Source organism: Leifsonia sp. NPDC058292 (assembly GCF_042880955.1).
Lineage (GTDB): Bacteria > Actinomycetota > Actinomycetes > Actinomycetales > Microbacteriaceae > Leifsonia.
The window spans coordinates 56282-113952 of sequence record NZ_JBHVYL010000004.1 but is presented as its reverse complement, the minus strand read 5'-3'; the positions used below and the strand labels follow the sequence as shown (position 1 = coordinate 113952).

At 67.8% G+C, this 57671-nt stretch carries 50 protein-coding genes (1 of these 50 cut by a window edge); 11 read left to right on the top strand and 39 right to left on the bottom strand.

Features of this window, described 5'->3' with window-relative positions:
- Positions 1-374 carry the end of an asparaginase gene (locus ACFVWR_RS04735; RefSeq protein WP_387208526.1) on the top strand. It extends 628 nt beyond the left edge of the window, so the window shows 374 of its 1002 coding nt (coding positions 629-1002); its start codon lies beyond the left edge, outside the window; the stop codon is at positions 372-374.
- Positions 375-395: 21 nt separating this feature from the next.
- Here the strand turns inward: ACFVWR_RS04735 and ACFVWR_RS04730 are convergent, their stop codons facing one another.
- From ACFVWR_RS04730 to ACFVWR_RS04715, 4 genes are read right to left on the bottom strand one after another with little or no spacing between them, the layout of a single operon-like run.
- Positions 396-1214, bottom strand: coding sequence for an ABC transporter permease (locus ACFVWR_RS04730; protein ID WP_387208524.1), 819 nt, complete (start codon positions 1212-1214; stop codon positions 396-398).
- Entirely contained in the window at positions 1211-2134 is a 924-nt protein-coding gene (locus tag ACFVWR_RS04725; protein ID WP_387208522.1) for an ABC transporter permease, read from the bottom strand. The genes ACFVWR_RS04730 and ACFVWR_RS04725 overlap by 4 nt, the downstream gene beginning before the upstream one ends.
- On the bottom strand, positions 2134-3333 hold the full coding sequence (locus tag ACFVWR_RS04720; protein WP_387208520.1) for an ABC transporter ATP-binding protein: 1200 nt from the start codon (positions 3331-3333) through the stop codon (positions 2134-2136). Before ACFVWR_RS04720 ends, ACFVWR_RS04725 begins: the two co-directional genes overlap by 1 nt.
- On the bottom strand, positions 3333-4517 hold the full coding sequence (locus tag ACFVWR_RS04715) for a PotD/PotF family extracellular solute-binding protein (protein WP_387208604.1): 1185 nt from the start codon (positions 4515-4517) through the stop codon (positions 3333-3335). Before ACFVWR_RS04715 ends, ACFVWR_RS04720 begins: the two co-directional genes overlap by 1 nt.
- Positions 4518-4805: 288 nt before the next feature.
- Between ACFVWR_RS04715 and ald the strand changes: the two genes are divergently transcribed.
- Positions 4806-5921, top strand: a complete 1116-nt coding sequence (ald, locus tag ACFVWR_RS04710; RefSeq protein WP_387208518.1) for an alanine dehydrogenase — start codon at positions 4806-4808, stop codon at positions 5919-5921.
- Here ald and ACFVWR_RS04705 read toward each other — a convergent pair.
- The 9 genes from ACFVWR_RS04705 to ACFVWR_RS04665 form a co-directional block, all read right to left on the bottom strand.
- The gene (locus ACFVWR_RS04705; protein WP_387208516.1) at positions 5914-6444 is read right to left on the bottom strand and encodes an FHA domain-containing protein; all 531 of its coding nucleotides are present in this window, start codon (positions 6442-6444) and stop codon (positions 5914-5916) included. The two genes, ald and ACFVWR_RS04705, sit on opposite strands and share 8 nt — an antisense overlap.
- Before the next feature lie 65 nt (positions 6445-6509).
- On the bottom strand, positions 6510-8846 hold the full coding sequence (locus ACFVWR_RS04700; RefSeq protein ID WP_387208514.1) for a transglutaminase-like domain-containing protein: 2337 nt from the start codon (positions 8844-8846) through the stop codon (positions 6510-6512).
- A gap of 1 nt (position 8847) precedes the next feature.
- Positions 8848-10191, bottom strand: coding sequence for a DUF58 domain-containing protein (locus ACFVWR_RS04695; protein ID WP_387208512.1), 1344 nt, complete (start codon positions 10189-10191; stop codon positions 8848-8850).
- Entirely contained in the window at positions 10188-11159 is a 972-nt protein-coding gene (locus ACFVWR_RS04690; protein WP_387208510.1) for an AAA family ATPase, read from the bottom strand. Before ACFVWR_RS04690 ends, ACFVWR_RS04695 begins: the two co-directional genes overlap by 4 nt.
- A 91-nt stretch (positions 11160-11250) precedes the next feature.
- Positions 11251-17175, bottom strand: coding sequence for an Ig-like domain-containing protein (locus ACFVWR_RS04685; protein ID WP_387208508.1), 5925 nt, complete (start codon positions 17173-17175; stop codon positions 11251-11253).
- Entirely contained in the window at positions 17172-18596 is a 1425-nt protein-coding gene (locus ACFVWR_RS04680) for a serine/threonine-protein kinase (RefSeq protein ID WP_387208506.1), read from the bottom strand. Before ACFVWR_RS04680 ends, ACFVWR_RS04685 begins: the two co-directional genes overlap by 4 nt.
- Before the next feature lie 204 nt (positions 18597-18800).
- The gene (locus tag ACFVWR_RS04675) at positions 18801-19637 is read right to left on the bottom strand and encodes a PP2C family protein-serine/threonine phosphatase (RefSeq protein WP_387208503.1); all 837 of its coding nucleotides are present in this window, start codon (positions 19635-19637) and stop codon (positions 18801-18803) included.
- A gap of 37 nt (positions 19638-19674) precedes the next feature.
- A complete protein-coding gene (locus ACFVWR_RS04670; RefSeq protein ID WP_387208501.1) occupies positions 19675-20790 on the bottom strand; it encodes an FHA domain-containing protein in 1116 nt (371 codons plus the stop codon).
- A 113-nt stretch (positions 20791-20903) separates the two neighbouring features.
- Positions 20904-21380, bottom strand: a complete 477-nt coding sequence (locus ACFVWR_RS04665; protein ID WP_387208499.1) for a GNAT family N-acetyltransferase — start codon at positions 21378-21380, stop codon at positions 20904-20906.
- A gap of 88 nt (positions 21381-21468) precedes the next feature.
- Between ACFVWR_RS04665 and ACFVWR_RS04660 the strand changes: the two genes are divergently transcribed.
- From ACFVWR_RS04660 to ACFVWR_RS04650, 3 genes are read left to right on the top strand one after another with little or no spacing between them, the layout of a single operon-like run.
- On the top strand, positions 21469-21951 hold the full coding sequence (locus tag ACFVWR_RS04660; RefSeq protein WP_387208497.1) for an Lrp/AsnC family transcriptional regulator: 483 nt from the start codon (positions 21469-21471) through the stop codon (positions 21949-21951).
- Between the two features lie 3 nt (positions 21952-21954).
- On the top strand, positions 21955-23370 hold the full coding sequence (locus tag ACFVWR_RS04655) for an aspartate aminotransferase family protein (protein ID WP_387208495.1): 1416 nt from the start codon (positions 21955-21957) through the stop codon (positions 23368-23370).
- A 27-nt stretch (positions 23371-23397) separates the two neighbouring features.
- Positions 23398-24786, top strand: coding sequence for an NAD(P)/FAD-dependent oxidoreductase (locus tag ACFVWR_RS04650; RefSeq protein WP_387208493.1), 1389 nt, complete (start codon positions 23398-23400; stop codon positions 24784-24786).
- A 109-nt stretch (positions 24787-24895) separates the two neighbouring features.
- Here ACFVWR_RS04650 and ACFVWR_RS04645 read toward each other — a convergent pair whose 3' ends face one another.
- The 4 genes from ACFVWR_RS04645 to ACFVWR_RS04630 form a co-directional block, all read right to left on the bottom strand.
- A complete protein-coding gene (locus tag ACFVWR_RS04645; RefSeq protein ID WP_387208491.1) occupies positions 24896-26881 on the bottom strand; it encodes an ABC transporter ATP-binding protein in 1986 nt (661 codons plus the stop codon).
- The gene (locus tag ACFVWR_RS04640; RefSeq protein WP_387208489.1) at positions 26878-28611 is read right to left on the bottom strand and encodes an ABC transporter ATP-binding protein; all 1734 of its coding nucleotides are present in this window, start codon (positions 28609-28611) and stop codon (positions 26878-26880) included. Before ACFVWR_RS04640 ends, ACFVWR_RS04645 begins: the two co-directional genes overlap by 4 nt.
- 8 nt (positions 28612-28619) lie before the next feature.
- A complete protein-coding gene (locus ACFVWR_RS04635) occupies positions 28620-29285 on the bottom strand; it encodes a TetR/AcrR family transcriptional regulator (protein WP_387208487.1) in 666 nt (221 codons plus the stop codon).
- A gap of 75 nt (positions 29286-29360) precedes the next feature.
- The gene (locus ACFVWR_RS04630) at positions 29361-30335 is read right to left on the bottom strand and encodes an aldo/keto reductase (protein ID WP_387208485.1); all 975 of its coding nucleotides are present in this window, start codon (positions 30333-30335) and stop codon (positions 29361-29363) included.
- A 139-nt stretch (positions 30336-30474) separates the two neighbouring features.
- Here ACFVWR_RS04630 and ACFVWR_RS04625 point away from each other — a divergent pair, with 139 nt between their 5' ends.
- On the top strand, positions 30475-30972 hold the full coding sequence (locus ACFVWR_RS04625) for a methylated-DNA--[protein]-cysteine S-methyltransferase (RefSeq protein ID WP_387208483.1): 498 nt from the start codon (positions 30475-30477) through the stop codon (positions 30970-30972).
- The gene (locus ACFVWR_RS04620) at positions 30969-31559 is read left to right on the top strand and encodes a DNA-3-methyladenine glycosylase I (RefSeq protein ID WP_387208481.1); all 591 of its coding nucleotides are present in this window, start codon (positions 30969-30971) and stop codon (positions 31557-31559) included. The genes ACFVWR_RS04625 and ACFVWR_RS04620 overlap by 4 nt, the downstream gene beginning before the upstream one ends.
- 379 nt (positions 31560-31938) lie before the next feature.
- On the opposite strand, the gene ACFVWR_RS04615 is transcribed toward ACFVWR_RS04620, so the two are convergent.
- From ACFVWR_RS04615 to ACFVWR_RS04555, 13 genes are all read right to left on the bottom strand, one after another.
- Entirely contained in the window at positions 31939-32742 is an 804-nt protein-coding gene (locus ACFVWR_RS04615) for a YaaA family protein (RefSeq protein ID WP_387208480.1), read from the bottom strand.
- 1 nt (position 32743) lies between these two features.
- Positions 32744-33301, bottom strand: coding sequence for an AAA family ATPase (locus ACFVWR_RS04610; protein ID WP_387208478.1), 558 nt, complete (start codon positions 33299-33301; stop codon positions 32744-32746).
- Between the two features lie 2 nt (positions 33302-33303).
- Entirely contained in the window at positions 33304-33564 is a 261-nt protein-coding gene (locus tag ACFVWR_RS04605; protein WP_387208476.1) for a F0F1 ATP synthase subunit epsilon, read from the bottom strand.
- Between the two features lie 2 nt (positions 33565-33566).
- Positions 33567-35030 (bottom strand): F0F1 ATP synthase subunit beta, encoded by a 1464-nt coding sequence (gene atpD, locus ACFVWR_RS04600; protein WP_387208474.1) that lies wholly within the window; start codon positions 35028-35030, stop codon positions 33567-33569.
- Positions 35031-35072: 42 nt separating this feature from the next.
- Positions 35073-35972: a F0F1 ATP synthase subunit gamma gene (locus tag ACFVWR_RS04595; RefSeq protein WP_387208472.1), complete on the bottom strand. Its 900-nt coding sequence runs from the start codon at positions 35970-35972 to the stop codon at positions 35073-35075.
- Positions 35973-36008: 36 nt separating this feature from the next.
- A complete protein-coding gene (gene atpA / locus ACFVWR_RS04590) occupies positions 36009-37646 on the bottom strand; it encodes a F0F1 ATP synthase subunit alpha (protein ID WP_387208470.1) in 1638 nt (545 codons plus the stop codon).
- A gap of 67 nt (positions 37647-37713) precedes the next feature.
- A complete protein-coding gene (locus ACFVWR_RS04585; protein ID WP_387208468.1) occupies positions 37714-38511 on the bottom strand; it encodes a F0F1 ATP synthase subunit delta in 798 nt (265 codons plus the stop codon).
- Positions 38511-39068 (bottom strand): F0F1 ATP synthase subunit B, encoded by a 558-nt coding sequence (locus tag ACFVWR_RS04580; RefSeq protein ID WP_387208602.1) that lies wholly within the window; start codon positions 39066-39068, stop codon positions 38511-38513. The genes ACFVWR_RS04585 and ACFVWR_RS04580 overlap by 1 nt, the downstream gene beginning before the upstream one ends.
- Positions 39069-39102: 34 nt before the next feature.
- Positions 39103-39327: an ATP synthase F0 subunit C gene (atpE, locus tag ACFVWR_RS04575; protein WP_055892042.1), complete on the bottom strand. Its 225-nt coding sequence runs from the start codon at positions 39325-39327 to the stop codon at positions 39103-39105.
- A gap of 51 nt (positions 39328-39378) precedes the next feature.
- On the bottom strand, positions 39379-40176 hold the full coding sequence (gene atpB / locus ACFVWR_RS04570) for a F0F1 ATP synthase subunit A (RefSeq protein ID WP_387208465.1): 798 nt from the start codon (positions 40174-40176) through the stop codon (positions 39379-39381).
- Between the two features lie 175 nt (positions 40177-40351).
- Positions 40352-40855 (bottom strand): hypothetical protein, encoded by a 504-nt coding sequence (locus tag ACFVWR_RS04565; RefSeq protein ID WP_387208463.1) that lies wholly within the window; start codon positions 40853-40855, stop codon positions 40352-40354.
- Positions 40852-42108: an MraY family glycosyltransferase gene (locus tag ACFVWR_RS04560; protein WP_387208461.1), complete on the bottom strand. Its 1257-nt coding sequence runs from the start codon at positions 42106-42108 to the stop codon at positions 40852-40854. Before ACFVWR_RS04560 ends, ACFVWR_RS04565 begins: the two co-directional genes overlap by 4 nt.
- Positions 42105-42854 (bottom strand): L-threonylcarbamoyladenylate synthase, encoded by a 750-nt coding sequence (locus tag ACFVWR_RS04555; RefSeq protein ID WP_387208459.1) that lies wholly within the window; start codon positions 42852-42854, stop codon positions 42105-42107. The genes ACFVWR_RS04560 and ACFVWR_RS04555 overlap by 4 nt, the downstream gene beginning before the upstream one ends.
- A gap of 62 nt (positions 42855-42916) precedes the next feature.
- Between ACFVWR_RS04555 and ACFVWR_RS04550 the strand changes: the two genes are divergently transcribed.
- Complete coding sequence (locus tag ACFVWR_RS04550; protein ID WP_387208457.1) at positions 42917-43549, top strand: HAD-IA family hydrolase; 633 nt, start codon at positions 42917-42919, stop codon at positions 43547-43549.
- Here ACFVWR_RS04550 and ACFVWR_RS04545 read toward each other — a convergent pair whose 3' ends face one another.
- Both ACFVWR_RS04545 and ACFVWR_RS04540 read right to left on the bottom strand, forming a co-directional pair.
- The gene (locus tag ACFVWR_RS04545) at positions 43550-44371 is read right to left on the bottom strand and encodes an ABC transporter permease (RefSeq protein WP_387208455.1); all 822 of its coding nucleotides are present in this window, start codon (positions 44369-44371) and stop codon (positions 43550-43552) included. It abuts the gene before it with no gap.
- On the bottom strand, positions 44371-45255 hold the full coding sequence (locus tag ACFVWR_RS04540; RefSeq protein ID WP_387208600.1) for an ATP-binding cassette domain-containing protein: 885 nt from the start codon (positions 45253-45255) through the stop codon (positions 44371-44373). Before ACFVWR_RS04540 ends, ACFVWR_RS04545 begins: the two co-directional genes overlap by 1 nt.
- 136 nt (positions 45256-45391) lie before the next feature.
- Between ACFVWR_RS04540 and ACFVWR_RS04535 the strand changes: the two genes are divergently transcribed.
- Entirely contained in the window at positions 45392-46339 is a 948-nt protein-coding gene (locus ACFVWR_RS04535) for a TetR/AcrR family transcriptional regulator C-terminal domain-containing protein (RefSeq protein ID WP_387208453.1), read from the top strand.
- Here the strand turns inward: ACFVWR_RS04535 and prmC are convergent.
- On the bottom strand, positions 46336-47232 hold the full coding sequence (prmC, locus tag ACFVWR_RS04530) for a peptide chain release factor N(5)-glutamine methyltransferase (protein WP_387208451.1): 897 nt from the start codon (positions 47230-47232) through the stop codon (positions 46336-46338). The genes ACFVWR_RS04535 and prmC overlap by 4 nt on opposite strands.
- A 117-nt stretch (positions 47233-47349) precedes the next feature.
- On the opposite strand from prmC, the gene cysK reads away from it, so the two are divergent.
- Together cysK and epsC are read left to right on the top strand one after the other, a co-directional pair.
- The gene (gene cysK / locus ACFVWR_RS04525; RefSeq protein WP_387208449.1) at positions 47350-48288 is read left to right on the top strand and encodes a cysteine synthase A; all 939 of its coding nucleotides are present in this window, start codon (positions 47350-47352) and stop codon (positions 48286-48288) included.
- 18 nt (positions 48289-48306) lie between these two features.
- Positions 48307-48879 carry a serine O-acetyltransferase EpsC gene (gene epsC / locus ACFVWR_RS04520; RefSeq protein ID WP_387208447.1) on the top strand — a complete coding sequence of 191 codons (573 nt, stop codon included), beginning with the start codon at positions 48307-48309 and terminating at the stop codon, positions 48877-48879.
- Between the two features lie 89 nt (positions 48880-48968).
- Here the strand turns inward: epsC and prfA are convergent, their stop codons facing one another.
- The 6 genes from prfA to lysA form a co-directional block, all read right to left on the bottom strand.
- Complete coding sequence (gene prfA, locus ACFVWR_RS04515) at positions 48969-50045, bottom strand: peptide chain release factor 1 (RefSeq protein WP_387208445.1); 1077 nt, start codon at positions 50043-50045, stop codon at positions 48969-48971.
- A gap of 90 nt (positions 50046-50135) precedes the next feature.
- Positions 50136-52397: a transcription termination factor Rho gene (gene rho / locus ACFVWR_RS04510; protein ID WP_387208443.1), complete on the bottom strand. Its 2262-nt coding sequence runs from the start codon at positions 52395-52397 to the stop codon at positions 50136-50138.
- Positions 52398-52648: 251 nt separating this feature from the next.
- Positions 52649-53608 (bottom strand): homoserine kinase, encoded by a 960-nt coding sequence (gene thrB, locus ACFVWR_RS04505; RefSeq protein ID WP_387208441.1) that lies wholly within the window; start codon positions 53606-53608, stop codon positions 52649-52651.
- On the bottom strand, positions 53605-54723 hold the full coding sequence (gene thrC, locus ACFVWR_RS04500; protein WP_387208439.1) for a threonine synthase: 1119 nt from the start codon (positions 54721-54723) through the stop codon (positions 53605-53607). The genes thrB and thrC overlap by 4 nt, the downstream gene beginning before the upstream one ends.
- Positions 54723-56099 carry a homoserine dehydrogenase gene (locus tag ACFVWR_RS04495; RefSeq protein WP_387208437.1) on the bottom strand — a complete coding sequence of 459 codons (1377 nt, stop codon included), beginning with the start codon at positions 56097-56099 and terminating at the stop codon, positions 54723-54725. Before ACFVWR_RS04495 ends, thrC begins: the two co-directional genes overlap by 1 nt.
- Positions 56096-57583 carry a diaminopimelate decarboxylase gene (gene lysA, locus ACFVWR_RS04490; protein ID WP_387208435.1) on the bottom strand — a complete coding sequence of 496 codons (1488 nt, stop codon included), beginning with the start codon at positions 57581-57583 and terminating at the stop codon, positions 56096-56098. Before lysA ends, ACFVWR_RS04495 begins: the two co-directional genes overlap by 4 nt.
- Positions 57584-57671 lie beyond the last annotated feature (88 nt).

Here is a 57671-nt window from a genome sequence, read left to right as displayed (position 1 = left end):
CGACGGCCTCCGACGGCTCGCCGTTCGCCCTGTACCGCAATGCGGCGACGCTGAAGAACGCGGTGCTCGCGAACGGCTGGGCGATCGACGGCCCCGGCCGCGCCAACACCGTCGTGATCGACAACCTGGGCGTCTTCGCCAAGGGCGGCGCAGAAGGCATCATGATCATGGCCGCACCCGACGGGACCACCGTCGCGCTCAAGATCCTCGACGGCAGCCTGCGGGCGGCGACCATCGTCGCGCTGTCGCTGCTCGTCGACGCGGGTGCGGTCGAGAAGTCGGCCGTCGACGCCATCGTGCCCCAGCTCGACCTCGCCGTTCTGGGTCGCGGCCTGCCGGTCGGCGAGATCCGCGCCTCATACCCGGCCGCCTGACGCTCGGCAGCCCGCGAGGCGCTACGAAGCGCGAGCGAGGCGTTTCGCGCGCGACGAGGCTGCGACCTGTGAGATCAGCACGACGAGGATCGTGATGATGAACACTGCAGAGGCGATCACGTTCGCCTGGGCCGGGATGCCACGGGAGGCCGCGATGTAGATGTACATCGGGAACGTGGTCACGGCGCCGGCATTGAAGTTGGTGATGATGAAGTCGTCGAAGCTCAGCGAGAACGACAGCAGCGCCGCCGAGAGGATGCCGGGCAGCAGGAGCGGGAAAGTGATGCGCCAGAACACGGCGACGGGCGAGCCGTACAGGTCGCGCCCGGCCTCCTCCAGCGCAGGGTCGAGGCTGGCGACTCGGGCTTTCACCGTGACCACGACGAAGCTGATGCAGAACATCACGTGGGCGACGATGATCGTGCCGAACCCCTTGTTCACGCCGAGGCTGAGGAACTGCGCGGCAAGACCTGCGCCGAGCACGACCTCCGGGCTCGCCATCGGCAGGAACAGCAGCAGGCTGGTCTGCGAGCGGAAGCGGAACCGGTAGCGCATCAGGGCGATGGCGATCATGGTGCCGAGCACGGTCGCGATGACGGTCGAGATCAGGCCGATGACGATGCTCGCGGCGAACGCGTCGCAGATGCCGGCGGCGTCGCACACGTTCGTCCAGTTGTGCAGCGTGAAGCCGCGCCAGGCGATGTTGTTCTTGAGCGAGTCGTTGAACGAGTACACGAAGGTGTAGACGATCGGGATGAGGAGGAACGCCAGGGCCAGAAAGGCGTAGACGCCGAGTCCCAGACCCTTGAACCTCCGCGTTCCGGTGCGTGTCGTGGTCACAGCAGCTCCTCCGTTCCGCTCCGCCTCACATACACGCCGACGATGACCAGGATGACCGCCATGAGCACCACCGACATCGCCGCCGCCGTCGGATAGTTCTGCAGCACGAGGAAGTTGCTCTCGATGACGTTGCCGATCATCGAGGTGTCGGCCCCGCCGAGGAAGTCCTGCGACGCATTGATGTAGTCGCCCGCCGCCGGGATGAAGGTGAGCAGCGTGCCCGACACGATGCCGGGCAGCGAGAGCGGCAGGGTGATCTTGCGGAAGGTCGTGAACGAGTTCGCATAGAGGTCGCTCCCCGCTTCGAGGTAGCGCACATCCAGTCGCTCCAGCGTGGCGTAGATGGGCAGCGTCATGAACGGGATGAAGTTGTAGGTCAGTCCGAAGATGACCGAGAACGCCGTGCCGGTGACGTGGGCGTCGGGCGGCAGGATCGAGATCGCTTTGAGCGAGCTCGTGAACCAGGAGTCGTCTGAGAGCAGCTGCTTCCAGGCCAGCGTGCGCAGCAGGAAGCTGATGAAGAACGGAGCGATGACCAGCGTCATCAGCAGGTTCTGCGCCAGCGGGTACTTGCGCACCTTCACGCCGATGAAATACGCCAGCGGGTAGCTGATGAGCAGGGCGGCGGCCGTCGCGATCAGGGCGTACACGAACGACCGGATGATCTGGGGCCAGTACTCGCCGATCGCCTCGGTGTAGTTCTCCCAGCGGAACGCCGCCTGGTACTGACCGATGTCGCCGTCGAGCACAGGCGTCTGGAACGACGTGATGATCAACGAGACGAGCGGGGTGAGGAAGAACAGCACGAGGTAGAGCACCCCGGGCAGCAGCAGCACGAGCGCGATGCCGCTGCGTCGCCGCGCGGCCGGCTCCTGGTCCTGCTGCGGCGGCGCGGCCGTGGAGAAGGCGGCGAGCGCCATCAGGCCTCCTCGAGCTCCGTGAGCAAACGGTCCTTCGTCTGCGCCGCGATCATCTGCGTGTCGGTGTCGTCGTCGAACCGGCCCTCCACGGGCAGGTCGTCGGCGAGCACGAAGGTGTGGGACGCATCCCAGGCCACCCAGACCTCGGCGCCGAGGTTCGCCGTCGGGCCTGCGCTCATGTTCTGGGCGAACACGACGACCGTGCCCGCACCGGGCACGGCGACGAGGTATTGCGTGCTCACGCCGCTGAACGACACGTCGATCACACGACCTGGGCCGAGGACGTTGCTGCCCGGAGCGACGCCGGATTCGGAGGCGTGCAAGGTCAGCTTCTCGGGGCGCACGCCGACGGTGACCGTTCCGTTCCGGCGCTGGGCCCGCGACTTGGGCACGGTCAGCCGACGCCCGGCGACCTCGACGCCGATGGTGTCTCCCCCGGTCTCCTGCACGGGACCGGCGAAAAGGTTCGACTGTCCGAGGAAGTTGGCGACGAACACCGTCGCCGGAAGCTCGTAGAGCACCTCGGGCGCGCCCATCTGCTCGATGGACCCCTTGTTCATGACCGCGACCGTGTCCGCCATGGTCATGGCCTCCTCCTGGTCGTGCGTGACGTGCACGAAGGTGAGGCCGACCTCGGTCTGGATCGACTTGAGCTCGAGCTGCATCTGCCGCCGCAGTTTGAGGTCGAGCGCACCGAGCGGCTCGTCGAGCAGGAGCAGCGCCGGCCGGTTCACGATCGCCCTGGCGAGAGCAACCCGCTGCTGCTGGCCACCGGATAGGGATGCGGGGCGGCGGGCGGCGAGATGGTCGAGCTCCACGAGGCGGAGGGCCTCGTGCGCCTTCTCGACCGGGTCGCCGATCTTGCGGCGACGCAGCCCGAAGGCGACGTTCTCGAGGATGGTCATGTGCGGGAACAGCGCGTAGCTCTGGAAGACCGTGTTCACGGGGCGCTGGAACGGCTTGGTCCGGGTCACGTCCTTGCCGCCGATGAGGATGCTGCCCTCGGTGGGCTCCTCGAGGCCGGCCACGAGCCGTAGCGTCGTCGTCTTGCCGCATCCGGACGGCCCCAGCAGGGCGAAGAACGACCCGGCGGGGATGGTGAGGTCCAGCTGCTCGATGGCGGTGAACCCGGGGAACCGCTTCTTGATCCCGACCAGCTGCAGATCGGCGCCCGATTCGGCGAAGACTCCCTTCGGCATCAGGCCCCCAGGATCACCTTCTGGAAGGCGGTCTGGTACTTCTGCTCCTCGGCGGGGGTGAGCGTGCGGAAGATGCGCGCGTTCGCGAGCGTGGAGTCGTCGGGGAAGATCAGCTGGTTGTCGGCGAGGTCGGGATCGATCTTGACCGCCGCCTCCTTCGCGCCGACGACGGGGGTGATGTAGTTCACCCAGGCGGCGACCTCGGCCGCCACCTCCGGCTGGTAGTAGTAGTTGATGAGCTCTTCGGCGTTCGCCTTGCGCGGCGACCCGATCGGGATGACGAAGTTGTCGCTCCAGAGGGTGCCGCCCGCTTCGGGGAGGATGAACTCCCAGTTGTCGCCGGCCTCCGCGTTCAGCTGAGTGATGTCGCCCGACCAGCAGATGGCGGCGAGGGTGTCGCCGCTCTTCAGGTCGTTCAGGTAGGAGTTGCCCTTGATGTTGCGGATCTGGCCGTCGCTGACCTTCTCAGTGATCGTGTCGATGGCCTTGTCGTAGTCGTCGTCGCTGAACTTCTTGGAGATGTCGACTCCCTGCTGCAGCATGATGAGTCCCATGGTGTCGCGCATCTCGCTGAGCACGCCGACCTTGCCTTTGAGCTCGGGCTTCCAGAGGTCCTCGACCGACTTGAGCCCGGCAGGCACCTTCGACTTGTTCCAGCAGATGCCCGCGAAGCCGCTCTGCCACGGCAGGGACTTCTTGCGGCCCGGGTCGAAGTCCGCGTCGGCCAGCGCCGGGGAGACGTTCTTCTTGTTCGGGATCTTGCTCTCGTCGAAGCTCTGCACGTAGCCGAACCGGATCAGCCGGGCGACCATCCAGTCGGTGAGGCACACCGTGTCGGCGCCGATGTCCTTGCCGAGCGCCAGCTGGTCTTTGACCTTCGCGTAGTACGTGTTGTTGTCGTCGACCGCGACGTCGTACTTGACCTTGATGCCCGACTGCTTCTCGAAGGCCTCGAGCGTCCGATACTTGCCGGCGTCGTCCTGGTCGAGGTACGCCTGCCAGTTGGCCCAGGTGAGCGTCTTGTCGGTGGCCGACACATCCTTGGCGGGCGTCGGTTTTCCGGATGCACCACCCGTCGAACAGGCGGCGAGTGCCAGAGCCGCCGCGCTCGCCCCGACGCCGGCGAGAACCCCGCGCCTCGTCAGCTGAGCCTGACGGGAAACCTGGATCAACTTCTGGATCATCGGGTCTTGCGGAAGCTGTCTCGAATTCACTGCGGTGCTCCTTCGGGGTCGAACACGTGTGTCGCGGTATCGCTGGCGCCTTTCCCGCTCCGTTGCGGGTGGGATGATCCTGGCACACGACGGGGCGGAGCGCACCAATCGAGGGGCAAATCGACAATCTGGTAACACAATCTTTACGAAATCCGTTTCGAATGCCGGTATGCACGTTGGAATCCGTCTGTCGCCGCTCGGCCCTTGCGGCTAGTGTGATGGGTGCCGAATCGATCACCACGACGTGTTAGGAGCCCCATGAAGGTCGCGATCCCCCGCGAGGTCAAGAACAACGAGTTCCGGGTGGCGGTCACTCCCGCCGGCGTGCACGATCTCGTCGCGAACGGCCACGAGGTCTACGTCGAGACGGGGGCGGGCACGGGATCGTCCATCCCCGACGAGCTCTACGCTTCGGCCGGGGCGACCATCCTTCCCGATGCCGCGAGCACCTGGGCCGTGGCCGAACTGGTGCTCAAGGTCAAGGAGCCCGTCGAGAGCGAATACGGCTACTTCCGCCCGGGGCTCGTGTTGTTCACCTATCTGCACCTGGCGGCCGAGGAGGCCCTCACCCGGGCACTCATCGATTCGGGCGTCACGGCCATCGCCTATGAGACGGTCCAGCTGCCGTCGCGCGCGCTTCCGCTGCTCGCCCCGATGAGCGAGGTGGCGGGGCGCCTGGCGCCGATCGTCGGCGCCAACACGATGCTGAAGCCCAACGGCGGCCCGGGCCTGCTCGTGCCCGGCGTCCCCGGTACGCATCCCGCGGTCGTGACGGTGCTCGGCGGCGGGGTCGCCGGCACGAACGCGATCGGTGTCGCGGTCGGACTCGGCGCCGAGGTCACCGTGCTCGACACGAACATCGCACGACTGCGCGAACTCGACGCGCTCTACGCGGGCAGGATCAAGACGATCGCCTCGAACAGCTTCGAGATCGACAAGGCCGTCGTCGCCTCCGACCTCGTGATCGGCTCGGTGCTCGTGCCCGGCGCGAAGGCGCCGAAGCTCGTCAGCAACGAACTGGTGTCGCGGATGAAGCCGGGCAGCGTGCTGGTGGACATCGCGGTCGACCAGGGCGGCTGCTTCGCGGACTCGCATCCCACCACCCACGCGGAGCCGACCTTCACCGTGCACCAGTCGCTGTTCTACTGCGTCGCGAACATGCCTGGCGCCGTACCGCATACGTCGACCTATGCCTTGACGAACGCCACCCTTCCGTACGCCCGTGCCATCGCATCCCGAGGCTGGCGTGCCGCCCTCGCGGCGGACCCGTCGCTCGCGCTCGGGCTCAACGTGCACGCCGGTCAGGTCACCAACGCCGCCGTCGCGGAGGCCCACGGCCTCACGGCGGGCACGGTCGCCGACGCGCTCAGCTGACGTCGAACCACTGGTCACCGATCTCGACGCGGGTTCCGGCGGTCACCCGGTAGCGCCGGCCCGGCTCGCACTGACGCGCGACGCCGCCGAGCGGGTGGGCGACGGTGCCGTTTCCCGAGTAGCGGTCGCAGATCCACAGTTCTCCGCCCTCGAGGCCGAACTCGACGTGCGTCTTCGACACCGAGCGCCCCGGGTCGAGCACGGCGACCAACTGGTCGACCTGCTCCCCCGGTTGCGTGATGGGGCGCCGCCCGATCAGTCCGGAGCCGGTGACCTCGACCACTTCGCCGCTGGAGAAGCTGAGGGTGTACCGCGGGGCAGGCGTTTCGACGGGAGGAGCCGTCTCGATGGGCTCGATCGGGTCGGCGACGGGCTCGAGCGCATCCTGATCGTCGTCATCGTCCGCGCGCTCGGCCACAGGAAATCGACCGGCGACCGCGGGCTTGGGCAGCCGTTCGACGACCGTCGTGTCCGACGGCCGCGAGTCCGCCACCTCCGGTGCGCGAACGCGGGTCGCCGTCACCGAGCTCCCGCACGAACCGCAGAACAGCGTGCCCTCGGACAATTCGCTGCCACAGACCCGACAGTTCATTGCCTGCCCCTCTTTCTCTTGCTTCCCCGTCCACGGTAGCCGAGAGAACGCAGCGAGACCGCCGCGACGAAGCGCTTCCAGCGTGTCTCGCGCTTCGCCAGGGCACGCCGGAGGTCGTCGACAGCGACCCAGACGGAGTCCGCCTCCTGCGGGCTCGGCGCGGTCGGGCTGAACACGGCACGATCGGCGATCGACGCCAGCGCGGCCGCGCGTGAGCCGCCGATCGTCATGGCGACCTCCTTGCGGGTCGAGGCCGGCGGCGGCTCGTACCCGTGATCGACGGCCGCGTCGGTGAACTCGCGCCAGCCGCCCTCGATGCGTTCGACGGCCGTCGGAGCCGACCGGCGCAACGCTCGCCGCCGCCATTTCGCGCCGAGCACGGCGAGGAAGGGCGCGGCGAGCACCGCCAGCGCGAGCAGCACCCAGCCGACGATCGCGAGGATACCCAGAATGGTGTCGAGCACCGGGTCGGGCTGCCGCTGGTCGGCCGTGTCGACCTGAGCCTGTGGCGGCTCTTCGCGGCGCTGCTCGTTCTCGTCGATGGGCGGCTGCACGTTCGTCTGCGGTCGCGAGATCTGCGTGGGTTGATCGGGCTGCTTCGGCGGAACCGGACGCACCGGCGGGGTGGGATCGACCGTCACCCAGCCGTTCTCGCTGGTGTCGATCTCGATCCAGGCCGAGATGTCGGAGCCGGTGAGTGTCACACTCTGCGCCGACGTGGAGTCGTCGGGCGCGACGAACCCGACGACCACCCTCGCCGGAAAACCGAGCTGGCCGGCCATCAGGGCCGCCGTGACCGCGTATTGCTCCTGGTCACCGAGCATCGGGATGTCGGTGAGGAGCTCGGTGATGCGGTCGGCGCCGTGACCGGAACGACTGGCGGGCTCGTCGGCTCCGACCCCGTGGCTGATGTAGCCGTTCTCGGCCAGGCCGCGCAGCGCGGCGGCGAGCTTGGCGCCCGCCCCCGACACACCCGCGGTGTACTTCTGCACGGTCAGCTGCAGTTCGTCGGGGATGACCGCCGGCTGGGGCACCGCTGCGCTCCCCGGCTGCACCCGCTCGAGTGCGTCGACGGCGAGCCGTGGCTTCACGACCGCATCCATCGTGTAGCTGTCGCCCGAGTGGAGGCCCTGCGTGACCGCTGCGGTGCCCGTGACGTCGTTGTAGAAGAACGATGCGGTGAGGGCGTCGGCGTCGGAACCGCCGAACGTGATCTGCTGCAGCTGGCCGCTGCCCGGCACCCAGGGGCCGGAGTAGCCGCGCACGGTCACCGCGAGCCGCGTGCGGTCGCCGGTGACATCGCTCTGATCGAGGCGGTACGGCATCCGGGTGAACGAACCCGAGCCGCTGGTGACCTTCTCGGTGCCGACCGAGTACGTCACCCCGTCGTACGTGTCGAGGGTGGCGATGCGGATGCGGTGGTCGCTCGGAACCCCGGTGACACTGAGCATCGCCTCATCGGCCTTCGGCGGCTCGAGGGAGGAGCGGAATCCGCTCAGCGGGCTCGGATACCGTCGCGGGTCGAACGGCTGCTCGACGGCCGTGCGAACGACCTGTCGTTCGCTCTTCGCCGGCAGGAGAAGGCTCGCGGCGGTTCCGGCGGCTCCGGCGACGACCACGATCACGGCGGCCCCTGCCACCAGGCGCACCCCGGCGAAGCGCCGCTCCCTGGGCGTCTCCACGCTCATCCCGGTCTGCTCCGCGAGGCTGCGGACCGAGCTCGTGCGACGCTGCCAGCGGAACCAGATCAGCCAGCCGAGCAGAACGGCCAGGAGGGTCAGTGCCAGCCACCTGGGCAGGGGCGAGACCCCCGAGCCGAGAAGGATCCCGGCCAGCAGCAGCACCGCGGGCGGCAGCACGGCGAGCTCGCCGTGCTTCGCCCGCAGAGCGATCGAGAGGGCGATGACGCTTGTGAGCAGGGTCAGGATGAAGGCCGGAACGAGCAGGGCCTGATACGCGCCCACCGGCAGCGAGATGGTGACGAGCTGCTTCCAGCTGAGCCAAGTGGCCTGCACGAGCTCCCCGAAACCGGCGGCCGTCGGCAGCAGCCCGCCCGCGGTCGTCGCTCCCGGGATCGCCAGCTGCACGCCCAGGGCGAGGAAGACCACCACGACGAGCGCGGCCACGACGATGCTCGGCCAGCGGAAGAGAGCACCGGCCAGCGCGATCGCCGCGCCGAGGGTCACCGTGACCACCAGCATGAGCACGAAAGCGCTCGACTGGTACACCGCCCAGAACGACCAGGCCGCCAGTGAGGTCGCGGCCACGGCGAACAGGCAGTTGACCAGGATGAACCCCGCGCGTCCCCGCGCAAAATCCCGTGCGGCCGCCATGTCAGGCCGCCATCCGCTTCGCGAGGCTCTTCTGCAGGTCTTCGAGAAACCCGATCGTGAGCACGGAGAGGTCGGTCACCCGGCGGAGCGTGGGCACGGCGCCGGTGTCGCTCACGACCGCGACGACATCGACACCGAGCGGAAAGTGCGCGGCGGCGGCGCGGAGCTGCGCCGCTGTCACCGTCGAACCGCAGAGCAGGAAAGCGATCGAGGTTCCGGCCGCGTCCTCCGCCGCGAGCTGCGCGAGCTCGGTCAACCGCAGGGCGGTCTCCGCGGTCTCGACGCCGGCCAGATCGTCGAGCATCCGGCCGCGGTTGATCGTGCTGATCCTCCGCACGCTGCGCACCGCCTGCTTGGCGAAGTCGGGGGTGGACGCGCTGGCCACGACGGCGACCGTGCGGGAGTCCTGCATCGCGCGCACGCCGAGCGATCCGGCGGCGCTCACGGCGAGCTCGAACTCGTCGGGGTCGCCGTAGTCGGCGGCCGACAGGCTCAGGGCGACCAGCAGGTGGCTCCGCCGGGTCTCCTCGAACTGCCGCACCATGTAGCTGCCGGTCTTCGCGGTGCTCTTCCAATGGATGTTGCGCCGCTCATCCCCCGGCACGTACTCGCGCAACGCGTGGAAGGCGACGTCGCTCGAGGTCAGGTCGCGGGTCGGCGCCCCCTCGAGGTCGCGCACGAATCCGGTGCTCATGCTCGGGATCGCGATGGTGCGCGGATGCACGAACAGGTCGAGCGACTCGGCCCAGACGATCTCGCGGCGCAGCAGCCCGACCGGGTCGGCGCGCACGGTGCGCACGGGGCCGATGGGCACGATGCCGCGACGCGTGGTCGGAACCACGAACACGTCGCTGTGCTCCTCGCCCCCGGAGAGCGATGGCGAGGCGAACTCGGCGAGGCCATCGCCGACGGGCACCTCGACGCGCACGCCGGAGAGGCGGCGGCGGCCCGGGTTCGCGATCTGCACCTCTCCCGGCGCCTTGTCGCCGACGACCACCCGGTTCGCAGGCAGGGAGAGGTGCACGTCGTAGGCACTGCGGCCGGCGAGGTACACCGTCGCGACGAGCATCATCGCCACGGCCGTCCAGCCGATGACCACGGCCTCCATCCACCCGAACACGTAGCCGGAGGCGAGCGCGAGCGCCGCGACCGCGGCCATCGACCAGCCGAGCGGCGTGATCACGGCGCTGATCCAGCGCCAGCCGGTGGCGACGCCCGCCCAGAGCACGCGGGTGGAGCGCACCAGCCACACGATCGCGTCCGCCAGCACGCCATCCCTCGTGCCGACGATCTTCGCTCGCGCGTTGGTGAGCTCTATCTGGGTTCGACTGACGGTGTTCGTCACACGGTGGGCCGATCGATCGGCGGCGGCGTCTCGATGAGCAGCTGGGCGATGACGCTGGAGGTGGTGACGCCCTCGAACTCGGCCTCGGGGTCGAGAACCAGTCGGTGGGCGAGAACAGGCTCGGCCAGTGCCTTCACGTCGTCGGGGGTCACGTAGTACCGGCCCTGGGAGGCGGCGAACGTCTTCGACGCGCGCAGCAGGGCCAGTGCGCCGCGCACGCTGACGCCGAGACGCACCTCGTCGGCGTTGCGGGTCGCGTCCACGAGCCGCGATACGTAGTCGTTGATGGTCGCGTCGACGTGAACGCCACGCGCCATCGTGCCCATCTCCACGACCGTCGCGGCCGAGATCACCTCGGGCACGACGACCTCGTGGGCTTTGCGCTCGGAGCCTTCGAGGATGCGCAGGGTCGCCTCGTGATCCGGGTAGCCGATCGAGGCCTTCATCAGGAAGCGGTCGAGCTGCGCTTCTGGCAGCCGGTAGGTTCCGGCCTGCTCAATAGGGTTCTGGGTGGCGATGACCATGAAGGGAGCGCCGACGGAGTGCCGCACCCCGTCCACCGTGACCTGCACCTCCTCCATGACCTCCAGCAGGGCGGACTGGGTCTTGGGGCTCGCTCGGTTGATCTCGTCGGCGAGCACGATGTTCGCGAAGATCGGGCCGCGGTGGAACTCGAAAGTGCCCGTGCGCTGGTCGAAGATGTTGACCCCGGTGATGTCGCCGGGCAGGAGATCGGGCGTGAACTGGATGCGGTTGCTGGTTCCGCGCACGCTCTCGGCGATCGCGCGCGCGAGCGAGGTCTTGCCCGTGCCCGGGTAGTCCTCGAGCAGCAGGTGCCCCTCGCTGAACAGCGCCGTCAGCGCGAGCCTGATCACGTGGGCCTTGCCGAGCAGCACGCTGTCGATGTTCGAGACGAGGCGTTCGAAGACGCCCGAGAACCAGGAGGCTTGCTCGGGGGTCATGGTCATGCTGTGGCCTCTCTCGGGCGATGGGGGGCTGCCGGGGCCGTGGTGCGTGCCGGCGAACGGGATGCTGCCATTCAGTATGGCGTTTCGCGCGCTATCCAAGGCTGCCACTCGCGTAGTCCTGACGGTATGTCGTGCCATTGGCGCCGACCCTGATCTGGAGCACGGGGAACGGGGTCGTCGCGACGCACGTCGCGGTGGAACCCGCGGCCGGCATGGGCGACTGCGTCGCACCACCGTCGCAGCTGTACGTGACGGAACTGTACAAACCCGTCGGCCAGCCGGTCCAGGTGAACGTGTTGCTCGGCGCGTCGAAGTGCGCGCCCGAGATGTTCGTGTTCACCGCGGTGCCGATGTCTTTGCTGAACGGGGTGTCGCCCTGGTCGTTGCAGAGGGGCGCGCTCCCGTTGTAGAGCTCGCACACCCGCACGATCGTGAGACGGAGCGGCGTGCCGTAGTGGTCGCCGGTCGTGCCCGTGAGCCGCCCGCTGGTGCCCGAGATCGTGTTCGTCTCGGAGACGCCGTTCGCTCCCGTGATCGTGTACGTGACCTCCGTTCCGCCGCCGCCGCTGCCCGGCGTGTACGTCAGCCCGTCGAGCGTGAAGTCCCAGAGTCCGCTGCCGTTGTCGGTCGGACCGGTGACCTGGGCGTCGGTCGGGGTGCTCGGTGCTTGACGCGGGGTGGCTGTCACGACCGGGCTGGCCGTGCATCCCTGGCCGTTGTACGCGTAGACCAGGAAGGAGTAGTTGCGGCCCGGCGCGAGACCGGAGAACGTGACCTGACCGGAGCCGGTCTTGATGAACGTCGAGCTCTGACGGTCGACGTTCAGCACGGGCTTGCCGTTCTCGACACCGCTCACCGAGCAACTGGGGGCGGCGCCGCCCTCGTAGACCGCGGCGTAGTAGTCGCTGATGCCGGCGCCGTTGTCGGAGAACACGCCCGACCAGCTGAGCGTCGCCGTGCGGCCGTCGGTCGTGCTGGGCGTGGCGACGGGCGCTGTTCCCGTCTGCAACGGACCTCCGGCGGGCACACCGCTCCCCTGCGTCTGGTTCCAGGTGGTGCGGCCGGCGTAGAAGTCGTTGCGCGAGGAGATCGAGAACCCGACCGCAGCGCCGTTCGGGATGCTCGCATCCGTCACGTTCAAGGCGTACGACGTTCCCACCGCGTCGCCGCGCGGCACCGACAGCGACGCCGTCTGGCCGCCCACCGAGATCTGGTACGAGCCGATCGGGCTGGCGCCCGGAGCGTCGGCCGGTTTCGTCCAGGTGAACCGGAGACCGTGATCGAGCGGACGCGTGGAAACGTCGGCCGGCGCGTTCGGCACCACGTCCGACCAGACGGGTTCCGCGTACGCGGTCGGGTCGGAGAGGCCCAGCTCGTTCCGGGCGGCGATCGAGATGGTCACGGCGTTGTCCGCACCGTTTCCGGGCGTCGGCACGACACACGATGTGGTGGTGCACGTGGTCGTCGACACCACCTGGCCCGTGCCCGCGCGGGCGACCGTCACCTGGAAACCGGTGATCGGGGAGTTGTTGAAGGCACCGGGGATCCACGAGAGGCCGAGCGCGCGGTCGGCGAACGAGGTGACCTGAACGTTCGAGACGGGCTCCGGCCTGTCCTGCACCGACACGACGACGGTGCCCCAGGTGTTGCGGTCGGCGTCGCCCGTCGCATCCGACACCTCGTACTGCAGGGTCACATCCGTCGGCGCTGCAGCGTCCGAGACCTGGATGCTCAGCCTCGAGTTGTCCGCGCTGGGCGTGATGACGACCCCGGCGGGAACGTTCGAGCTCCCGAGACCGCGCACGCCGACGACCTTCAACGGCTTGCCGGGGAACGGATTGGTGGCGGAGTCGTTGGCCAGAACGTCGACGGCGGTGGTGCGCCCGCGAGGAGCGATCACCCGGTCGGCCTGCGGCGACGCCAAGGGCCGGGTCGAAGGAACCACGGCGATGTCGATCCGCCCGGCCTGACCTGTGTTGACGGCATCCTTCACACCGATGGAGATCGACGGTGTCGCACCCTTGGGCGTGCCCTCGGCCACCGTGATGGTCAGCTTGCGACCGGTGAGGCTGAGGCTGACGCCGCTCGGTTTCGGATCCTGCACGGTATAAACGAGCTCGGCCTGGTCTTTGGCGTACGGATAGCTCGTGAGCTTGGTGAGATCGACGGTCTTCGACTGGCCCGGCTCGAACTCGATCAGCGCTCCCGTGAACGCCGGCGGCTGGTTCTGCCTCGGTGTGACCGTGATCGGGAGCACGATCGTCGCGACGTTCCCCTTGGGGTCGGTGGCCGACGTGCCGTCGGTCACTTGGAACGAGATGGATGCCGATCCGAAATACCGCGAACTGCTCGTGAACTGCAGGGTGTCGCTGTTGACGACGAGGTCACCGCCGTTGGCGTGGGTCGCCCGCACCGTCGCGGCATCCGTCAGACGCACCTTGCGATCGCCGACCGCGACGATGTGGTCGTTGAGCTTGATCGTCAGCGTCTTCTCGCTCGGCACGGTCAGCGCGGGAGCACCGCGCTTCACCTGCGGGAGGGCGTCGTCGTAACCGGGGACCCGCACGAACGCGTACCCGGAGATGGTCTCGTCGTCGGGGTTCGAGACCTTGAACGGGATGATCTGGCTCCTCGCCCCGATCGCCACGCGGATGCGCTTGTTGGCGGTCACCTTCGCCGTCGTCGAGTAGCCGGGCACCACCTGGAGCTTGACGTTCGACACCGGGCCGTCGGCGAAGAACACGTTCGCGAGCACGTTGACGTTCACGAACTGCTTGTCGAGGATGTCGGAGAGCCCGAGCACCGTGTCCTCCGCGATCGGCCGGGCGAGCGGCGCGTCCGGGCTCACCGTGACCCGGATGAAGTTCTCGCTCGTTCCCCCGCGCTCGTTCTGGATCGTGTAGAGGAAGCTGTACGTGCCCGGGGTCTTCGACGCCGTGGTCACCACGAGGTCGCCAGAGACCTTGGCCTTCGCCTTGCCGTCGAGCGAGGTCACGGCGCTGATGCTGAGCGGGCTGCCGTCGGGATCGCTGTCGTTGGCGAGCGCCTGGATCGAGAGCGTCTTGCCCGGCCGCACCGTCACGTCGTCCTCGACCGCGACCGGGTTTCTCGCGCCGTCGACGCGTGCCGCGATGCCGACTCGCACCGTTCCCGTGGCGCGCGAGCCGAGCGCGTCGACCACCGCATAGGTGAACGTGTCGGTGCCGGCAGCGTAGTCACCCGCCTGGAAGTCCATCCAGTCGGGGCCCGACCGGATGACCGCACCCTTCTGCGGGTTCGTCTCCTGTCCGATGAACTGCACCGAGTCGCCGTCGGGATCGATGCCGGACAGCGGAACGGTGATGCGCACCGTGTCGCCCGCGAGAACCCTCGCCGTGACCGTCTTCGGCACGGGCGGATTGTTCGTCGCCTCGTCGCGCTCGCGCACCGAGATCGTCACGTCGGCCGTCGCCCACTGGCCGTCTTCGCCGACGACCTTGTACGCGGCGGTGAAGTTGCCCGGCTTCGACGGCGCCAGGTAGCGCAGACCGTCGCCGCTCGCGAAGAGCAGCCCGGCGCCGGCAGGCAGGGGCGTCGCCAGGGTCGGATCGAGGGTCAGCTTGTCGCCGTCGGGCTGGATGTCGTTGGCGAGCACGGGGATGTCCACCACGTCGCCGACGCGCACGGAGATCGAGTCGGGCGCCGCGATCGGCGGCTGGTGCACCGTGAGCGCCGGCAGCTGCACCACGGTGACCGTTCCCTCGGCCTCGGCCAGGCCGTTGCTCAGCCGGTAGTGGAAGTCGACCGGCCCGTCGAGCGGTCGGCCGAGCGTCACGCGCAGCGTGCGCTGGCCGAGCACCTCGACGCGCACCCCGGTCGTGGGAGCGGGAGCGGTGGCGCCGGTGACGAGCAGAACGCCCCCCGAGGGGTCGATGTCGGTGGAGAGCACATCCACGTCCTGTGTGCTCTGCTCCCGGATGAACGCGGTGTGCGGCACCGCGATGGGTGCCGTCTTCGCTCCGGGCGGGGCCTTCACGTCGATGCGCACGGTGCCGGTGGTCGTGACGATGCCATCCGTCACCGTGTACTCGATGTTGTGGGTGCCGACCTGGTCGCTCTCGAATCGGAACGTGCCGCCCTGGTAGTCGGGCGTCAGCGTCGCGTCCGCCTTCGTCGGCACGTTGCTGAGGCGCACGGTGGCCGAACCGCCGCGCACGTGCGCGAGCGGCTGCACCGTCACCTCCTGGCTCTGGTAGGCGAGAACGGCGAACGGGTCAGCGATGATCGGAACCTGCCCCGGCGGGCGCACGGTCACGGCGAGGGTTCCTGTTCCTTCTGCGCGTGCGTCGGAGACCACGAGCGACACGTCTTTGAGGTCGCCCCCGCCTCCGTGATCCGAGAACGCCACCTGACCTTGGGGCGTGAACGTCACGGTGTCCGGCGCGGTGGGCGTCGCCGCGGAGAGGAAGAACGAGTCGCCGTCGGGGTCGTAGCAGTCGCCGAGCACCTGGGCCGTGACCCTGCCCCCGGTCTGCACGACGGCCTTGGCCGCCCGGGTGCACACCGGCGGGGAGTTCTCGGTCGGCTGGCGCACCGAGACGACCACGTGGGCGCTCGCCGTTCCGCCGCGGCCGTCGGAGATCGTGTAGTCGAAGGCGATCGTGCCGGTCGCCGCGTCGGGAAGCGTGATCTGAAGCTGCTGGTTGCTGTTGGTGAGTTCCAGCGTTCCCTGCTCGATCGGGATGCTGGTGAACGAGTCGATGGCCAGCACGTCGCCGTTCGGGTCGTAGTCGTTGAGCAGCACGGGCAGCGGGGTGACCCGGCCGGGGCGGGCGCCGAACTGATCGTCGACGGCGACCGGGGGCTGCTGCTGCTTCTCGTACTGCGGCGGCGTGTCCTGCTTGCTCTGGTCGACCTGCTCCTTCGTGTCGTTCTTCGCCAGCAGCTCGTCCCAGTTGTCGATGCGCTGATTTCCGGTCTGCACGGCCCAGGACACACCGGACTTCGTGTCGTTCAGCACGACCCTGCCGCTGTTCGCCCGGAAGGCGAGTGATGCGCCCGAGGGGACGTCGCCGAGCGTGCCCGACTGCCCGGCCGACGTTCCGCACTGCTTCCAGGTGGTGCCGCCGCTCCAAGCCGCGTACGTGCACGATCCGACAGTGATGGGCGCAGCGGCCGCACCGGTGCGGCCGCGAACCGCCTCACTCGGCGACCCGCTGCCGAACGGCACGCGGATCAGTCCGGTCGAGGTCGCGATCCACACGGCGTCGCCGGTGGCGCTCGGCCGCTGCAGCACCGGGTTCGCATCCGAGCCCAAGAGGTCCGACAAGTCGACGGCACGGTCGGCGGTGTAGAGCCGCCGCGCATCCGGGTCGAAGAGCGCCCACTGACCGCCGACGCTCGTCACCGCGACATCGGCGCCGTCGCCGCTCGTCGCCACCTTCACCGACGTGGTCTTGGGCTCGTCGCCGCCCACATCGATGCTCGTCACCGTGCGGGTGTCGGGAAGGTATGCGAAAAGTCGCCCCGACGGGTCGAGCGCCGAGACCGCCCGCCCACCGAGATCGATCGTCGGTGCCGAACCGGCGTTGAAGTCCTCCAGCCTGCTCACCGAGGTGAGCCAGACCTGGCCCGTCGTCTGCGAGAGCAGCGAGACCTGATCGCCCGCCAGCTGCACCGATGGGCTGCGGGGCGGAAGCGCGACCGCCTTGCCCGCCTCGCTCGTGGCCGGGTCGACGACGGAGACCGTGTTGGTCTCCTTGTCGACCAGCAGAACGTTGCCGCCGTCTTGCACGACGTCGAGCGCCTCTCCACCACCGGGGACGACCGAGTTCAGCTTCTCGATCTCGGTGTTGGCGCGGCCGAGCGACTTCTTCGCGTCGCTCGCCACCCACACGGCCGCGTCGCCGAGATCCATGCGCTGCGCGCTGTAGCCGCCGGACACGACCGCCAGCGTCGTGACCAGCGCGACCACCGCCGTGCCACTCGTCGCCGTGGCAACCAGCGACTTGTGCGCGGCGAGCCACGAGCCGATCACGAGCCGGCCGCCCTCTCGACACACTTCTGGCCGCTCGGGTCGCCGGTCTTGCCGTCACGGTTCACGGTCACCGTCACGCACACCGTCTCGCCGGGCTTGGCGTCGACGCGGAACTCGGTGGCGTGCTGGATGCTCGGCGGCTGATCTCCCACCGCCACCTGATACGTGTCGTCGGGCTGCAGCCCGGGATCGGTCCAGGTGAACACGATCGTGCTCTCCGACACCTCTCCCGAGAGATCGCGCACGGTCGGGATCTCACTGTTCGCCGACACCTTCACGAGAACCAGGGTGGCCGTGACGGCCAGCGCCGCCACCAACACGGCGCAGGCCGAGACGGCGAGGACGAGGGCGCGCGACCAGCGCTGTTTCGCCGGCGGCGGAGTGCTCGGCGAGCTGCCCGACTCGCGCCCCGCGGTGCGACCGGGCGCACGCGTGAGCGTCTGGGCCGCCGGCTGACGTCGACGGCGTCGCGCGCCGGACGGATCGACCGACACGACGCCCTTGATCCTGGTGCGATCCTCCGGATCGTCGGCGGTCGCGAGCGCCCAGTCGTCCATCGCGACCTCGATCGGCGTCTGCGCGAGCCCTAGCTCGGTCTCGACGGCCTGCAACTCGCGGATGAACTCCAGCACGGTGCGCTGCCGGTTCGACGGCTTCTTGGACATCGCGCGCTGCAGCACCTGTTCCAGCCGCGGGGGCACATCCGCCCGCCCGATGAGCTGCGGGCGGCCCTTGGTGATGCGCTGGATGAGCTCCGACGACGTGTTCTCCTTGCCCGGGATCTCGAACGGAGACCGGCCGGCGAGCATCGAGTAGATCGTCGCCCCGAGCGCCCACACCTCGCTGGCGATGGTTCCGCTCGTCTCGTCGAGCAGCACCTCCGGCGCCGACCACGGGATGGACAGCCCGATCGCCTCGGTCACATCCGCTTCGCCGAGCGTGGCGGCGATGCCGAAGTCACTCAGCACGGGATGACCGTACGCGGTGGTCAGGATGTTCGACGGCTTGATGTCGCGGTGGAGAACGCCCGCCCGGTGCGCCGTCTCGACGGCGCTCGCAATCCGTACCCCGACGCTCAGCGCCTCCGGAACCGCGAGCGGCTCCATCCTGTACCGCTGCCCGATCGCCGCCGAGCACAGCTCCATCACGAGGTACGGCCGCCCGTCGGCCGACACGCTCGCCTGGTACACCGTGAGGATCGACGGATGCGTGCTCAGCTGGGCCATCAGGTTCGCCTCGGCCTGGAACATCTGCTTGACCTGGCTGGTGACGACCTCGGCGAGCATCACCTTCACGGCGACCTGCCTGCGCGGCATGTTCTGCTCGTAGAGGAAGACATCGGCGAAACCGCCGGAACCGAGCACGCGGACATACGAGAAACCGGGGAGGTTGGGCGGCTGCGATGGCAGACGTCGAGCCATGATCGCCTCCCGGTTCGATGCTGTTGACGTGGTCTCAGGGTCCACCGCGCACGGCCGCGCGGGCCCTGTCGGGCAGTCGTTTCCCCATTGTAGGCAGCGGGGATACGCCCTCCGGAGCCTGGGTCCCAGACTGGGGACACCAGCCGTACCCCCAAGTCGGGGGGCAGTCAGAGCGGGTGTCGAGCCCCGGTCGGTGCCGCCGGGTCAGTGCCGCCGCGCGGTGCGCCGGGCGACCCCTTCGCGGTGCGAGCCGCTCTCCGGGGTGGCGAGCACGTCGACGACCACGACGGTGATGTTGTCGCGGCCGCCGTTACCGAGCGCCGCATCCATGAGCTGCTGCGCCGAATCGAGCGGCGAGGAGCCCTCAGCGAGGAAGTGCCGGATGCCGTGCTCGGTCAGTTCTTTCGTGAGCCCGTCCGAGCACACCAGCAGCCGGGAGCCCGCGACGATCGGAAGCAGGAAGTAGTCGGGCACCGGATCTTCGTTGAAGCCGACCGCGCGCGTGATCACGTTGCTGTGCGGGTGCACCTCCGCCTCGGCGGGTGTGATCGCGCCGGCGTCGAGGAGCTCTTGCACGATCGAATGGTCGAGCGTCAATTGCTCGAGCGCCCCGTCGCGATAGCTGTACACCCGGGAGTCGCCGATGTTGAACACGAGCCAGTACGGGGCGCCGTCGACGAGCGTCAGGGCGATGCCCGTGACGGTCGTCCCGGTGCCGAGGTCGGTGTGGCCGACGCCGCGGCCCATGTCGTCCACCGCAGAGCGCAGCGCCGACGTGAGCGACTCCTCGTCCACGAAGTCCACCGAGACCTGCTCCGCCAGCCGCGTGACCACAGCGGTGCTCGCGAAGTCTCCCGCCGTGTGGCCGCCCATCCCGTCGGCGACGGCGAAGATCGGCGATCGCGCGAGCAGGCTGTCCTCATTGACGGAGCGGCGGTACCCCTTGTCGCTGAGCGCCGCCCAGGCCAAGCTGATGCGCGCGTCCGTGTCTCCCGGCACGACCACGTTGTGGCGTCTGTTGCTGCGACCGATCTGGGTCACTCTCGTCCTCTTCTGATCGGGACACGCGATGCGCGGCTCACGGTTCGCCTCCGGCGGCAGTGATCTCGATGATATTACCGTCGCCGATGTCGACCACAGCACCTGGAAGCACCACGGCGGACTGGCCCGGCCGCAAACGCGTGCTCTCACCGTGCGGGGGCGACACCGTCGTGCCGTTGGTGGAGCGCAGATCGGTCACCACGACCGCGTCCCCCACCTGCTCGATCTGGAGGTGCGTCGACGACACCTCGTTGTCGGGCGACGGAACGGCGATGAGCCGCGGCTGCGCGCCCGAGGTGACCCGCATGGGCGTTGGCCGGCGGCCGATCAGCACGGGCAGGTCGAGTGTGAATCTGTCCCCCGATGCCAGGCGGATCGCGAAGGCGGCGGGGGCAGGAACCACCGCCACCGGTTGGGTCGGCGGAAAGCCGTCCTCGACGATGGGAGGCCGTACCTGCAGCGGCGTGTCGAGAGGCGTGTCGGGAGGCGGTTCGATGTCGACGGCAGGGGACGGCAGCTCATCCGAGTGGGCGAAGAGGCTCGACGACCTGCGGGGCCGGATGATCGTCTCGTCGGTATCGCGATCGGCGCCGGAGTCGCTGCCGGTCAGCGGGGCGACGGGCTTCACCGCTCGCGGAGACTTTCTCGCCTCCCGTGCGAGTCGCTCGGCGGACCACACGAGGAGCTCGCCGTCGACGATGCCGCTGCCGAGAGGAAGGGAGCCGCCGCTCGCCTGCGCTGAGGGGCCGGTCGGCAGCTCGTCGCCGCCGAGCACCAGCCCGGTCACCGAGCGGAACTCGGCCAGAACCCAGGGCTGCACGCCTCCCGCGGCGAACCGGCGCGACCCTCCGACCGAGAACACGTCGACGACGGCCGAGCCGCGCACAACGGCGGTGACGACGATCTCGTGGGCCGCGTTCTGCTCGCCGAGTTCGGCGACCGCGAACGATCGCACCGCATCCTCGCCCGTCAAGGGGAAGGCCCCGACCACGGACTCGATGGTCGCGAGCTCCAATTCGGCCAACCACCACACGGCGTCGACGATCGCGTCCGAGACACTGCTCTCGAACGCGGCGACGAACCGTTTCCCCGCCACGAACAGCCAGTGCGCAGACCCGTCGGCCGGGGTGTACCTCGTGAAACCGGGAGTCACCTCTCGTTCCTCCCGCGTCTCGATCGGCTAGCCGATGCAGCTCATCACATGCTTCATCCGAGTGTAATCTTCGAAACCGTGCGCCGAGAGACCCTTGCCGTAGCCGGAGTGCTCTAAGTCAGGGCGAGGAGCATCGTGTCCGAGCTCCCGCTGCGTCCGACGACCTCGAACCCGGCGCGGTCGTAGAGCCGCCGCGCGCGGTTACCGTCTGCCACGCTGAGGCTGATACCGGGGATGCCGCGACTCCGAGCCCGGTCGATCAATTCCGCAAGCAGAGCTTCACCGATGCCCTCACCGCGGTGACCCGCGAACGTTGTGATGCTCAGCTCGGGAATGCCCGGGTCGACGAACCCGTATCCAGGGTCCTCGGCCGGAAGGAACACCAGCCAGGCCACCGCCCTGGCGGTATCCCCCTCGACGTCTGCGAGCCCGAAATCGCGGCCGGAGGGGAAACTCGTGAAGTAGTGCGAAAGCTCGGGACTGCCGTCCACATCATCGAGCGTGAAGCGCGGTCCGTCCCAGTTCATGTTGGCGAGCGTGGCCTCTCTCAAGAGCGCCCGGTCAGCCATCGAGAGAGGTCGAATCGCCATAGGGACATGGTACCGATTTCGTCAGCGAAAGCCGGAAGAATGTGCGGATTCGCTTGCAGGGCGTCGATACCACTGACAGAATCGCTCCATGAGCACCCCTCGGGCAACGAGTCCCGCAAAATCGGCGCAGATCGACGACGTCTCCAAGGCGATCATCGAGCAGCTGCAGGTCGACGGGCGCCGTTCCTACGCGGAGATCGGCAAAGCCGTCGGTCTCAGCGAGGCCGCCGTTCGTCAGCGGGTGCAGAAGCTCACCGAATCCGGGGTCATGCAGATCGTCGCGGTGACCGACCCGATGCAGCTGGGCTTCTACCGTCAGGCGATGATCGGCGTGCGGGTGACGGGCGACACGCGTACCGTCGCCGACAAGCTCGCCGCGATGCCCGCGGTCGACTACGTGGTGCTCACCGCCGGCAGCTTCGACATCCTCGCCGAGGTCGTGTGCGAGAACGACCTCGACCTGATCAACATGCTCAACTCGGAGATCCGGACACTCGACGGTGTGCTCTCGACCGAGACGTTCGTCTATCTCAAACTCCACAAACAGTTCTACAACTGGGGAACACGGTAAAAGATGACCACCACCGAAGAAACGCCCGCCGTTCACTCTTCTGCCGCAGACGCGGTCTTGCAGGCGAAGGCGAGAGACCACCTGTGGATGCACTTCGCCCGTCAGTCGGTGATGGAGGACGGCGCCGGCGTGCCGATCATCACCAAGGGAGAGGGACACCACATCTGGGACTCCCGCGGCCGCAAGTACATCGACGGGCTCTCCGGCCTGTTCGTCGTCGCCGCCGGTCACGGACGCAAACGCCTGGCCGAGGTCGCTGCAAAGCAGGCGGAAGAGCTCGCGTTCTTCCCCATCTGGTCTTACGCGCATCCGAACGCCATCGAGCTCGCCGACCGCCTCGCGCACTACGCGCCAGGCGACCTCAACCGGGTCTTCTTCTCCACGGGCGGCGGCGAAGCGGTCGAAACCGCGTTCAAGCTCGCCAAGTACTACTGGAAGCTGCAGGGCCGGCCCACCAAGCACAAGGTGATCTCGCGGGCCGTCGCCTACCACGGCACCCCGCAGGGCGCGCTTGCGATCACCGGCATCCCCGCCATGAAAGAGATGTTCGAGCCGCTGACGCCGGGCGGCTTCCGGGTTCCGAACACCAACTTCTATCGTGCCGCCGAGATGGGCGGCCCGACCGACGACCTGGAGCAGTTCGGCGTGTGGGCAGCGAACCGCATCGAGGAGATGATCCAGTTCGAAGGGCCGGAGACCGTCGCTGCCGTCTTCCTGGAGCCGGTGCAGAACTCGGGCGGATGCTTCCCGCCGCCCCCCGGATACTTCCAGCGCGTGCGCGAGATCTGCGACAAGTACGACGTTCTGCTCGTCAGCGACGAGGTCATCTGCGCGTTCGGGCGCATCGGACACATGTTCGCGTGCGACGAGTACGGCTACGTTCCCGACATGATCACCTGCGCCAAAGCGATGACATCGGGATACTCCCCCATCGGCGCCACCATCATCAGCGACAAGATCTACGAGCCCTTCAAGCACGGCAACACGTCGTTCTACCACGGGTACACGTTCGGCGGTCACCCGGTCTCCGCAGCGGTCGCGATGGCGAACCTCGACATCTTCGAGGAGGAGAAGCTCAACGAGCGCGTGCGCGAGAACTCGCCGCTGTTCCGGGCCGAGCTCGAGAAACTGCTCGCGCTGCCCATCGTGGGCGACGTGCGCGGTGACGGGTACTTCTTCGGCATCGAGCTGGTCAAAGACAAGGCCACCAAGGAGACCTTCAACGACGACGAGTCCGAGCGCCTCCTGCGCGGATTCCTGTCGAAGGCCCTCTTCGAAGCCGGCCTCTACTGCCGGGCCGACGACAGAGGCGACCCCGTCGTGCAGCTCGCGCCGCCGCTCACGGTGGGGCCCGACGAGTTCGTCGAGATCCGTCAGATCCTCGAATCGGTGCTCACCGAGGCCTCCAACCACCTCTGACCGCTCCGGCGAACCGGCGGGAGCGCAATGGGATACGAGCGGGTGGGCTTCTGGTTCGACTCGATCGCCGAGGCCGAGAACGGTTTCACGCGCCGGGCGGCACTCGACGACGACATCAGCGTCGACGTGGCGATCGTCGGCGGCGGCCTGACCGGACTCTGGACGGCGTACTACCTGCAGGAGGCCGACCCGTCGCTTCGTATCGCGGTACTGGAGAAGGAGATCGCCGGGTTCGGCGCCTCCGGCCGCAACGGCGGCTGGTGCTCCGCCCTGTTTCCGCTCTCGGCGACGACGCTGGAAGCCCGCTACGGTCTCGAGGCGGCCGTCGCTCAGCGCCGGGCGATGGTCGACACGGTCGAGGAGGTCGGTCGGGCCACCGAAGCCGAAGGGATCGACTGCAACTACGTGCGCGGCGGAACCGTGACGTTCGCCCGGTCACGCGTGCAGCTCGCCGGCGCGCGCGCCGAGTTCGCGGAATCGGAACGGTACGGCGTCGATCGGGTCTCCCTCCTGGGCACGGAGACGGTTCAGGCCCGCTTCGGGGTGCCGGATGCGGTCGCCGCGATGTTCACACCGGCCTGCGCGCGCGTGCACCCCGGCAAGCTCGTGCGCGGCCTCGCCCGCGCCGTCGAGCGGCGGGGTGCGACGATCTACGAGGGCGCCGACGTGCTCTCCTGGGCTCAAGGCACCGTGTCTGTCGTCTCCGGCGGAATCCCCCGCACGGTTCGGGCCGGCACGGTCGTGAACGCGACGGAAGGCTACGGATCGGCGCTGCCGCAGGTGGGGCGGCGCATCCTGCCGCTCTACTCCCTGATGATCGCGACCGAACCGCTCTCCGACGAGACCTGGGAACGCATCGGCATCGAGCACGGGCAGACGTTCGCCGACTTCCGCCACCTGATCGTCTACGGTCAGCGCACCGCGGACAACCGGTTCGCGTTCGGCGGCCGCGGTGCGTTGTATCACCCCGGCAGCGCCATCCGCCCGGCCTACGACAGGGTCGACCGGGTGCGAGACCATCTCCGGCGCGCCCTGATCGACCTGTTTCCGGACGCGGCGAACGCGCGGATCACCCACCACTGGGGCGGCCCCCTCGGCGTGCCGCGGGATTGGCACGCCAGTGTCGGCCTCGACACCGAGCGCCGGGAGGCCTGGGCCGGCGGCTACGTCGGCGACGGACTCTCGACCACGAACCTGGCCGGCCGAACCCTCGCCGATCTCTTGACCGGGCGGCGAACGTCGCTCACGCGCCTGCCCTGGGTCGGGCACCGCTCCCCCCGCTGGGAGCCCGAGCCCTTCCGATTTGCCGGAGCGAACGCCGGTCTTCTCGGCATGCAGCTCGCCGACGCCGAGGAGCGGCTCACCGGCCGTCCCTCCCTCGCCGCCCGGCTCCTCGCCCCGCTCACCGGACACTGAGGCGGCGATCCCTCCCACCTGGCGCCGGATGCGTCGAGGGGCGAGTTCTTGTGACCCGCGCACCCGCGCAGCCCACAAGAACTCGCCCCTCGGGCGCCGTCAGGCCCGGTCAGGCCTCGTCTGAGGAGACCGGCGCCGCGAACTGCGCGTTGTACAGGGCGTAGTACGCGCCGCCGGCGGCGAGCAGTTCGGTGTGCGTGCCCTGTTCGACGATGCGGCCCGCCTCCATCACGAGAATGAGGTCGGCATCCCGGATGGTCGACAACCGGTGCGCGATCACGAAACTCGTGCGGTCGCTGCGGAGCGCCGCCATCGCCTTCTGCACGAGCACCTCCGTGCGTGTGTCGACCGAGCTGGTCGCCTCATCGAGGATGAGCACGCTCGGACGGGCCAGAAAGGCCCGCGCGATCGTCAGCAGCTGCTTCTCTCCCGCCGAGACGTTGCCGCCTTCGTCGTCGAGCACCGTGTCGTAGCCGTCGGGCAGCGAGTGCACGAAGCGGTCGACGTACGTGGCGCGCGCCGCATCCAGGATCTCCTCCTCGGTCGCATCCGGCCGCCCGTAGGCGATGTTGTCGCGGATGGTGCCGTTGAACAGCCAGGTGTCTTGCAGCACCATGCCCATCCGGCTGCGCAGATCACGCCGCGTCATGGAGGCGATGTCGACCCCGTCGAGCGTGATGCGCCCCGAGTCGAGCTCGTAGAAACGCATCATGAGGTTGACGAGCGTTGTCTTGCCCGCGCCGGTCGGTCCGACGATCGCGACCGTCTGCCCCGGTTCCGCGACGAGCGAGAGGTCGTCGATGAGCGGCTTGTCCTCCACGTACCGGAACGAGACGTCCTCGAACGCGAGGCGTCCCTTTGTGCCCTGCGGGCTCGCGGGCTCTGCCGGATCGGGCGTCTGCTCGTCCGCGTCGAGCAGCTCGAACACGCGCTCGGCCGAAGCGACACCCGACTGCAGCAGGTTGGCCATCGACCCCAGCTGGGTGAGCGGCTGAGTGAACTGGCGCGAGTACTGGATGAACGCCGTCACGTCGCCGAGCTGCATCGCACCGCTCGCGACCTGGAGGCCGCCGACGACCGCGATCACGACGTACATCAGGTTTCCGACGAACATCATGGCCGGCATGATGATGCCGGAGATGAACTGCGCGCCGAAGCTAGCCTCGTACATCTCCTCGTTCTTCTGCCGGAACTTCGCCTCGACCTCGCGGTGCCGCCCGAACACCTTCACGAGGGAGTGACCGGTGAAGGCCTCCTCGATCTGGGCGTTCAGCTCGCCGGTGTTCTTCCACTGGGCGACGAACAGCTTCTGGGAGCGTTTCGCGATCACCGTCGTGATGAGCAGGGTGAGCGGGATGGTCACCAGAGCGATCACGGCGAGCAGCGGCGACACGACGAACATCATCACCACGACGCCGATCACCGTCAGCAGCGAGGTGAGCAGCTGGCTCATGGTCTGCTGCAGCGTCTGCGAGATGTTGTCGATGTCGTTGGTGACCCGGCTCAGCAGCTCACCGCGCTGCATCCCGTCGAAGTACTTGAGCGGGAGTCGGTTGACCTTCTCCTCCACCTCCTCGCGCAGGCGGTAGACGGTGCGCTGGGTGATGCCGTTCAGCACGTACGACTGCAGGTAGCTGAACAGCGACGAGAGGATGTACAGGGCCAGCACCCACATCAGCACCATGCCGACGGCGGTGAAGTCGATGCCGGCGCCGGGCGTGAACGTCGTGCCGCCGACGAGGTCGGCGAGCTGTCCTTGATGAGCGGCGCGCAGGCTGTCGATCACCTGCTGCTGCGTCATCCCCTTCGGGAATTGCAGCGAGATCGCGCCGGCGAACACGAGGTTGATCGCGTTGCCGAGCAGCCTTGGGCCGAGCACGGCGAACACGACGCTCACCACGGCGAGCAGCGTGACGAAGGCGATGCCCCACGCCTCGGGTCGCAGCCTCGACGCGAGCCGCTTGGCCGACGGGCCGAAGTTCATCGACTTCTCGACGGGCCCTTGCATCCCGCCGAACGGTCCGCCGCCGCCGGGCCCCCGGCGAGGAGTCGGGCGAGCCGGCGCGACTTCGGTGGTCTCGGTGTCGTCGCTCATGCTGCTTCCTCCGCTGTCAGCTGCGATGAGACGATCTCCGCGTACGTCTCGTTCGTCTGCAAAAGTTCGTCGTGGGTGCCTCGTCCGACGACCCTGCCGTCGTCGAGCACGATGATCTGGTCGGCGTCGACGATCGTCGAGACGCGCTGCGCGACGATGATCATCGTGGCGTCCGCGACATCGCGGGCGAGCGCGGCCCTGAGCCGGGCGTCGGTGGCGGTGTCGAGTGCTGAGAACGAGTCGTCGAACACGTAGATCTCGGGGCGTTTCACCAGGGCCCGCGCGATCGCGAGCCGCTGGCGCTGACCTCCGGAGACGTTGGTGCCGCCTTGGGCGATCGGCGCATCCAGTTTCTCGGACATCGCTTCCACGAAGTCTTTCGCTTGCGCCACCTCGAGGGCGTGCCACAGCTCTTCGTCCGTCGCGGCGGGCTTGCCGTACCGCAGGTTGCTGGCGACCGTGCCGGAGAACAGGTACGGCTTCTGCGGAATGAGGCCGATGCGCGACCACAGGAGGTCGGGATCGAGCTCTGCCACGTCGACGCCGTCGACCAGTACGAGTCCGCTCGTGGCGTCGAACAGGCGCGGGATGAGGTTGATCAGCGTGGTCTTGCCGGCGCCCGTGCTGCCGATGATCGCCGTGGTCTCCCCCGCTCTCGCGGAGAACGTCACGTCGCTCAGCACCGGCTGCTCGGCTCCGGGATACGAGAATCCGACGTCGAGGAGCTCCAGGGTGCCGTGTGCCTCCAGCGTCACGACCGGGTTCTCGGCCGCGCGCACCGAGGAGTCGGTGTCGAGAACCTCGGAGATGCGGTCGGCGCAGACCGCGGCTCGCGGCACCAGAACGGCCATGAAGGTGGCCATCATGACGGCCATGAGGATCTGCATCAGATACTGGAGGAAGGCGGTCAGCGTTCCGATCTGCAGCGAGCCGTCCTGGATGCGGAAAGCACCGAACCAGATCACCGCGACACTCGACACGTTCAGCACCAGCATCACGATCGGGAACATCAGGGCGAACAACCGGCCCGCCTTGAGAGCGGTGTCGGTCACATCCGCGTTCGCCTCCTTGAACCGGTCGGCCTCGATGTCCTCCCGCACGAAGGCTCGCACGACGCGGATGCCCGTGAGCTGTTCGCGCAGCACGCGGTTCACGCGGTCGATGCGCTCCTGCATCTTGCGGAACAGCGGCACCATCCGCGTGATGATGAGGCTCACCGCGATCAGCAGGATCGGCACGCTCACCGCGATCAGCCAGGAGAGCTCGATGTCCTGCTGCATCGCGAGGATGATGCCGCCGACGGCCAGGATGGGGGCGGAGACCAGGAGCGTGCACGTCATCAGCACGAGCATCTGCACCTGCTGAACGTCGTTCGTGTTGCGGGTGATCAGCGACGGAGCGCCGAACCGCGTCACCTCGCGCTCCGAGAAGTCGCCCACCTTCACGAAGATCGCTGTGCGGAGGTCCCGCCCGACCCGCATGGCGGCCTTGGCGCCGAAGTACACGGCGGTGATCGAGCAGGCGACCTGCACGAGCGTCACGGCGAGCATCCCTGCGCCCACCATGACGATGTAGCCGGTGTCGCCCTTCGCGATGCCGTTGTCCGTGATGTCGGCGTTCAACTTCGGCAACCAGAGGGACAGCAACGACTGGGCGAGCTGGAAGACGACGACGCCCACCAGCAGCCGCCAGTGCGGCCGGAGGAACCGGCCGAGCAATTTCATTAACATGGGGCCTCCTAGGATGCCGGGGTCGGTGTTGCCGACGATGCGGCGGCCGGCGTGACCGTCGCGGTGTCTGTGGGGGTGTCTCTCTCCGGGGTCACAACGTCGTACTCGCCGACGATGCCGACGAGCACGATGCGCGTGAGCTCGTCGATCCCGAATTCGACCCCGTCGTTGAGCGCGGGAAAAGCCGAGGAGAAGCTGATCAGGCGCAGGATGTGAGCCACCCTCTCCGGCGGCCAGTTCAATTCGTGGAGCTCCGGCGCGAGAATCTGCGAGATGATCTCGACGAAGTGGTGCCGCACCTGCGGAACGGGAGGACGCTCGGCGCCGATCGTCGCCATGATGCGCATGACGCTGTGAAAGCGCTCGCGCAACAGATACAGGATCGCGCGCACCTTGTGCTCGAGCGGCAGTGACGGGTCGATCGCGCGGAGCGCGTTCCTCAGCGGCTCGGGGTCGAGGTATTTCTCGATCGCCGCCTGCACGAGCGTCTCCTTGTCACCGAAGGCGCGGAAGATCGTTCCCTCCGCGATCCCGGCCGCCTCGGCGATCTGCTTCGACGTGACGCCGCGCCCGTACTCCAGGAGCAGCGGGATGACGGCGTCGATGATCATCGCCTGGCGGTCTTCCACTGCCAGGGGGCGGGCGCGGGCGCGCTCGGCGTTCTCATTCTGCACACCGAGAAACTTACTCGGAGTGAGTGCTCACTCACAAGCCGAGCGCGTTCGCCCCGGGCGAACCTGTACACACTCTCAGCGAGCGGTCTCCGAGAACAAGCTCGAGATCTCCGCGACCTCCTCGGCCGTGGGGCGCCAGGCCGTCGCCGCCTCGGCGTTCTGCACGATCTGCTCCGGCCTCGTCGCTCCCGCGATCACGCTCGTGAGCCCGGGCTGTGCGAGCAGCCACGCGAACGTCGCCTGCAGCATCGTGACGCCGCGCTCGTCGCAGAACGCCCGATACCGCTCGATCGCATCCCAGGGCGCGTCGTCGAGAAGGTGCTTGCGGATCATCATGATGCGGCTGTCCGCCGGTCCCCCGTCGCGCGAGAACTTACCGGTGAAGAGGCCGTTGTAGAGCGGGAAGAACGGCAGAAAGCCGAGCCCGTAGCGGTTGACCGCGGGCAGCACCTCCTTTTCGGCGTCGCGCACGATCAGGCTGTACTCGTTCTGCGCGGAGATGAACTTCGGATGCCCGTGCAGCTGCGCGGTGAACTCGGCCTCTGCGATCTCCCATCCCGCGAGGTTCGAGTGCCCGATGTATCGCACCTTGCCCTCGGTGATCAGGTCATCGAGCGTCGCGAGCGTCTCCTCGATCGGGGTCGACGGATCCGGCCGGTGGAGTTGGTAGAGGTCGATCCAGTCGGTGCGGAGCCGGCGCAGGGACGACTCGACGGCGAGCCGGATGTAGCGCCGCGATCCGCGCACGCCCCAGTCGGGGCCGTTGAGGCCGCCCATGTCCATGCCGAACTTGGTCGCGAGCACGATCTTGTCGCGCTTGCCGGTCAACGCGTTGCCCATGAGTGTCTCCGACAAGCCGCGCTCGGCGCCGTAGATGTCTGCCGTGTCGAAGAACGTGACCCCCGCATCGATGGCCGCGTCGATCACCGCGTTCGTTCCCTCCTGCGTCTCCGTCGCCGTGCCGGTTCGCCCGAAGTTGTTGCACCCGAGCCCGATCGTCGAGACGATGAGCCCCGAGGGCCCGAGGGTGCGGTAGTCGATGTCAGCCATGCTCCGATTCTATTTTCCCGTCGTCGATCCATCGCTGCGAATACCCTCCGGCCTCCTCCACAGGATGCGGTTTCGGCGCCGTATCCCCCATGTCCGATTTCCGCGAGTCACCGTCGGTGGCACCACCTAGAGTCGAACCATGAGCACCTCCTTCGCCTATCTCACACGCACGAGCAGCCCGATCGGTCGCATCGAAATCACCAGCGACGGTCAGTCGATCACCTCACTCTCCATCGAGCGCGGCGGTCACCTTCCTCTCGAAGAGCATCCCGAGCGAAGCACCGCGGTGCTCGACCGGGCGGTGCAGCAACTGAGCGAGTACTTCGCGGGCGAACGCAAAGACTTCGACCTGCCCGTGTCCTTCGCGGGCACCGAGTTCCAGCGTTCCGTCTGGCAGCGGCTGGCCGACATCGAGTACGGCCAGTTCATCTCCTACGGAGAGCTGGGAATGGAGATCGGCCGGCCCGGTTCGGGGCGCGCGATCGGCGGCGCTGTCGGCGCGAACCCCATCCCGATCATCATCGGCTGCCACCGCGTGCTCGCGTCGAACGGCAAGATCACCGGCTACAGCGGCGGCGAGGGCGTGCCGACCAAGCTGTGGCTGCTGTCCCACGAGGGGATCATGCTGGCCGCATGAGCGACGCAGTCATCACGGGAGAAGACGGAATCGCCCGCTGCTCGTGGTCGGCGAACGACCCGGAGTATCGGCGCTATCACGACGAGGAATGGGGTCGCGAGCAACGCGACCCAGGCAAACTCTACGAGAAGCTCTGCCTGGAGGGGTTCCAGGCAGGTCTCTCCTGGATCACGATCCTGCGCCGCCGGCCGGCGTTTCGCGAGGTGTTCCACGACTTCGACGCAGAGGCGGTCGCGGCGATGGACGAATCGGATGTGGAGCGGCTTCTGCAAGACGCCCGCATCATCCGGCACCGCGGCAAGATCGAGGCGACTATCTCGAACGCCCGCGCCGTTCTAGCACTCGACGGTTCGCTCACCGACCTGATGTGGAGCTTCGCACCCCCGTCGCGAGTCCTTCCGCGCCCCACCTCGTGGGGCGAGATCCCGGCTGTCACGGTGGAATCGACGGCGATGAGCAAAGAGCTTCGCAAGCGAGGCTTCCGGTTCGTCGGACCGACGACGATGTACGCGCTCATGCAGTCGACGGGCATGGTCGACGACCATTTCGTCGGGTGCTTCCGCGCGGCCGAGAACCCGACCCCCTGAAACGAAAGGGGTCGGGCCGACGACGGCACTCGATATTCGCACTCAGACTCTCGCTCGTGAGATCACCTCCGCACGTGCCCGACCGCAGGCGGAAATGTGATCGCACGAATCCAAGCGCTCAAGGTCGGTGTGAGGGGATTCACACCGGGTTACCGTGACGTCGGCCCGACAGATCGGCGGGGAAGGGCGCTCCTGACGAATCGGGAACTCCAACCCACCTCGGCTGCTTGCTCCTCCTCTTGCTCGTATTGCCCGATACGAAGCTGTGATTGTGAGCTTCACCTAAGTGTGAGCATATCTCAGTTTCGTCGGATTCACCACTGAATCCTGTCGGCGATTTGCGCGACTGCGTTGCCCGAACCGACCAGACGGCGAACCGTCAGCGAAGAACCGCTCTGAGGTTTCCCGCGCTCCCCACGACCTCGGGAACGATGAGGTTCAGCTCACGTCCGTCGAGTGCACAACTGAGGTCGTAGCCTTCCTCACGAGCCCACGCGAGCAACTCCCCTGTGCCGGAGAAATCCGTCCCCGCTTCCACCAGGGCGCGGGTGAACAGCCCCTTGGCCTGCTTGTTGAAGTGGTTGAGCGCTCGCACTGTACCGCTCTCGTCACGCGCGAGTACACGCACGTAATGCACGTGGTCGCGGAGCGGAGCCGGCCCCAGGGCGGCATACCCCTCGGAGCGGAGATCGAGGATGAGCCCCTCGCGCTGCTCCAGCGTTTCGGCCACCGCAGGGGCCCACCGCTTCTTGAGTGTGGCCACGCCTTTCTCGACCGAGAGACGGGAATCGAACGACAGGCGGTATGCGGGAATCGAATCCCCCGCCGCGACCAATCCGAGCAGCGCCGAGTGCACTGCGACGGTCTCGTGCGCGAAGGCACGCTGCTCGGCGGTGAGTCCGGGAGCATCCAACGCGTCGTACAGCACGCCCGTGTAACGCTCGAGCGCCGGCATCGTGGGCGACGTGGGGATAGCCCGGTTGCGATCCACCTCGGCAGCCTGCTTCGGCCCGAGTTTGAGCGCGGCGATGCTCGCCTCTCGGTTACGCGACAGCTTCGCCACCGCACGCAGAACGTCACGGCGTACCCGGCCCAGACCAGGGAAGCCGAGCGTGTCGATGGCGAGCGGATCCCCCGCCCCTCCATCTCGCTTGGTTTCGGAGGGCGGAAGAAGGATGAGCACCCTAGCCCTCCAGAAAGGCCAGAGCGATCTCGACGTTCTCGCCGAGAGGGGCCACCGTGTCGATGGTCACCCTCGGCATCGCCGCGCAAGCGCCGCGCCACTCCGAATAGTCTTCGATGCTCTGCTCCACGGCGTAGGCGCTGAGCACGGGGCTCCTCTTGGCAAGCCGGGACTGGTGCAGAGCGTCGTCGGAGCAGACGACCTCGATGACGCGCAACTTCACATCCGTCCGCTCAGCGAGGTCGCGCCACTGCAGGCGCGCGGGCTCGACGGCGTTCACGGCGTCGACGACGACCGAATGGCCGGACAGGAGAACCTGTTCGGCCATGGTCTCGGCGACCAGATATGCGGCGAGCCCGGTGGGTTGATCGGAGTCGATCCCCGCCTTCAGGATCGACGCCTCGATCGGGTCCACCGACACCGTGGTCGCACCCAGTCTCGCGGCGATGATCTCGGCCAGCGTGGACTTGCCCGAACCGGGAAGCCCCGCCATGGCGATCAGCACGGGAACGCGTACGTCTCCGAACTGACGATCGATCGGCTCAACCGTCTCGGCCACGGTCAGACCAGCTCGGCCTGACCGGCCACGATCGTGACGGTGTTGTTCTCCACGGAGAGGAAGCCGTCGTCGGCCTGCGCCTTGATCGACTCGCCACCGTTCAGAGTGACGCGCACCTCGCCCGAGGCGAGAATGGCCAGCAGCGGTTCGTGGCCGGGGAGGATACCGATCTCACCCTCGACCGTCTTCGCGACGACCATGCTCGCCTCCCCCGACCACACTTCGTGGTCGGCGGCGACGACGCTGACATTGAGGACAGCCATTATCAGCCGTTCTCCTTCTGGATCTGAGCCCACTTCTCTTCGACGTCCGAGATCGAACCGACGTTGAAGAACGCCTGCTCGGCCACGTGGTCGTACTCACCCTTGGCGATCGCGTCGAACGACTCGATGGTGTCCTTCAGCGGCACGGTCGAACCCTCGACGCCCGTGAACTTCTTCGCCATGTAGGTGTTCTGCGAGAGGAACTGCTGGATGCGGCGCGCACGCGACACCGTGATCTTGTCTTCCTCGGAGAGCTCGTCGACACCGAGGATGGCGATGATCTCCTGCAGTTCCTTGTTCTTCTGGAGGATCTGCTTGACGGTGGTGGCCACGCGGTAGTGGTCCTCGCCCAAGTAGCGGGGGTCGAGGATGCGGCTGGTCGACGTCAGCGGATCGACGGCCGGGTACAGACCCTTCGACGCGATCTCACGCGACAGCTCCGTGGTGGCGTCGAGGTGGGCGAACGTGGTCGCCGGCGCCGGGTCGGTGTAGTCGTCGGCGGGAACGTAGATCGCCTGCAGCGAGGTGATCGAGTGTCCGCGGGTCGAGGTGATGCGCTCCTGCAGAACGCCCATCTCGTCGGCGAGGTTCGGCTGGTAACCCACAGCGGAGGGCATACGGCCGAGAAGGGTCGACACCTCGGAGCCGGCCTGGGTGAAGCGGAAGATGTTGTCGATGAAGAGCAGCACATCCTGCTTCTGCACATCGCGGAAGTACTCCGCCATGGTCAGGGCCGACAGCGCGACGCGAAGACGCGTTCCCGGCGGCTCGTCCATCTGGCCGAACACGAGGGCGGTCTTGTCGAAGACTCCCGCCTCCTCCATCTCGGCGATGAGGTCGTTGCCCTCACGGGTGCGCTCGCCGACACCGGCGAACACCGACACACCACCGTGGTCCTGCGCGACGCGCTGGATCATCTCCTGGATGAGGACGGTCTTGCCGACGCCCGCACCACCGAAGAGGCCGATCTTTCCACCCTGCACATACGGGGTGAGCAGGTCGATGACCTTGATGCCGGTCTCGAAGAGCTGCGTCTTCGACTCGAGCTGGTCGAACTTCGGGGGTTCGCGGTGGATGCCCCAGCGCTCGGTGATCTCGATCTTCTCGCCGGGCTCGCCGTTCAGGATGTCACCTGTGACGTTGAACACCTTGCCCTTGGTCACGTCGCCGACGGGAACCGTGATGGGGCCGCCGGTGTCGCGCACCTCGCCGCCGCGGACGAGACCGTCCGTCGGCTTCAGCGCGATGGCGCGCACGAGGTCGTCTCCGAGGTGCTGTGCGACCTCGAGCGTGATCTCGGTCGACGTCTCGCCGATCGTGATCGTGGTCTTCAGTGCGTTGTAGATGCCCGGGATCGAGTCGTGCGGGAACTCGATGTCGACGACCGGGCCGGTGACGCGGGCGATACGCCCCACGCCGGCAGGCTGCGCGGTCGAAGCCTGGGCTTCGGCGGTTGCGGTAGTCATTGTGTCTTCTCTTCTCGTTCTACGTAAACGTGTGTCGTCGGCTCAGTCGGCGGTCGCCAGTGCGTCCGCACCGCCGACGATCTCGGAAATCTGCTGGGTGATCTCGGACTGGCGAGCGTTGTTCGCCAGGCGGGTGTAGTCGGTGATGAGTTTGTCGGCGTTGTCGCTCGCCGCCTTCATCGCCTTCTGCGTCGCAGCGTGCTTCGACGCGGCCGACGCGAGCATGGCGTTGAAGATGCGGCTCTCGATGTAGACCGGGAGCAGAGCGTCGAGAACGGTCTCGACATCCGGCTCGAACTCGTACAGCGGCAGGACCTTGTTGTCCTCCGGCTCCTCGACGCCCTCCACGACCTCGAGGGGAAGGAGGCGGATGACCTGGGGCTCCTGCACCAGCATGCTGACGAAGCGGTTGTAGATCACGTGGATCTCGTCGACGCCGCCGTCCGAGGCGTCCCGGAGGAACGACTCGAGAATGGCGTCGCCGATCTCCTTGGCCTGCTCGAACTCCGGTGCGTCCGTTCCACCCGTCCACACCCGCTCGAACGCGCGGCGGCGGAAGCTGAAGTATCCGCTCGCCTTGCGCCCGATGAGGAAGTAGACGACATCCTTGCCCTGGCTGCGGAGCAGCTCGGCGAGACGCTCCGACTCCTTCAGAACGTTCGAGTTGAACGCGCCGGCCAGACCACGGTCGGACGAGAAGATGACGATCGCTGCGCGCTCGATCTTCTCCGGCTCCGTGGTCAGAACGTGCTCGACGTTCGAATACGTCGCAACCGCCGAGACCGCGCGCGTGATCGCGCGGGCGTACGGGGTGGATGCGGCGACTCGCGCCTGCGCCTTCTGGATGCGTGAGGCGGAGATCAGCTCCATGGCCCGAGTGATCTTCTTGGTCGTCTGGGCAGATCTGATCTTCTGCCGGTAGACCCGAAGTTGCGCTCCCATGTGTCTCCTACGTACCTATCTGCTCGTGCGTCGCGCTCAGCGCTTCGCCTTGACGATCTGCTCCTGGTTGACGTCTTCCTGGGCGATCGCTTCGAACTCTTCGCGGCCGACCGAGGCGAGCGGCTTGCCCTCGCCGGTCTGGAACTCGAGCTTGAACTTGTCGACCTCGGCCCCCAGCTTCTCGACGGTTTCGTCGGAGAGCTGGTTGGTCTCGCGCAGAACGTCGAGAACGTCGGAGTTGCGGCGCAGGTGATCCAGCAGCTCGGACTCGAAACGGAGGATGTCCTCCACCGGAACCTCGTCGAGCTTGCCGTTGGTGCCGGCCCAGATCGAGACGACCTGCTCCTCCACCGGGAACGGGGAGTACTGCGGCTGCTTGAGCAGCTCGGTGAGGCGTGCGCCTCGGGCGAGCTGACGGCGGCTGGCCTGGTCGAGGTCGGAGGCGAACATCGCGAACGCCTCGAGCGAGCGGTACTGGGCGAGCTCGAGCTTGAGCGTTCCCGAGACCTTCTTGATCGACTTGACCTGCGCGTCGCCACCGACTCGCGAGACCGAGATGCCCACGTCGACCGCAGGACGCTGGTTGGCGTTGAAGAGGTCGGACTGGAGGAAGATCTGGCCGTCGGTGATCGAGATCACGTTGGTCGGGATGTAGGCCGAGACGTCGTTCGCCTTGGTCTCGATGATCGGGAGACCGGTCATCGAGCCGGCGCCGAGCTCGTCGGAGAGCTTCGCGCAACGCTCCAGCAGACGGGAGTGCAGGTAGAAGACGTCACCGGGGTACGCCTCGCGTCCCGGCGGACGACGCAGGAGGAGCGAGACGGCGCGGTAGGCCTCTGCCTGCTTCGACAGGTCGTCGAAGATGATGAGCACGTGCTTGCCGCCGTACATCCAGTGCTGGCCGATGGCCGAGCCGGTGTACGGAGCCAGGTACTTGAAACCCGCAGGGTCTGAGGCGGGTGCGGCGACGATGGTCGTGTACTCCATCGCTCCGGCGTCTTCGAGCGCGCCCTTCACCGAGGCGATGGTCGAGCCCTTCTGGCCGATCGCGACGTAGATGCAGCGGACCTGCTTGTTCTCGTCGCCCGACTCCCAGTTGGCCTTCTGGTTGATGATCGTGTCGATCGCGATGGCGGTCTTACCGGTCTGGCGGTCGCCGATGATCAGCTGGCGCTGGCCGCGGCCGACGGGGATCATGGCGTCGATCGCCTTGATGCCGGTCTGCAGGGGCTCGTGCACCGACTTGCGCTGCATGACGCCGGGCGCCTGGAGCTCGAGCTCGCGGCGCCCCTCCGAGGCGATCTCGCCGAGGCCGTCGATCGGGTTGCCGAGCGGGTCGACGACGCGACCGAGGTAGCCGTCGCCGACGGGCACCGACAGGACCTCGCCCGTGCGGGTCACCTCCATGCCTTCGACGATCCCGTCGAACTCACCGAGGATGACGACGCCGATCTCGTTCTCGTCGAGGTTCTGGGCCAGGCCCGCGACCCCGTTCGAGAAACGGATGAGCTCGTTCGCCATCACGCCGGGGAGGCCCTCGACGTGCGCGATGCCGTCGGCCGCGTCGATGACATGGCCGATCTCGGTCGTGTCAGTCGCGGACGGCTCGTAGTTGGAGACGAAGTCCTTCAGCGCATCCCGAATCTCATCGGGGCTGATCGTTAGTTCTGCCATCGTTGTTCCCTATCTGTGCGGGACTTGGATGTCCCTCAATGCCTGTGTGCGGCAGAAGACCTCGCGGTCAGCCTGCCAACTGGAGTCGTAGTTCGTTGATGCGCGACGCGATACTGCCGTCGATCACGTCGTCGCCGATCTGCACCCGCACGCCTCCGAGGAGGGAGCGGTCGACGATCTCGTTGAGCTTCAGCTGCTTGCCGTACTTTCCGGCGAGGGTGGCCTGCAACCGCTCCAGCTGGGCCGCGGGGAGCGGGTGGGCGGTGTAGACCGTCGCGACGGTGAGGTCGGACTGCGCGGCGACGACTCGCGTCGCCTCGCGCAGGGCCTCGCGGATGCCACGGCCTCGCGGCTGAACGACGAGCTGGCGAACGATCGCGGCGGTCTGCGCCGACGCGCGGCCGTTCAGCAGGCGGTCGACGAGCGCGCCCTTGGCCGCCGGGTCGGCGAGCTTGCTGCGCAGTGCGAGCTCGAGCTGAGCGTCGGAGGTCACGGCACCTCCGAACGCGAACAGTTCTGCCGCGATGTCGACGCCCTTCGGCGCGGACTGCGCGATGGCGCGGATGCCCAGTTCTTCGATGGCTGCGAGCACGTCTTTCTGGCCCGACCAGCGCTGGCCGGCGACCACGGACAGCAGCTCGGTCGCCGGAGCGGAGAGCTGACGGCCGAACACCTGCTTGGCGAGTGCGGCCTTGCCCTGGGGGTCGGCGGACGCGTCGCTGATGACGGCACGGAGCTGAGCTGAGTCGGCGAGCACCTTGGACGCTGCGAACAGGTCTTCAGCCGTCGCCAGATCGGCCTTGGTCCCCTGCGCGGAAAGAGCCGCGACGGACCGGGCCAATGCTTCTCTGGTGGCGCTACCCATTACTTGCTCGACCCTGCCTTCTCACTGGCCTCGAGGTCGGCCAGGAACCGGTCGACGATCGCCTGCGACTTCTTGTCGTCGTTCAGCGCCTCGCCCACCACACCGGATGCGAGGTCGATCGCGAGCGATCCGACCTCACCGCGCAGCGACACGAGTGCCGCCTGGCGTTCTGCTTCGATCTGCGCCTGAGCCTGCGCGGTGACGCGGGCCGCCTCGCTGGTCGCGGTGTCTTTGGCTTCTGCGACGATCTTCTGACCGTCGGTGCGAGCCTGCTCGCGGATCTTCGCCGCCTCGCTGCGCGCGTCGGCGAGCTGAGCGGTGTATTCCTCGAGCAGCGCCTCCGCCTTGTGCTGTGCCTCGTCGGCCTTGGCGATGTTGCCTTCGATCGCCTCTGCGCGCTCATCCAGCAGCTTCTTCATGCGGGGAAGCACGAGCTTCCAGAAGAAGAACAGGATGATGAGGAAGCAGATCAGCGATCCGACGATGTCGTACCACTCGGGGACGAGCGGATTGCGCTGCTCGGCCTCGGCTGCGGCGATAACCACACCCTTGAGCATCATTCCTCCTTACTGAGAAAGATAAAGAGGACCGTCAGGAGGTGAAGATGAAGTAGGTCGCGATGCCGATGAACGCGAGCGCCTCGGTGAAGGCGATACCGATGTACATCAGAACCTGGAGACGACCGGCGAGCTCGGGCTGGCGAGCGACGCCCTCGATGGTCTTGCCGACGACGATACCCACGCCGATGGCGGGGCCGATGGCGGCGAGGCCGTATCCAACGGTGGCAATGTTGCCGGAGATAGCAGCGATGTCCACGTTATGTGTTTCCTTCCGTGATGGCGGTTCGAGCGGGTGCGCGAACCGTTATTAGTGTTCCTCGGCGACTGCGAGCTGAATGTAGACAGCCGTGAGCAGTGCGAAGACGTAGGCCTGGAGAAGTGCGACCAGGATTTCGAACAGGGTGAACGCGAGGCCGAACGCCATCGTGCCCACTCCGAAGAGCGACCACCAGCTTCCTGCCGTGAAGAAGAAGAACGCCGTCGCGCTGAAGAACAGCACCAGCAGCAGGTGGCCGACGACCATGTTCATGAGGAGTCGGAGCGTCAGCGTGATGGGACGCAGGATGAAGGTCGAGATGAACTCGATCGGCGTCACGATGATGTAAAGGCCTTTCGGCACTCCGGGCGGGAACAGCGCGTTCTTGAAGAAGTTGCCCGGGCTCTTCTTGATGCCCGCGTAGATGAACGCGATGTAGGCGACGACCGCCAGCACCAGGGGAACGCCGATCACCGACGTTCCGGCGATGTTCAAACCCGGGATGATGCCCGTGAGGTTCATGAACAGCACCATGAAGAAGATGGTGGTGATGAGCGGAAGGAAGCGCTGGCCGTCCTTCTTGCCGAGGAGGTCTTCCGCGATGTTCACTCGAGCGAAGTCGAGCCCCATCTCCACGATCGACTGGAATCGACCGGGGACGATCTTCATCTTGCGGGTGCCGAGCCAGAAGATCAGAACGATGGCCAGCACCGCGATGAAGCGGATGACCATGATCCGGTTGACCTGGAAGTCACCGATGGAAAAAATGACGGGTGGGAAGAACTCATCGATCGACGGACCGTGGAAGCTGCCATCATCGGAGCTTGCGGTCTGGACCAGCAGGTTCACAGCGTTAGCTAACAGCGCTATCTCCTGTTTCGGGGCGTCGAGCGTAAGCTCTCGCGACGACGAACATGTGGACACCCTGCACGATCGCACCGAATACATTCATTCGGGCGAGTGCGGGGTGGGGGAACTTCCTCAACTCTACAAGAGTTTTCGCAGGGTAACGAATCGGATACGCTCAGTGCTTCTCGCCCGGGAGTGTCACGTCGCTGACGTATGGCACGCGCGAGCGGAAGACGACGATCACATCGACGACGAGCGACCCGATGACGCCGGCGACGAGACTGAGGAAGAGCACGGTGGGGTTGATCCACGGCTGGTCCCTCAGCACCAGGGCGAGCACGATGAACAGCACGAACTTGAGCAGCCAGCCGCCCAGCACGATGCCGAAGAAGAGCCCGACGAACAGGTCGCTCCCCGCGAAACGGTTGGCGAGAAGGATGCTCGCGGCCGTGATCGCCAGGAACACGAACGCCATCACCGTGCCGAGCAGCGCGCTCGTGACACCGATCCAGCCGGCGAACACCCCTCCGAGCACCGCGCCGAGGATCGCGATCGCCACGGCGAGGATGACACCGTACTTCAGCGCATCCTTCAGCACGGGCGTCGAGGTGGGCTGAGCGGGCTTGCCGGATGCGGCGGGCCGGCCGGCGGCGGGGGTTCCGCCTTCGTGGTCGGTCATGGTGTCTCCTTGGTGAGGGGCTCGGCGAGGGGGCGCGGCGGGTCGCCGGCGCGCTCCTCGCTCGCGATGTCGAGGTTGTCGTAGTGCGCCGTCGCGTCGGCTTCGTCGCTGCCCGCGGGGGCGAGCTCCGCCGCCGCCTCGTTGGCCTTGCGCCGACTGAGCGGCGCCAGCGTGAACGCGGTGCAGACGACGAGACCGATGGCGACGAACACGATGGCCATCCAGTACGGGTCGAAGAAGAACAGCAGGCAGCCGATCGACAGCACGGCCGTCCAGGCGTAGAAGATGAGCACGGCGTGCAGGTGGCTGTGGCCCATGTCGAGCAGGCGGTGATGCAGGTGCTTGCGGTCGGCGCTGAACGGCGACTTGCCCGCGCGCAGCCGCCGGATCACCGCGAGCCCGAAGTCGAGCAGGGGAACGATGAGAACGGCGAACGGCAGGATGATCGGGATGAACGCCGGCACGAGCGACGACCGGCCGAGAGTCGACAGCGTCTCCGGGTTGATCGTGCCGGTCACGGAGATGGCGGACGTCGCCATGAGGAGCCCGATCAGCAACGCTCCGGCGTCGCCCATGAACATCTTCGCCGGGTGCCAGTTGAGCGGCAGGAAACCGGCACATGCGCCGACCAGGATGGCCGCGATCACGCCGGCGAGGCTGAAGTAGTTCTGCGGGCTGATCTCGCGCTGCAGCAGGTAGGTGTAGACGAGGAAGGTGCCGTTCGCGATCAGGGCGACCCCCGCGACGAGGCCGTCGAGGCCGTCGATGAAGTTGATCGCGTTCATGACGAGCACGATGGCGAAGAGCGTGATCACGATGCTCATCACGGGCGAGCCGACGGTGAGACCGCCGATCGGCAACGAGTAGATCTGCACGCCCAGCCAGGCGACGAGACCCGCGGCCACGAACTGGCCGGCGAGCTTCGTCATCCAGTCCAGATCCCAGATGTCGTCGGCGACGCCGATGACGACGATGAGGAGGGAAGCGCCCAGAATGGCGAGGATGGGCCCGGAGTCGGAGAAGATCAGCGTCAGAACGCCGAATTGGCCCGACAGCAGCCAGCCGACGCCGAACGCCACGAGGATGCCCAGGAACATGGCGATTCCGCCGAGACGCGGCGTGGGCCGGGTGTGCACATCCCGCTCGCGGATCTTCGGGTACAGCCGGTACTTGAGGCTCAGCTTGTAGACGACGAGCGACATCCCGAACGTGGTGACGGCCGAGATGAGAGCGAGTGCGAGGAGGAGGGTCACGTCTGCTTGTCCGTGAGGGTCTCGGCGTCGTCCTCGACGTCGGCGGCACCAGCGGAGGGTTCTTCGGAGACCAGGAGATCCCCGACGACCGCGCGGATGCGCTCCTCGGAGATCACGCCGTGGCGCAGAATGCGCAACCCGCCCGTGCCTGCAGCCAGGGCGGTCGCGTCCACGATCGTGGACGACGAGTCTTTGCCGTCGACCCTCTCGTAGGCGGCACCGGCTTCTCCGCCGTCGAGATACACCGCGACCGAGTCGCCGAGCATCGCCTCGGCCTCTGCGGCGGTTCGAGCGGCCGGCCGGCCGGTGAGGTTCGCGGACGAGACCGCGAGAGGGCCGGTCTCCGAGAGGAGTTCGAGCGCGAGGGTGTCGTCGGGCATCCGGAGTGCGACCGTTCCGCGGGTCTCCCCCAGGTCCCAGACCAGCGACGGCTGGGCGGGGAGCACGACGGTGAGTCCGCCGGGCCAGAACTCGCGCACCAGGTCGGTGACGGCTGGCGGCACCTCTTCGGCGAGGGCGGCGAGCGTCGGGATGCCGGGGATGAGCACGGGCGGCGGCGACTGGCGGCCGCGGCCCTTCGCATCCAGCAGGCGCTGCACAGCTTCGGCGTTGAACGCGTCGGCGGCGACCCCGTAGACGGTGTCTGTGCGGATGACCACGAGTTCTCCGCGGCCGATCGCGGCGCGCGCGAGCCTCATGCCGGTGAGGAGTTCGGAGTCGACCGAGCAGTCGTAGATGGGAGCCATGTCGCAACAATGATAGTTGAGGCATCGGGAGGTTCCCTGCGGACTGGACGATACTTGAGGCAATGGACGTCTACTTCTTCGACTGCGACAAGACCCTGTACGACTACGACTTCCACAAGCGGCTGCCGAAACTCGCCGAGCTGGGAGGCGTCAGCCAGTATCGCCTCGCGGCCAGCTGGTGGGCGGGCGGCCACGAACGCGCCGCCGAGATCGGCGAGTACTCAACGAGCGAGGAGTACTTCGAGGTGTTCGCCGAGGTGACCGGTGCCCACCTCACCCTCGAGCAGTGGCAGGTGGCGAGGAAGGCCGCCATGACGCCCATCCCGGGATCCATCGCGGCGCTCGAAGAGGCGGCGACACTGGGCACCGTCTCGCTGCTGTCGAACAACCCCATCCCGTTCAAGGACTCGCTCCCCGTGCTCACGCCCGAGATCGTGGACACCCTGCGGGAGAACGACCTCGTCTCCGCCGTGCTTGGTGCACGCAAGCCCGAGCGCCGCATCTACACCCGCGCCCTCGGACGGTTCGGTGTGGAGCCCGCCGACGCCATCCTGTTCGACGACTCCCTCTCCAACGTCGAAGGGGCTCGTGCGCTCGGAATGCACGCCTTCCACTTCACCAAGAACGAAGACGCGTCGTTCGACACGGCCGGTCTCGTCGACGCCATCCACGCGTTCGCGGACCGCGACCGCTGATCAGCGCCGCCCGGCCTTGCGTCGGAACAGGATCGACGTCCACACCGCCGAGCCGGCGACGATGAGCAGGCACCAGCCCACAGCCCACCAGGCATGATCGCCGATGTCGGTGTTGAAGAGGAGTCCGCGGATGGTCTCGATCACCGGGGTGATCGGCTGGTTGTCCGCGACCCACTGCAGCCAGCCCGGCATCGTGTCCGTCGGCACGAACGCGCTCGACAGGTAGGGCAGGAACAGCAGGGCGAAGCCGTAGCCGCTCGCCGCGGCGGAACTGCGGGCGGCCAGGCCGAGCCCTGCGAAGAGCCACGTGATCGCCAGGATGAAGAGGGCGATCATCCCGATGGCGCCGATCCACTGCAGTGCGTCACCGGTGGGCCTGAAGCCGACGAGCAGGGCGACACCGATCACCACGGCGGTGGCGAACAGGTTGCGCAGGAGGCTGGCGACGACGTGACCGGTGATCACGCCGCTGCTGCGGAGCGGCATCGTGCGAAAGCGGTCGACGATGCCGTTCGTCATGTCGTCGGCCACGTCGACGGCCGTGCTGGAGGAGCCGAACCCCGCGCAGAGCAGGATGATGCCGGGCACAACGTAGTCCACGTAGTCGCCGCCGGCATCGATCGCGCCGCCGAACACGTAGGTGAAGAGGAGCATCAGCATGATCGGCAGCACGATCGCCATGATCAGCGCTTCAGTGTTGCGGAGCGTGTGACGGATGCTGCGGCCGATGAACACGGCCGTGCTCGTCAGCGCCGAGACGGAACGATCGGCGGGCGGGGCGACGACGGCCGCGACGCGGCCGGGGATCAGGGCGGTAGACATCAGCGGGTGACCTCCAGGTTCTGTGCGGTGAGAGCGAGGAACACGTCGTCCATGCTCGGCTTGCGGATGCTCACGCTGCCGCCGGAGACCCCGGTCGCGTCGAGCAGGTCGATGGCTTCGCGCAACCCGTGCACGCTGCCGTCGGTGGGGAGTTCGCGCACGATCTCGTCGTTCGCGTCGCGCAGCTCGACGACCTCGCCGCCGACCCGCGCCTTGAGCTCGGCGGCGGTGCCCTCCGCGACGACCACACCGCCGTCGATGACCGCGATGCGGTCAGCGAGCTGGTCGGCCTCCTCCAGATACTGCGTCGTGAGGAAGACGGTGATGCCTTGCGCCGCCAGCTCGAGGATCATGCCCCACAGCGCCTGACGGCTGCGGGTGTCGAGACCGGTCGTCGGCTCGTCGAGGAAGATCACCGGAGGGGTGGCGACGAGACTGATCGCAAGGTCGAGGCGCCGCCGCATGCCGCCCGAGAAGGTCTTGACCTTCTTGCGGGATGCGTCGGCAAGGCCGAACTGATCGAGCAGCTCGCTCGCCCGGCGCTTCGAGGCGCGGGCCGAGTAGCCGGAGAGCCGCGCCATCATGCGGAGGTTCTCCTCGGCGGTGAGCACCTCGTCGACCGCGGCCGATTGACCGGTGAGGCTGATGGCGCGTTTGACGCCGTCGCGGTCGGCGACCACGTCGCAGCCCGCGACGGCCGCCGTGCCCGCGTCGGGAGCGACGAGGGTGGACAGGATGTTGATGAGGGTGGTCTTGCCCGCCCCGTTCGGTCCCAACAGCGCGAACACGGTTCCGGCCTGCACGCACAGGTCGATCCCGTCGAGCACCTGCTGGTCGCCGAACGATTTGCGGAGGCCCACGACCTCGATGGCTGTCGCCATGATTGGTTTCCTTCCGATCGGTGAATGGGGGTGTCAGTGATCTGAGTATGGCGCAAACTGTTTACGGCGCATACGATTTTGTTTAAGGTATACACAGTTCTAGGATGGGTGTCAACGACCAACCGAAGGGCGCGAGAAAATGGCAGACGCCGTCGAAGAGGCACTCCCCCGAGCGGTCGCGCTCAGCTGGGGAGTAGCGGAGCGCCCTCAGCGGGGACCGAAGCGCGAACTCAGCATCGAACGCATCGTCGACACGGCCATCCAGATCGCCGACGACGAGGGCCTCGGCGCCGTCTCGATGAGCAAGATCGCCACCACCCTCGGCTTCACCACGATGTCGCTCTACCGCTACGTGACGAGCAAAGACGACATCCTGCAGCTGATGCAAGACGCCGTGTGCGCCATCCCCATCCCCCCGGAAGGCGAAGACGGCCAGTGGCGCGACGGGCTGCGCGTCTGGGCGGGAGCGACGATCGACGTGATGCGGGCGCACCCCTGGTTCGCCGACATCCCGATCTCGGGAATGCCCCTCATGCCCAACAACCTCGCCGTGCTCGACTGGGGCCTCCGCGTCATGAAAGACCTTCCGCTGAGCGATCAGGAGAAGATGTCGACCGCGCTGACCCTGAGCTCCTACGCCCGCGCGTTCGGCCTGGTCGAAAGGGACGTGCTCCGCGCCCGCGAGCAGACCGACGGCCCCCGGCAGAACGGCGCAGCCTTCGCTGCGGCACTGAGCGAACTGGTGACCGACGAGCGGTTCCCCTACCTGGCCCCGCTCGTGCGTTCCGGCGTGTACTCCGACGACGAAGACGATCAGGACGACTATGCGTGGGGCCTCGAGCGGATCCTCGACGGCATCCAGCGATATGTGGATGCGCGCAGCACCGGCGAGCCCATCGTCGCCGCGATGCCGCGACCGGAACCCGCGCCCCACGACAGGGCGGTCCGCGAGGCGGCCAAAGCCCGCCGCGAAGCCGAGAGCAGACTGCGCGAGGCCCGCAAACGCGAGCGGGAGGCCATCGAGAAGGCGCGCGAGCGCCAAGCGAAAACCGAGGAGAAGGCGGCGAAAGCGGCCGCGAAGGGCTAGCGCACCGCCGTCGTGGTTCGATCGCGGGTCGTCAGGTCGCGGTGGGTGGCGGCTGCGCGCCAGCCGTCGGCGGTGAGGATGCCGCGGATCTCCGCCCCCTGCAGCTCGCCGTGCTCGAGAACCAGAGTGCCGCCCGGATGCAGCAGCCGCTGGGCGACGCGGGAGATCGTGCGCACGACATCCAGGCCGTCCGCACCGCCGTAGAGAGCCGCCGGCGGGTCGAAGAGACGAACCTCGGGATCGCGAGGGATCGCCTCGGCGGGGATGTACGGCGGGTTCGAGATCACGACATCGACGGTTCCGTCGAGCTCGGGAAGCGCGTCGGCGAGGTCGACGAACACGACGCGGGCGTTCGATGCTCCGGACTCCTCGACGTTCCTACGCGCCCAGATGAAGGCCTCGGGCGAGTTCTCCACGGCGACGACGCGCGCGTGCGGCACCTCCGTTGCCATCGCCAGAGCGATCGCTCCGCTGCCGGTGCCCAGGTCGACGCCGATCGGCTCGGGAGAGGGAACGGCGCGCAGAGCGTCGATCGCGAACTGCACGACCTGCTCGGTCTCGGGACGAGGCACGAACACGCCAGGGCCGACCGCGAGCTCGAGCGACCGGAAGGGCGCGCGACCGGTGATGTGCTGGAGCGGCTCACGCGTCGCGCGGCGGGCCGCGAGTTCGCGCACCCGCGCCGCGTCGTCGTCGCTCACCTCGGAGCCCATGTGCAGTAGCGCCTGCACGCGTCCGCGGCCGGCGTCGAGCACATGCCCGATGAGCAACTCGGCGTCGACGACAGGATCCGGCACCCCGGCACGCTCGAGCACGCCGGAGACCTCGTCGCGAAGGGAGGAGACGGTGACCGGAACGGCAGCGGCAGGGGAAGGCGAGTCGGGTGGGAACATCGCCGTCGAGCCTAGCGTCAGACATCCACCGGCGTCACACGGCATTCACCCTGGGCGCCGAAGATTAGAGTGGTGACGCTCCCGTCCCATCCGTATCCGTGCCACAAGGAAGAGGCCATGACAGGTCACATCTACGAGAACGTCACCGAAGCGGTCGGCAAGACCCCTCTCGTGAAGCTCAACCGAATCACCGAAGGCATCGATGCCACCGTGCTCGGCAAGCTCGAGTTCGCCAACCCCGCCGGCAGCGTCAAAGACCGCATCGGCGTGGCGATCATCGACGCCGCCGAGAAAGCCGGCGCCCTGCGGCCCGGCGGCACCATCGTCGAAGGCACCAGCGGCAACACCGGGATCGCTCTGGCGATGGTCGGAGCGGCGCGCGGATACAGGGTGATCCTCACCATGCCGGAGACCATGAGCAAAGAGCGCCGGGTGCTGCTGCGCGCGTTCGGTGCCGAGATCGTGCTGACGCCTGGGCCCGACGGCATGCGCGGGGCGGTCGAGAAGGCCCAGGAGATCGTCGCGAACACCGACAACGCCATCTGGGCGAAGCAGTTCGCGAACGAGGCCAACCCGGCCATCCACCGCGCCACCACCGCCGAGGAGATCTGGGCCGACACCGACGGCGGAGTCGACATCTTCGTCTCAGGCATCGGCACCGGCGGCACCATCACCGGCGTCGGCCAGGTGCTCAAAGCGCGCAAGCCCGGCGTGCAGATCATCGCGGTCGAACCGCTCGACTCCCCCATCCTGAACGGCGGCAAGCCCGGCCCTCACAAGATCCAGGGCATCGGCGCCAACTTCGTGCCCGAGATCCTCGACACCACGGTGTACGACGAGGTCGTCGACGTGTCGTTCGACGACGCGGTCGACGTCGCCAAGAAGCTCGCGAGCCAAGAAGGCCTGCTCGCGGGCATCTCCTCCGGCGCCATCGTCTGGGCGGCCCTCGAGGTCGCCAAGCGTCCCGAGAACGCCGGTAAGACGGTCGTCGCGGTCATCTGCGACACGGGCGAGCGCTACATCTCCACGCCGCTCTGGGCAGACCTGCTCGACTGACCAGCACGGAACCGATCCATGGCGCCCTTCCCCCGCATCCGCGAAGACATCGCGAACGCGCGCAGGCACGACCCCGCCGCCCGCAGCGCCTTCGAGGTGTCGATGGCGTATTCGGGGCTCCACGCCGTGTGGTCGTATCGGGTGGCGCACCGGATGTGGCGGGCCGGGCTCAGAACGCCGGCCCGCTTCCTCTCGCAGTTCACGCGGTTTCTCACCGGCGTCGAGATCCACCCCGGAGCGACGATCGGCCGGCGGTTCTTCATCGACCACGGGATGGGCGTCGTGATCGGCGAGACGACGTGGGTGGGAGACGACGTGATGATCTATCACGGCGTCACGCTCGGCGGTAAGGGCAGCGGGCACGGCAAACGCCATCCGACGATCGAGAACAGCGTGACCGTCGGAGCGGGGGCGAAAGTGCTCGGCGCCATCACGATCGGCGCGCGGTCGGTCATCGGTGCGAACGCCGTCGTCGTGCACGACTCCCCCGCCGACTCGGTGCTCACCGGCGTGCCCGCTCGCGCGCGCCACCGCACCGGCCACGAGCAGATCCCCGGCGACGACTGGATCGACCCCGCAATCTACATCTGAAAGCAATCGACTCCGGTCAGAATGCTCTCTCAGCGGCGCTGGAAGAGCATTCTGACCGGAGTCGATTGCTTTGTTAGGGGGTGGAGGGGTCAGTCGGCGCCGAGGTCGGCCAGGCGGGCCTCTTCGTCGGCGAGGATGCAGGACTCGATGACGGGCTCGAGGGCGCCGTTCATGACGGCGTCGAGGTTGTAGGCCTTGTAGCCGGTGCGGTGGTCGGCTATCCGGTTCTCCGGGAAGTTGTAGGTGCGGATGCGCTCCGACCGGTCCATCGTGCGGATCTGGCTCTTGCGCACGGCCGAGGCCGCCGCATCCAGCTCCTCCTGCTGACGCGCGAGCACTCTGGCACGCAGCACACGCATGCCGGCCTCACGGTTCTGCAGCTGGCTCTTCTCGTTCTGCATCGCGACCACGATGCCGGTCGGGAGGTGGGTGATGCGCACGGCGGAGTCCGTCGTGTTGACCGACTGCCCACCGGGGCCGCTCGACCGGTACACGTCGATCTTCAGATCGTTGGGGCTGATCTCGACCTCCTCCGGCTCGTCGACCTCGGGAAAGACCAGAACGCCCGCGGCGGAGGTGTGGATGCGCCCCTGCGACTCGGTCGCCGGCACGCGCTGCACGCGGTGCACCCCTCCCTCGTACTTGAGGTGCGCCCACACGCCCTCCGCCGGGTCGGACGAGTTGCCTTTGATGGCGAGCTGCACATCTTTGATGCCGCCCAGATCGCTCGACGTCTGCTCGAGGATCTCCGTCTTCCACTTCTTCGACTCGGCGTAGTGGAGGTACATGCGCAGGAGGTCGGCGGCGAAGAGCGCGGACTCGGCCCCGCCCTCCCCCATCTTGATCTCCATGATCACGTCGCGGCTGTCGTTCTCGTCACGAGGGATGAGCAGCCGGCGGAGCTTCTCGCCGGTCTCGGCCAATTCTGCCTCGAGCCCCGGCACCTCTTCGGCGAACGCTTCGTCTTCGGCGGCGAGCTCTTTGGCGGCCGCGAGATCGTCTTCGAGCTGCTTCCAGTGGTTGTACGCCGCGACGATCCTGCTGAGCTCCGCGTATCGGCGGTTCACCTTCTTCGACCGCACAGGGTCGCTGTGCAACTCCGGGTCGGCGAGCTGCTCCTGCAGGTCGTCGTGCTCGGCGATCAGGGTGTTCACCGATTCGAACATTGGTGTTCTTCTTTCGTCAGATTCCGCGTTCGGGCAAAGCAAAGTGCCCGCCACCGCCGGGGGAACCGACGGGGACGGGCACTGAATCAGCTAGCGGTGGTCGTGCTCGCTGGAGTGCGAGTGGGCCGTGCCGTGGGCGCCGGCGGGCGCGGCGGGCATCGACTTCTGCACCTGCATGAGGAACTCGACGTTGCTGGTGGTCTCCTTGAGACGGCCAAGCACGATCTCGAGCGCCTGCTGCTGGTCGAGCCCGGCGAGGGCGCGGCGCAGCTTCCAGGTGATCTTGACCTCGTCGGCGCCCATCAGCATCTCTTCGCGACGGGTTCCGGATGCGTTCACATCCACCGCGGGGAAGATGCGCTTGTCGGCCAGCTGGCGCGACAGGCGGAGCTCCATGTTGCCGGTGCCCTTGAACTCCTCGAAGATGACCTCGTCCATCTTGGAGCCGGTCTCCACCAGCGCCGAGGCGAGGATCGTGAGCGATCCGCCGTGCTCGATGTTGCGCGCGGCGCCGAAGAAGCGCTTCGGCGGGTAGAGCGCCGAAGCGTCGACACCACCGGAGAGGATGCGGCCCGAGGCCGGAGCCGCGAGGTTGTACGCGCGTCCGAGTCGGGTGATCGAGTCGAGCAGCACGACGACGTCGTGACCGAGCTCCACCAGACGCTTGGCGCGCTCGATGGCGAGCTCGGCGACGGTGGTGTGGTCTTCGGCCGGACGGTCGAAGGTCGAGGCGATGACCTCACCCTTCACCGTGCGCTGCATGTCGGTGACCTCTTCGGGACGCTCGTCGACGAGAACGACCATGAGGTGGACCTCGGGGTTGTTCGTCGTGATGGCGTTCGCGATCTGCTGCATCACGATGGTCTTGCCGGCCTTGGGCGGCGCGACGATGAGGCCGCGCTGGCCCTTGCCGATCGGGGCGACCAGGTCGATGATGCGCTGCGTGATCTTGGTGGGCTCGGTCTCCAGCCGCAGACGCTCCTGCGGGTAGAGCGGGGTGAGCTTGCCGAACTCGACGCGGCTCGCGGCCTCTTCGATGGTCTGACCGTTGATCGAGTCGACCTTGACGATGGCGTTGTACTTCTGACGGGTGTTGTTCTCGCCCTCGCGCGGCTGGCGGATGGCGCCGACGACGGCGTCACCTTTGCGCAGGTTGTACTTCTTGACCTGGCCGAGCGACACGTACACGTCGTTGGTGCCCGGGAGGTAGCCCGAGGTGCGCACGAACGCGTAGTTGTCGAGAACATCCAGGATGCCCGCGACGGGGATCAGCACGTCGTCGTCGGCGATCTCCGGCTCGAATTCGTCGGTTCCGGTGCTGCCGCCGCGACGCTTGCGGTCGCGGTAGCGGCTGCGACCGCCGCGCTCACCGTCGGCCTGAGCCTCGGTCTGGGGACCGTTGTTGCGGTTCTGGTTCTGCTGACCGCGGCCCTGCTGGCCGTTCTGCTCCTTGGCGGAGTCGTCGCGGCCCTGGCCCTGCTGGCCCTGGCTCTGCTGGCCCTGGCCCTGCTGGCCCTGGCCCTGCTGGTTGTCGCCGGCCTGGCCGCTGTTGTTCTTGTTGCGGTTGCGGTTGCGGCCGCGGCCCTGGCGCTGCTGACCGTTGTCGCCGCCTTCGCCGTTCTCGCCGTTCTGCTCGCCGCGGTTGTCGTCGGCCGACTCGGCCGCCTTCTCGCTCGAGGCGTTGTCGTTCTGAGCCTCGGCCTTGCCGTTCTGCTCCGACTGCTGGGCGTTCTGGTCGCCCTGGTTGCCGCGGCCACGACGGCGGCCGCCGCGCTGGTTCGTCTCCCCCTGCTTCTGACCCTCGGCGGCAGCGCCGCTCTGGTCGTCGGCCGTGGCGGTCTCGCCGCGCTGCGCCGCCGACTCGCGCGAGGCGAGGGCGGAGTCGAGCAGGGCGTCGACATCCGGGATGAGCGAGTCGACGCCGGTGGCGCCGGAGTTGAGGTGGGTGGATGCGGGAACGAGCGCGTCTGCGCTGGTCGCCCGGCGCGGCGCACGCTTGCGGGCCACGGCAGGAGCGGTGGCCGCCTGCAGTGCCGGCGGTAGCACCGGCTCGCCGACGTGCGGCTCGGCCGAAGCCGGCTCGGCGATGAGCGGCTCGATCAGAACCTGGGACGCCGCGGCGCTCTCTGGCTCGGTCTGCTCGCTCGCTGCATCCGCCTGGGACGCGTCGCCGACGGTGGCGCCTGCGGCCGCGGCGCGCGCCGAGGCGACGGCCTCGACGAGTTCGCCCTTGCGAAGTCTGTTGGCGCCCTGGATGCCCAACTCGGCGGCGAGAGCCTGAAGCTCGGCCACCTTGAGGGACGTCAGTTCGCGGGTGTCCGCGCCCCCGGCGCGGAGATTGACATCAGTCACTGAAGAGGATTCCTTTCCCCCGACAAGCGATTATCGCTGTCGTCTGCGCTCGTCATATGAACTGGCCTGTGCTTGATGGGCTTGACGCGATGCGTTCTGATCCGCTCGACGTCGGTATTCGACTAGGTCTCGAATACGCAGGCAGGAATGACGGCATGATTGCTAGAAATCACCCGAAGACAGATTCGCTCGTGACGCGGTTCTTGCGGGTGCAGGCACAGTTTACCACCTTTGGCGGTGCGCTCTTGACGCTACGCGGCGGGTGTGTCCGACTGTTTCGCGGTCGGCGTGACCGTCGCTCCTTTGAAGTCGACGGCGAGCATGAGTGGCTGCCAGCGCGTCTCCGACTTGTGCGCCACGAGTTCTGCGGCGGCGAGCCGCTGACTCGGATCGCTGCAGAGCACGAGGATCGACGGACCGGCGCCCGAGACGACGGCGGCGAAACCGTTCTCGCGCAAGAGCGTGATGAGTCTGTCGGTCTCGGGCATCGCCGAGGCGCGATAGCTCTGGTGCAGCTTGTCCTCGGTGGCGGCGTGCAACAGCTCGGGGCTCTGGATGAGGGCCGCGACGAGCAGGGCGGAGCGGGAGACGTTGAACACCGCGTCTTCGTGCGGCACCGACTCCGGCTGCAGGCTGCGCGCGAGCGCGGTCGACATCACGTGCTCGGGCACGAACACGAGCGGCGAGACGCCGCGATGCACGATCAGCTTCTTGAAGCGCGGACCGGTGGGGGTCACCCACGCGATGGTGAGGCCGCCGAAGAGAGCGGGCGCCACGTTGTCCGGGTGCCCCTCCATGTCGTTGGCGAGCGCGAGCAGCCCCTGGGCGTCGATCTCGACGATGCCGTCGAGCAGGCCTTTCGCCGCCATGATGCCGGAGACGATCGCGGCTCCCGACGACCCGAGACCGCGCCCGTGCGGGATCGTGTTCCTGGCGACGAGATCGAGACCGGGCATCGGGATGCCGACGGCGTCGAACGTGTGCGCGATCGCCCGCACGACGAGGTTGCTCTCGTCGGTGGGAACCTCACCCTCGCCGACTCCGATGACCTCGACGGTCGCACCGGGCTCGTCGCGCACCGAGACGCGCAACTCGTCGTACTGGGCGAGCGCGAGACCGAGCGTGTCGAATCCTGGACCCAGGTTGGCGCTGGTGGCGGGAACCTTGACCGTGACCGCGCGGCCGCGCAGGTCGTCGGCCGAGAAGGTCACGCGGGTGCTCCGGCGGTGTCGTCGGAGGTGGCCTGCAGCCCGAGCACGTCGGCGATGGCCGTCGCGTCGACGGGGACGACCGTCGGCTGAACGTCGGAACCGTCTTCGGTGCGGAGCGCCCACTGCGGGTCTTTGAGGCCGTGACCGGTGACGGTGAGCACGACGGTCGCTCCGGCGGGGATGACCCCCGCGGCCGAGCGCTCGAGCAGACCGGCGACGCTGATCGCGGAGGCCGGCTCGACGAAGATGCCGACCTCGGCCGACAGGATGCGCTGGGCATCGAGGATCGCTCTGTCTTCGATCGCGCCGAAGTAGCCGTCGCTGTCGTCGCGCGCGTTGAGTGCGAGCTCCCACGAAGCGGGGTTGCCGATGCGGATGGCGGACGCGATGGTGTCCGGGTCTTTCACCGGGTGGCCCAGCACGATCGGTGCGCTGCCCGCGGCCTGGAAGCCGAACATCCGGGGAAGCTTGGTGGCCTCGCCCCGCTGCAGCTCCTCGGTGTACCCGCGGTGGTACGCCGTGTAGTTGCCCGCGTTGCCGACGGGAACGATGTGGAAGTCGGGGGCGTCGCCCAGAACCTCGACGACCTCGAACGCGGCCGTCTTCTGACCCTCGATGCGGTCGGGGTTCACAGAGTTCACGAGGTGCACCGGGTAGTGGGTGGCCAGGTCGCGGGCGATCTCGAGGCAGTCGTCGAAGTTGCCCTGCACCTGCAGCAGCTGCGCGTTGTGGGCGATGGCCTGGCTGAGCTTGCCCATCGCGATCTTGCCCTCCGGCACCAGCACGACGGCCTGGATGCCCGCGTGCGTCGCGTAGGCGGCGGCCGAGGCCGACGTGTTGCCCGTCGAGGCGCAGATGACGGCCTTCGCGCCGTGCTCGACGGCCTTGGAGATCGCCATCGTCATGCCGCGGTCTTTGAACGAACCGGTGGGGTTCATCCCCTCGAACTTCACGTAGACGTTCGCTCCGGTGCGCGCCGAGAGCGCGGGTGCGGGGAGCAGGGGCGTTCCGCCCTCGCCGAGCGTGACGATCGGCGTCGCGTCGCTGATGTTGAGACGGTCCGCGTACTCACGCAGGACTCCCCGCCACTGACGACTGTTCGGCTTTTCGGGCATTACGATCCTTCGACTCGGAGAACGGATGAGATTGCGGTGACCACATCGCTTGCGGCCAGGGATTCGACGGTTGCCGCCAGAGCGGCTTCCTCGGCTTCGTGGGTGCCGATAACCAGGGTAGCGGTGGGTGCGGGGTGCGGAGGAACCGAGTCGTCACCGGCCGACGCGGAGAAGGCGGCCGGGAGCGTGAGCATCCCTGTCGCGGTCGCGACCGACTGCTGAACCGTCTCGACGCTGACCCCGCCGTCGCTGAGCGTGCGGGCGACAGCGGCCAGCACGCCGGGCTGGTCGGCGACCTCGAGCGTGATCTGGTACCGGGTGATGACGCGCCCCACGTCGAGGACGGGAAGCTGGGCGTGCGTCGACTCGGCGACGCCAGGGCCCCCGACCACGTGGCGGCGGGCCGCGGAGACCACATCCCCGAGCACGGCCGAAGCGGTCTCGACTCCCCCGGCGCCCGCGCCGTAGAACATGAGGTCGCCCGCCGCGGCGGACTGCACGAAGACCGCGTTGTGCGCCCCGTGCACGGCCGCGAGCGGGTGGTCGCGGCGGATGAGCGCCGGGTACACCCGGGCTGACACACCCTCGATCCCGGTCGCGGGATCGGTCAGCCGTTCACAGATCGCGAGCAGCTTGATGACCATCCCTGCCTCGCGGGCGGCGTCGACCTGCACCTTCGAGACCCCGGTGATGCCCTCGCGGTACACGGATTCGAGCGGAACGGTGGTGTGGAACGCGAGGCTCGCGAGGATGGCGGCCTTCTGCGCCGCGTCGTATCCCCCGATGTCGGCGGTCGGGTCGGCCTCCGCGTAACCGCGCTCCGTCGCGATGGCGAGTGCGTCTTGCAGCGTCTCGCCGTTCACGTCCATCCGGTCGAGCACGAAGTTCGTCGTTCCGTTGACGATGCCGAGGATACGGTTCACCCTGTCGCCGGCCAGGCTGTCGCGCAGCGGCCGGATGATCGGGATGGCGCCGCCGACGGCCGCCTCGTAGTAGAGCTGCGCACCGACCTGCTCCGCTGCCTCGAACAGTTCGGGGCCGTGCGTGGCGAGCAGCGCCTTGTTGGCGGTGATGACGTCGGCTCCGGAGTTGAGCGCCTGCAGCACGTATCCCCGGGCCGGCTCGATGCCGCCCATCAGCTCGACGACGATGTCGGCGCCCAGGATGAGCGATGACGCGTCTGTCGTGTAGAGGTGCCTCGGCAGTTCGACGTCACGGGCCGCGTCGATGTCGCGCACAGCGATGCCGACGAGCTCCAGGCTCGCACCGACGCGGGAGGCCAGTTCGTCGCCCTGTACGAGCAGCAGCCGGGCCACCTGCGAGCCGACGGAGCCTGCGCCCAGCAGCGCTATCCGGAGAGAGCGGTATTCGATCATGCCTGGGCTCCTTCGCCGTCGGTGGGCTGTTCGGTGGCGGGATACGCGGTCGCGGGTTCGGCCGCGGCCGAGGGCACGTATGCGGCGTCACGGGCGAGGAGGTCCGCTTCGGTCTCGCCGCGCACGATCACCCGCGACGAGCCGTCGCGCACGGCGACGACGGCCGGCCGGCCGACATGGTTGTAGTTGCTGGCGAGCGACCAGCAGTATGCGCCGGTCGCGGCGACGGCGAGCACGTCGCCCGGCGCGACATCGGCCGGGAGGTAATCCGCGTCGACGACGATGTCGCCGCTCTCGCAGTGCTTGCCGGCGACGCGCACCAGCGCGGGGGGCGCATCCGTCACCCGGTTCGCGATGCGCACCGAGTAGTCGGCGCCGTACAGCGCTGTGCGTGCGTTGTCGCTCATTCCGCCGTCGACGCTCACGTAACGGCGCACCGCCGTCTCGCCGTCGTCTTGGTAGGCGACGCGCACGTCTTTCGAGGTTCCGGCCGTGTAGAGCGTGAGACCGGCGGTGCCGATGATCGAGCGCCCCGGTTCGAAGGCGACGACCGGCACGGGGATGTCGAGGTCGGCGCAAGCGGCGGCGACCGTCTCCGCGATGCGGGAGGCGAGCTCGCGGATCGGGGATGGGTCGTCGGCGGCCGTGTATGCGACGCCGAACCCGCCGCCGAGATTCAGCTCGGGGACGTGCCCGCCGACGAGCAGTCGCTTGTGGACGGCGAGCAGACGCGCAGCGGACTCGGCGAACCCGTCCGCACCGAAGATCTGCGATCCGATGTGGCAGTGCAGGCCCAGGAAGTCGAGGGCCGGATGCTGCCGGATCGCAGCGACGGCATCAGTCGCATCCGCCAGTGCGATGCCGAACTTCTGGTCTTCGTGTGCCGTCGCCAGAAACGCGTGCGTGTGCGCGTGAACGCCGCTGTTCACCCGCAGCCTCACCCGCTGAACCCGGCCGTGGCGTTCGGCGGCGGCCGCGACGCGCTCGATCTCCTGCGCACTGTCGATGATGATCGCACCGATACCCACCGACACCGCACGATCGATCTCGGCGAGCGACTTGTTGTTGCCGTGGAACCCGAGGTTCATGGGGTCGACACCGGCGGCGAGCGCCACCGCCAGCTCTCCACCGCTGCACACGTCGACGTTGAGGCCCGCCTCGGTCATCCAGCGCGCCACCTCGATGCTGAGGAACGCCTTGCCGGCGTAGTAGACCTTGGCGGCCGAGCCGATGCGCTCGAAAGCGTCGACGAAGGCCGACCGCGTCTCGGCGGCGCGGGCGCGCACATCCGCCTCGTCGACGACATAGAGAGGAGTGCCGTAGTGCGCGACCAGCTCGGACGAGCGCACACCGCCGACCGTCAGTTCGCCCGCGTCACGGGAGACGGTTCGCGACCACAGGCCGGAAACGAGAGCGTTGGCGTCGTCGGGGACGGACAGCCAATCGGGCGCCAACGGGTTGGCGGCGAAGGAGGAAACAGCCACGGGGAAAACCTCACGGGTCGGAAACGAGTGGGGGTCTCTCGAGGCGAGCGGACCCGGATTGGCCCCTGAAGCCGACAGAGAAAACGTC

Excerpts from the sequence above, each read along its gene's own strand:
- ACFVWR_RS04725 (WP_387208522.1), bottom strand. The coding sequence starts at position 2,134 with ATGGCGCTCGCCGCCTTCTCCACGGCCGCGCCGCCGCAGCAGGACCAG.
- ACFVWR_RS04720 (WP_387208520.1), bottom strand. The coding sequence starts at position 3,333 with ATGCCGAAGGGAGTCTTCGCCGAATCGGGCGCCGATCTGCAGCTGGTC.
- ACFVWR_RS04715 (WP_387208604.1), bottom strand. The coding sequence starts at position 4,517 with ATGATCCAGAAGTTGATCCAGGTTTCCCGTCAGGCTCAGCTGACGAGG.
- ald (WP_387208518.1), top strand. The coding sequence starts at position 4,806 with ATGAAGGTCGCGATCCCCCGCGAGGTCAAGAACAACGAGTTCCGGGTG.
- ACFVWR_RS04700 (WP_387208514.1), bottom strand. The coding sequence starts at position 8,846 with ATGGCGGCCGCACGGGATTTTGCGCGGGGACGCGCGGGGTTCATCCTG.
- ACFVWR_RS04690 (WP_387208510.1), bottom strand. The coding sequence starts at position 11,159 with ATGACCATGACCCCCGAGCAAGCCTCCTGGTTCTCGGGCGTCTTCGAA.
- ACFVWR_RS04680 (WP_387208506.1), bottom strand. The coding sequence starts at position 18,596 with ATGGCTCGACGTCTGCCATCGCAGCCGCCCAACCTCCCCGGTTTCTCG.
- ACFVWR_RS04665 (WP_387208499.1), bottom strand. The coding sequence starts at position 21,380 with ATGGCGATTCGACCTCTCTCGATGGCTGACCGGGCGCTCTTGAGAGAG.
- ACFVWR_RS04660 (WP_387208497.1), top strand. The coding sequence starts at position 21,469 with ATGAGCACCCCTCGGGCAACGAGTCCCGCAAAATCGGCGCAGATCGAC.
- ACFVWR_RS04655 (WP_387208495.1), top strand. The coding sequence starts at position 21,955 with ATGACCACCACCGAAGAAACGCCCGCCGTTCACTCTTCTGCCGCAGAC.
- ACFVWR_RS04650 (WP_387208493.1), top strand. The coding sequence starts at position 23,398 with ATGGGATACGAGCGGGTGGGCTTCTGGTTCGACTCGATCGCCGAGGCC.
- ACFVWR_RS04645 (WP_387208491.1), bottom strand. The coding sequence starts at position 26,881 with ATGAGCGACGACACCGAGACCACCGAAGTCGCGCCGGCTCGCCCGACT.
- ACFVWR_RS04640 (WP_387208489.1), bottom strand. The coding sequence starts at position 28,611 with ATGTTAATGAAATTGCTCGGCCGGTTCCTCCGGCCGCACTGGCGGCTG.
- ACFVWR_RS04630 (WP_387208485.1), bottom strand. The coding sequence starts at position 30,335 with ATGGCTGACATCGACTACCGCACCCTCGGGCCCTCGGGGCTCATCGTC.
- ACFVWR_RS04625 (WP_387208483.1), top strand. The coding sequence starts at position 30,475 with ATGAGCACCTCCTTCGCCTATCTCACACGCACGAGCAGCCCGATCGGT.
- ACFVWR_RS04620 (WP_387208481.1), top strand. The coding sequence starts at position 30,969 with ATGAGCGACGCAGTCATCACGGGAGAAGACGGAATCGCCCGCTGCTCG.
- ACFVWR_RS04605 (WP_387208476.1), bottom strand. The coding sequence starts at position 33,564 with ATGGCTGTCCTCAATGTCAGCGTCGTCGCCGCCGACCACGAAGTGTGG.
- atpD (WP_387208474.1), bottom strand. The coding sequence starts at position 35,030 with ATGACTACCGCAACCGCCGAAGCCCAGGCTTCGACCGCGCAGCCTGCC.
- ACFVWR_RS04595 (WP_387208472.1), bottom strand. The coding sequence starts at position 35,972 with ATGGGAGCGCAACTTCGGGTCTACCGGCAGAAGATCAGATCTGCCCAG.
- atpA (WP_387208470.1), bottom strand. The coding sequence starts at position 37,646 with ATGGCAGAACTAACGATCAGCCCCGATGAGATTCGGGATGCGCTGAAG.
- ACFVWR_RS04585 (WP_387208468.1), bottom strand. The coding sequence starts at position 38,511 with ATGGGTAGCGCCACCAGAGAAGCATTGGCCCGGTCCGTCGCGGCTCTT.
- ACFVWR_RS04580 (WP_387208602.1), bottom strand. The coding sequence starts at position 39,068 with ATGCTCAAGGGTGTGGTTATCGCCGCAGCCGAGGCCGAGCAGCGCAAT.
- ACFVWR_RS04565 (WP_387208463.1), bottom strand. The coding sequence starts at position 40,855 with ATGACCGACCACGAAGGCGGAACCCCCGCCGCCGGCCGGCCCGCCGCA.
- ACFVWR_RS04555 (WP_387208459.1), bottom strand. The coding sequence starts at position 42,854 with ATGGCTCCCATCTACGACTGCTCGGTCGACTCCGAACTCCTCACCGGC.
- ACFVWR_RS04550 (WP_387208457.1), top strand. The coding sequence starts at position 42,917 with ATGGACGTCTACTTCTTCGACTGCGACAAGACCCTGTACGACTACGAC.
- ACFVWR_RS04545 (WP_387208455.1), bottom strand. The coding sequence starts at position 44,371 with ATGTCTACCGCCCTGATCCCCGGCCGCGTCGCGGCCGTCGTCGCCCCG.
- ACFVWR_RS04535 (WP_387208453.1), top strand. The coding sequence starts at position 45,392 with ATGGCAGACGCCGTCGAAGAGGCACTCCCCCGAGCGGTCGCGCTCAGC.
- prmC (WP_387208451.1), bottom strand. The coding sequence starts at position 47,232 with ATGTTCCCACCCGACTCGCCTTCCCCTGCCGCTGCCGTTCCGGTCACC.
- cysK (WP_387208449.1), top strand. The coding sequence starts at position 47,350 with ATGACAGGTCACATCTACGAGAACGTCACCGAAGCGGTCGGCAAGACC.
- epsC (WP_387208447.1), top strand. The coding sequence starts at position 48,307 with ATGGCGCCCTTCCCCCGCATCCGCGAAGACATCGCGAACGCGCGCAGG.
- prfA (WP_387208445.1), bottom strand. The coding sequence starts at position 50,045 with ATGTTCGAATCGGTGAACACCCTGATCGCCGAGCACGACGACCTGCAG.
- thrC (WP_387208439.1), bottom strand. The coding sequence starts at position 54,723 with ATGCCCGAAAAGCCGAACAGTCGTCAGTGGCGGGGAGTCCTGCGTGAG.
- ACFVWR_RS04495 (WP_387208437.1), bottom strand. The coding sequence starts at position 56,099 with ATGATCGAATACCGCTCTCTCCGGATAGCGCTGCTGGGCGCAGGCTCC.